Source organism: Saccharibacillus brassicae, from assembly GCF_006542275.1.
GTDB classification, from domain to species: Bacteria; Bacillota; Bacilli; order Paenibacillales; family Paenibacillaceae; genus Saccharibacillus; species Saccharibacillus brassicae.
Genome location: NZ_CP041217.1, coordinates 3700858 through 3758528, shown reverse-complemented (window position 1 = coordinate 3758528; position 57671 = coordinate 3700858). Strand labels below are relative to the sequence as shown.

Sequence of the window (57671 nt, the reverse complement as noted above, 5' to 3'; positions counted from 1 at the left end):
GGCGCCGCATGAATAGCCTTCCTTCTTCCTTCCTTCTTACTTACTTACTTACTTGCTGTCTGCTGTCTGCTGCCTGCTGTCTGCTGCCTGCTGCATGCTGTGTGCTGTCTGCTGCGCCCTCTTGCTCACTTGCTCACTTGCTCACTTGCTCACTTGCTCACTTGCTCACTTGCATTTTTGCTTGTCTGCAAGACCTAATGCACGCTTCCTTAATCATGTTTTTGAAAATAACGTCCTCACGACAGTTATTTGGGTTGTGCGTACGTTTGCCGAAAAAATAACGTCCTGAGGACAGTTAATTTCGACTCTCTCTGTCCAAACAAGCAAAAATCCGCTGAATAACTGCTCTCTCGCAGTTATTCGGCGGATTTGGTAGATCAGGGCGCAAATAACTGCTTTCTCGCAATTATTTGCGCGGAGGGCGCTTTTGAACGCGGTCCGGGGCGGAAAAAGCTGTGCGGAGGGCGGCCCGCCCTCGCCCGCCTACTCCGCTTCGTTCAACGCGCGCAGCAGCGTATGCCGGTTCAGGCGCACGGTGTGCGCCTGGCGCATGCTGCGCATGAACAGCTCGTCGTCGATGCCAAGCTCGACTCGGCTGGCGGGGCCGCCGACGGCGACCAGCAGGCCGCGGATCTCGCCCTCGGACGGCACGTCTTCGAGCCAGCCGCGCAGCGTCTCGCCGTGGCGGTCGATCGCTTCCGGCCGGCCTGCCGGATAGCGGCCGTGCTCGACGGCGCCGTGGTACAGGCGCGCGATTTCGGCGCAGGCGGCGCCGACTTTGGCGCCATGCAGCAGCTGGCGGTTGCCCCGGCGCAAATATTCCATCTCCCAGTAATGGGACAGATGATGTTCTCCGCCGGAAGCGGGGTACGATTGGCCGAGCAGCAGCATCGCCAGGCCCGATTCGATCAGCGCGCTGATCAGCGCGAGGATGCCTTCTTCGGTGCGTCTGCCGATCGCCGTCGAATGTTGGACCGTGACGTCGAGCGCATGCTTCGTCATCTCGTACACACGCTCGTCGAACGATTCTCCGGACAGCAGATGAGACACTTTCCAATCGTACAGCGACGTATATTTGCCGAGCATGTCGCCGAATCCGGCGGCGATCATCTGCTGCGGCGCTTCGCGCAAAATATCCAGATCGGCGTAGATCGCGATCGGCGCGCAGGCCTGCACCGTCTGCTTGACGCCGCGAATGATGATCGGCGCGCCCGCCGACGTGAATCCGTCCACCGAAGGGGCGGTCGGCACCGATACGAACGGCAGCTGCGTCCGATGCGCCGCAAAGCGCGTCACGTCGTGCAGCGTGCCCGAGCCGACGGCGATCAGCACGTCCGCCGCGCCGGGCGGCACCTGCAGCAGCAGCTGCACGATCGAGCGCTCGTCCGCGAGGACGTCGCCCTGATCGTCCGGCAGAATCACGCATACGTCCGGCTCGATCCCTTCTTCGCGGAGCGATTGTTCCAACCGCGAACCCGCTACCCGCTGCGTCGTGCCGTCCACGACCAGCACCGGCCGCTTGAGCCCTCTGCGCTTCAATTCGCCCGCCACCAAATCCAGAGCGCCGGCTTCGAGCACGATCGTATCCAGCACGCCCGACGTTCCTCCTATGACCGGAGCCAGCTCTTGCAGAATCGGCCGCCAATCCGTCGTTACCGTAGACATTGTCATTCCTCCTTCGATGTTTCGGGCGCTGCCCGATAAAAGGTACGTACAACTTGGGCAAAGCAGCAGCAGCTTCTGCTTCCGGACCGATTCTCACGGTACCGTCTTGCAGTCTTCGCCATGTAAGCGTCTCCCAAGTATTCTTTCCCATCTTAGCATATGGACGAGCGAAGCGGCAAAACCGCGCACGATATTCGCTTTTTTCGCTTCGACTTCGTTCACAAGCCCGACATCGCCGCGCAGCGGACAGGCCGGGCTTGCTCGCCTCCTTCGAACGAAGAACAGTCCGAACGCCAAACGCCGGCATGCCGCCTTTTTTCCAATAAGCCATCTATTTTGTTGTAGACCGTCTATTTTATACGCACAAGTCCTTTGGACCGCGATTCGCACCGTCTCTTTGCGCTTTCCCGCTCAGTAGCCGATTTTGATCGACTGTCCTTCGACCGCGATGCCCGGAGACAGCTTCAGGCTCAGCCGCTGGTCTTCGGAGAATCCGATTGTCTCGCCGTCCAGCAGCGTCGCGCCGCAGTCCACGATATACCCCGTAATATGAAAAGTCAGTTCGAACACGTTGACGAGATCTTCGCCCGAACGCAGCACCTCGATCTCTTCGTGCCCGAAATTCCGCAGCCCGACCGTATAGGAAGACACGCCTTCGTCCTCTTCGTACAAGCCGACGAACACCCAGAGCTGCACGGGCAGCTCGCCTTCTTTGAGCAGCATTGCATTGCGCACATACGCTTCCGCAGGCATGACCATCGGCGACATATACATGGCCAGCGCATGCTCCTGCTTCAACAAGCTGCACAGCACCTGCGTAAACAGCACATGTCCGCTTAGCGGATCGGTCACTCCCGACACTTTGACCGTCACATGCGCCCGGTACCCTTCGATCTGCTTCGCGGCTTCGGACCACAGCGGATTGACGTCGCAGCGTTCTTCCACTTCGCTCTCGGGCAGAGGCTCGGTCACCAACTCGCACGATACGCGCAGGCCGTCGGCTTCGAACAGCATCCGGTCGTGCTCGGGCAGCGAGTTGGCTTCGAGATCCCAGTCGTTTTTCATATTGCGAATAAAGCGCGGAAAATCGCACTCGGGTTCGCGCAGCAGCACGAAAGCCCGCAGCGTGCGACCGGACTCGACCGGCCGCTGCCGGCGTTCCCTGCGGATCCGTTCTTCTCCGGGGCGTTCGAATAATTCCATTGCCAAATCTCCTTTTCGTCAGAATGTTATTGAACATATACGGAATGTATAAATATGTAGGTTCGAAACTATCATTACCCCAACAAGCGCAACATTTAGCCTTGAACCGCGTAACTCCTGCCGGAGACTCACGGATATGACGCCAAACCGGGTACAGGGGATCAGACGCATGCCGCTCGAACACGGGTTCGGCCCACCGGTTAATAACCAAAAGTCCAAGTCCCGGAGAAAAAAACGCAAAAAAAAGAAACGTTCCGACGGCTGCCTAAGCGGCAGTCGGGACGTTTCCCGGGTGCGGATAGCGCGCACTCGAATGAGGGGCAGGGGGCGGTCGATCCGTTAGGTGCGACAGGTACGGTAGAGGCGATGGGTACGATCTATACAAGCGATAGGCTCGACAGGATCACTCCGCCCAATACGCTCGCTGCACTCGACCCAGGCGGTCGATCAAGAACGTACCGGCACGATGCGGTACGGCGCGGCTTCCCCGTTCGTTTCTCCCGACTGCTGCGGCTCGATCGTCCAGCCGATCGACAGGACCGGCTCCAGGCGATCGCGTTCGGCCGGCGTCAGTTCCGAAGCGACGCCTTCGATCCCTTCGCTGCGTTCGACTTCCGCTTCGCGGCCGAAAACGATCCGAATCCACGTGTTGATGCCGCCGAGCGTGTTATATTTGATCCGGTACCCTTCGGTCACGGCTCGCTCGAACGTCTCCGGCTGCTCCGCCTGAAGCGTCAGCAGCGGCTCGAAGCTCGGAATCGCTTCGTCCCGCGAAGCGGGCAGGTCTCCCTGCGCGGTACGATGCAGAATTTCTTCGTCCGTGAGCCCGAGCGAGCGCACGCTTTCCAGCACGATCGCGTCCCATTGGGACAGCTTGACGCGTTCGGTCTTGTCCGCCGCGGCCGCTGCAGCTGTCGCGGCGTTCGTCGCGGTCGTGCCGGTCGTCTTTTTCGCCTCGGTCGCCTCGGTCGTCTCGGTCGTCTCGTTTTTCTCGTGGATCTCGTTCTTTTCGGTCATATGCGTGTTCCTCCCTGTGCGCGGTCGGCTTCCGATCCGCCGTTTGTTCCACTGTACCGCAATCCCGCGGCGCTTGTACAGCGCCCCTGCGGCGTGCGCGGGCCGTCCGGTTCGGGGCGCCGCCGAGGGGGAAGCGCCGCCTGCCCTTCCGCCCGGAACGCATGCGGCCGAGCATTGGTGCTATAATAAAACACGATGGTGTCCGGATACGCCAAATCGATAGAAAGAAGCTGAAGCTCCCCATGATTGCCCGGATTTTACTCGACGTCGTTCTGCCCGTGTTCGTGCTCATTATCGCCGGTTCGGTCATGCAGCGGCTGTTCCGGCTCGACCTGTATACGCTGTCCAAAATCAATTTCTATTACATAACGCCGGCCGTCGTGTTCATGAGCCTCTACCAGTCGAATATTTCGATCGAACTGCTCGGCGGCGTGGCGCTGTTCTACAGCCTGTACGTCGGCATCCTGTATGTGCTGTCGTTCGCCCTCACCCGCTCGATGAAATATTCCGGCGGGATGCGGGCCGCTTTTACGAACAGCGTGCTGCTCGACAACTCCGGCAATTACGGCCTTCCAATCAACCAGCTCGTGTTCGCCGGCTCGCCGCTCGCCGCTTCGATTCAGGCGCTGATCATGTCGTTCCAGAGCCTGCTGACGTTCACTTACGGCGTCCTCTCGATTCAGGGAGCCAAACTGAGCGGCAACTACCGCAGCGTCATTATCGGCTTCCTCAAGATGCCGGTGCCGTACGCGCTCGTGCTAGGCTTCGCGTTCCACGCGTTCGCCGTGCCGCTGCCGACGTTCGTGACGCAGCCGCTCGGCTACGTCCAGAACTCGATGGTCGCCATAGCGCTGCTGACGCTGGGCGCGCAGATCGTGAAATATCCGCTGCGGCTCGGGCGGTCTTCGATCTATTTCAGCATGATCCTGCGGCTGATCATTGCCCCTGTGATCGGCTACCTGCTTATTCTCGCGCTGGGCCTGCAAGGACTGCCCGCGCAGGCGCTGCTGATCGCTTCCGGCATGCCGACCGGCGTCAATTCTTCGATTCTGGCCGAAGAATACGACAACGAACCGGACTTCGCCGCCCAGACCGTGCTCGTCTCGACGCTGCTGAACATCGTGACAGTGACAATCCTGATCACGATCGCACAGGGATTGTAGACGCGGCTTCGGCTCTTGGGAAGGGAAGCCTGCTCTGGCGTGTTATCCCGCGCGTTCCCGGTCGCTGAGACATCGCTCACAGCCCCGGCCCGGCCGGAGACGTTATAATGGAGCCGTACGCTCCGACGCAAAAATCCCGCAGCGGAATCCGGAATTTATCCGGCGCTGCGGGATTTTTACGTGCCTTCATGAACCTCTGCATGATTCTCGTCGGACGAATTGGACTTACCGGACATAGTGGACTTGCCGGACTTATCGACCTTATCGGACTTGCCGAACGTACCCGACGGAATAACAAGCGAACCGGTCCGACCCGCGTTCCGAACCTACATCCGGAACGCCGTCGTCTTGTCCAGCAGCCTGCCGGTCATGCGGTTCAGCTCTTCCGAAGACGTGGACAGTTCTTCCATGATCGCCGTCTCCTCATGGATCGAGCTGGCGATCCGCTTCGCTTCTTCCGCGAACAGCACCGCGCGGTCGCTGATCTCGCCCGCGTAGCGGTGCGCCTGATCGACGCGGCCGGTCTGCTGCGAGATCATCGTCTCGATGCCGCGGGCGGAAGACGCCATGCTTCCGACCGAACCGTCCAGCCGTTCGAGCTGCTCTTCGACGGCGCCGGTATGCTTCGATTCCCGGTTCACCCGTTCGCTCTGCTGTTCGATCAGCGTGACGGTGTCCCGCACCTGATCCTGAATGCGGCGAATGCGCTCGCCGATCTGGCCGACCGAATCCGCGCTCTGCTCGGACAGCTTGCGGATCTCGTGCGCGACGACCGCGAAGCCCGAGCCGTGTTCGCCGGCGCGCGCCGCTTCGATCGAAGCGTTGAGAGCCAGCAGATGCGTCTGTTCGGCGATGTCGCGGATCGAACGGTTGATCACTTCGATGTCCGCCGCTTCGCGCTCCAAATGCCCGACCATTTCCTGCGACCGTACGCTTGACGCGGCCAGTTCGCCCATGCCTTCGCGCAGCGAGAAGAAAATCTCCCGCGTCGCGCGCACGGAATCTTCCATGCCGCCCGACAGCCCGATCATTTCTTCCGAACGGCTCTGCATGCCGCGGAACGCACCCAGCATCTCGTCGGCGTTGCGGCGCGAACTCTCGGTCGACTGCTGCTGACGCTCGACGCCTTCATAGATCCGGTCGACGCCGCCGGAGATCTCTTCGATCTGTCCGGCCGCTTCCGTAATCGCGCCGCTCATCATGCGCACGTTCTCGGACGTCACGCCCGCACCGGACGCGATATCTTCGACCATGTCGCGCAGGCTGCCGACCATTTGGCGAAACGCGTCATTGAGCACGGTAATTTCGTCCTGCGCGGTTCTCGACGGCACGTCGACCGCGAGATTGCCGCCGGACACTTCCTGCGCCGTCTGCGCGAGGCGCACGATCGGCTTGGTCAGCAGCCTGGAGACGAGCCAGCCCAGAATGCCGCTCCACATGACGCCCATCAGCAGGATGATCGTCATGTACAGCCAATCCGCCATCGAGCCCGCCACATAATCTTTCAGGAAAAAAATACAAAAAGCGCTCGTTGCATAGGTCACCCCGGAAATCAGGATAAATCCGGCGACCAGTTTGGTACCCAAACTCAGTTTCATCTTCGTTCTCCCCCGCCTCTTCGATTCCGTGCCTCTCCGCCCGCGATAGCTGCGCGCGGCAGGCACGCTGCACCGACCCCACCGCCAAGCGCCGATTCCCCCCGGAAGCGGAACTTGGCGGGATACAGCCGCCTTTTCTTCTTCTATATCGTCTTTGCGCAAGACGCAATGAATAAAAGACGAAATTTACTAGACATGTCAGCTATCTACATGAGTCGATTATCCCATACGAGCCGGGCATATTGAACCCCTTTACCAAAAGAAAAAGGTCCTTTCCCGAGGGAAGGACCTTTTTGCATGTTTGCTTTTTTTGCCTGCTTAGCGTTTGTCGTGCCAGAAATTGACGGGCGTCATGCCCGAGTCGATCACTTCGAACGTATATCCTTTGCTTTTGAGCGTCTTGAGCACTTCCGGAAGCACTTTGAGGGTCGCCGCCTGATCGTGCATGAGGACGACGGGAACCGTTCCCTGCCGCTCCAGCGTGTTGATCTGGTCGAGCACGCTGCGAATGACGCGGGTATGGTCGGCTTTGTATTTCCAGTCTTCCGAATCGACGTTCCAGTCCCACAGACGGAAGCCGGCGGACAGCACTTTATCGCGGTAAGCTTGCTTGAAATACGGCTTGCTGCCGTACGGCGTGCGGATCAGCGACGATTTGACGCCGGCCGCTTTGTAGAGCGCGTCGTTGTCCTGCTTCATTTCCGCAAGCGCGGATTCCGGAGACGCATAGAACTTGTTCTTGACGTGCGTCATGCCATGCAGGCCGGCCGCGCTGCCGGAAGCGATCAACCGTTTGACCGATTTCGGATACGAAGCGATGTTCGGTCCGAGCATGAAGAACGTTCCGCGAGCATCGTATTGGGCCAAAATATCGAGCAGCTCGTTCGTATGGGCCGTAGGACCATCGTCGAACGTCAGGTAAATCGGCTTGGACGAGACCGGCTTGGACGTCTGCGGCTTGTCCTGCGGCTTGCCGGGTTGTTGACTCGGCTTCGCGCGGTTCTGCTCAATGAAGCTTTGCAGGTTCAGCTTCTGCTTGCCGCTCGTAATACGGACAAGCGGCACGCTCGCGTCGTAAGCGATCGCGTAATTGAACGTTCCCTTGAACAGCGACACCGGAACCATCAGTCGTCCCGCGCTGACGTAGGTTTTGAGGGAAGACGTCTTGGCGCCGCTGACCGCCTGCTGCTTGCCCGGGACGATGACGATGCTGTGCTTGCTGCCGGACACGAGAACCTGCTCGGTCGTGCCGCCGACTTTGAGCTGCAGCTTCTGAGCCGTCTCGCGCAGCGGCACGTACACCGACCCTGCGTTCATCTCGGCTTTGATTCCTGTCAGTTCGTCATTGTAACCGAGCAGAATCTCGCGGGTGCCGGCCGCTTCGGTCTTCAGTGGCGCCGCCGCCAGCAGCAGCACGGCCACCAGGAACATCAAGCCGCCGGTTCTCAACATGCGCTGCCAATCGATCTTTTTCATTTCGCTTACCTCCGTTTTTTTCCGGCGGGACGATCTTTTCGCACAAGGGATCGTCCAAGAGGCCGGATTGTACGGAATCTTCATGCGGGTGCTTCGACTGCTTATGCCCGGCTCCAACTCCTGTGTCCCAGTATAGAGAGAGGGATAAGGCTATGTCTTTACACTCCGGTTAAAATAGGTTACAGATTGTTTGAATTTTCGCCTTTTTTCGACTAATCGCGTTTTTAGTAAAATGGTCCTACCTATTTATTTAACGAGCACGGCAATTTCCTATTCACTGCTGAAAACAATTTTCCGAAATATACTTTAGACACAAGTTAGACACTTGAGAAACGCACGACCCCGTCGCCCGCCGCTCCGCCACTTGACACACAATTCCGCGTTTTCCTTGCTTTCATTCTTTTCATTCCTCAAATCCATATGTAAAAAAAGATTTAAGGAAAAATTCATGAACTTTTTGTGAAAGTGTGATATTGTAAATTTACATTCATAGAAGAGGTGACTTCACATGCCAATGCAAAACCGAGTCCAAGAACTGAGAAACCTGCTGCCACAAGAACACAAGGGCATTTCGTCCTACGTCGAGCATGCTCTCATATCGATCGATCAACTCGTTGAACAACATCGCTGCGAGAACGCCGCACTTGCCATTTACGGAGACCGCATCAACGGAAACGAAGAGCGCGTATATTTCGACACCATCTCGCAAATCAAGGCGGATCTGCTCGCTACGCTCGAAAAAACCGTACAAGATGCGCTGCACACCGGCGATAAGAACTGGAGCAAACATTACAAAGACGGAATCAAAGGCTGAGCCGTATGAAAAACGACAGGAGTCGTTTACCCGAAAAAGAGACCTGACTTCCAACAACGCGTTGGGAAGCCGGGTCTCTTTTGTATGTCCGGACCCGAAAATCGAAGCCCGGCAGCTCCGGGAACGATTCGGTTACGGCATATGTCAAAATCTTAAGAATTTTTCTGAAATACGGTCGGGCTGCGCTCAGACGATGTCCAGCGGAACTTTGCGCCCCGGAGCCGGGAAAGCCTGTTCCAACTGGGCTATGTCCTCGTCGCTCAAGCACAGCCGCGCGGCCGCCGCATTTTCGAGCACATGCCCGGGACTCGATGCTTTGGGGATGGCGAGCGCATCGCCGCTTCGGATGACCCAGGCCAGCAGCACCTGGGCCGGCGTCGCTTCGAGCCGCTTCGCCACCCGGCGCACTTCGGAACTCTCCATCAGTTCGCGGCGGAGCGATCCGCCCTGCGCCAGCGGGCAGTAAGCCATGATCGGCATGCCGACGCGCCGCTGCCACGGCAGCAGATCATGCTCGATGCCGCGCGAACCGAGGTGATACAGCACCTGGTTGATCTCGCAGCCACGGCCTTCGGGCGCCGTCCACAGCTCTTCCATGTCCGCCGTATCGAGGTTCGAGACGCCCCAACGCACAATTTTGCCGCTTTGCTTCAGCTTCTCCATCGCTTCGGCCGTCTCGGCGAGCGGCACGCGGCCGCGCCAATGCAGCAGATACAGGTCGAGCCGATCCGTCTCAAGGCGCCGCAGGCTATTCTCGCACGCTTCGACGAGCTTCGCGCTTCCGGCATGGCTCGGCAGCGCTTTGCTGACGAGAAAAGCTTCGTCGCGCCGTCCGCGGAGCGCCCGGGCCACGACGCGTTCCGCGCCGCCGCTGCCGTACATCTCCGCCGTGTCGATCACGGTCATGCCCAGATCGAGGCCGAGGCGCAGCGCGTCGGCTTCCCGCTCCGCTTCCTGTTCGACTTCGCCCATGTACCAAGTGCCCTGCCCGATTGCCGGCAGCGGCGTGCCGTCCGCAAGCTTGATCGTCCGCTGTTCAAGTGCCGCGCGGATCTCTTCCGTGTTCCGTTTATCCATTGTGATCCTCCTTCGCGTTCCCTGTGTGGCTGCTGCGGGAACCTGTCTGTACTATATAAACAACTCTCCCCAACCACTATCGGGCAAATTAAAACGGGGAGCCTTCAGGCTCCCCGTTCGGTCAATTCCGCGTCGTCACCGGCAAACGGAGCCGGCTCGCTCGCGAACAGCACGCCCGGCGGAAGCGGACGGCTGAAATAATAGCCCTGGAATTCCAGGCAGCGCTGGTCGGTCAAAATGTCCAGCTGCCCTTCCGTCTCGATGCCTTCGGCGATGACGTCCATGCCGAGACTGTAGGCCATGGCGATGATCGTCTTGACGATCGCCTGTTCGCTGCCGCTTTCTTCGAGCCGCATGACGAACGAGCGGTCGATCTTCAGGCGGCTGATCGGCAGCACGCTCAAATAGCTGAGCGAGCTGTAGCCGGTGCCGAAATCGTCGAGGCTCAGCCGAATGCCCAGACCGTTCAGGCGTTTCATGATCTCGATCGAAGCCGAAGCGTCCATCATCATGCTCTCCGTAATCTCAAGCTCCAGATATTTCGGTTCCAGCCCGGTCTCGACGAGAATGCGCTCGACCTCGAACTCCAGGTCCGGCTGGTGGAACTGCTGCGTCGACAAGTTGACCGAGATCGGCACTTTCGGACGCCCTTCGTCGTGCCAGTTCTTGGCCTGCCGGCATGCTTCGCGCAGCACCCAGCTGCCGATCTCAACGATCAGGCCCGTCTCTTCGGCGATCGGAACGAACCGGCCCGGCGGAATCATGCCGCGCACCGGATGATGCCAGCGCAGCAGCGCCTCCATGCCGATCAATTCGCGGCCCGGCATCCGATACTGCGGCTGGTAATGCACTTCCAGCTCGCCGCGTTCGATCGCTTTGCGCAGATCCGTCTCGATCTCGATCTTGAACAGCAGTTCTTCGTCCAGGTCGGCGGAATAGAAACGGTACCCGTTCTTGCCTTCGCGCTTCACTTCGTACATCGCGGAGTCGGCGTTCTTGATCAGTTCCTCGCGGTTCTCCCCGTGCTCCGGGTACATGGCGATCCCGATACTTGCACTGACGTAAAAATCGTTGTCCTTGAGCGTGTACGGCACCTGGATCACCGAGACGATCCGCTGCGCCAGCTGCGCGATCTCGTCGATCGACGCAAACGAATGGCAGATCAGCGCGAACTCGTCGCCGCCCATCCGCGACAGCGTCGCTTTTGCCGGATCGATAACTTCGCAGATGCGCTGCCCGACCTTCTGGAGAAAAGCGTCGCCGTACGCATGGCCGAGCGAATCGTTGATCATCTTGAAGCGGTCGATATCGAGCACCATAACGGCCAGACGGCCTTTGCCCTGCTGCAATTCGATCCGCTCCTGCACGATCGTATTGAACTGCCGGCGGTTCGGCAGATTGGTCAGCTCGTCATGGTAGGCCAGGTGTTCGACTTTGGCCTGCGTCAGCTTCTGCTCGGTAATGTCGCGCACGATCAAGTGGGTGCCGGTCACTTCCCCGTCGACGCTCACAGGCACGCCGACGACGCCCAGATGGATCGCCTGCCCGTTCGGATGCACGATCTGCGTCTCGTAGGCGAGCGATTCCATCAGCATCGATTCCTGGTGGTGTTCCTTCGCTTTTTTGTACGCGTCGGGATGGAAAAACTGCTGAAGCACCGTGATCGGACGGCCGATATAGTCGCCTCTTTGCGAACCGGTCATGTTCAAAATGGCGGGATTCATATCGGTCACGATGCCCCGCATATCGATCGAGATGATGCCGTCGGTGTTGTTCTCGTACAGCGCGCGGTACCATTTCTCCTGACTGCGGATCATTTTGTCCTTCTGGTTCAACCGGCCGTTGATAAACGCGCCGTAAATCGTAAAGCCGATCAGCAGCATGCTGCTCAGCGCAATGATCAGGGCCAGACTCTGCATATCGACCTGGTCTCCGCCCATCGCGACCGGATTGTGTTCGTGGATATGGAAGTCCGCGGCCGCCATGCCCGTGTAGTGCATGCCGGCGATCGCCACGCCCATAATAAGCGCGCTGCTGATTTTGTGGAGCAGCACGCTGCCTTCTTCCCTAAGCTTGCGCATCAGCGCAAGCGCCGCGATCGAGGCGGTCAGCGCGATCACGACGGACAGCGCGACCAGCCACGGATTGTAGGTGATCTTCATCGCCATCGCGGACATGCCCACGTAATGCATGTCGACCACGCCGGAAGCGAGCAGCAGCCCGCCGAGCAGCAGCGAACGCCACGTGAGCGTCTTGCGTGTGACGGTCCACAGCGCGATGAACGAGACGAGGATCGGCACGATCATCGACAAGATGACGATCGGAATATTGTAAGTCATCTTCATCGGCAGCTGCAGGGCGAGCATGCCGACAAAGTGCATCGACCAGATGCCGAGCCCCATCGACACGGCGCCGCCGGCCAGCCAAAATACGCGCAGCCTGCCGTGCGCCAGATGGATTCTGCCCGCCAGATTGAGCGCCGAATAAGACGCGAGAACCGAAATGATGCAGGAGACAAGGACCAGACCCGGGTTATAAGTACCCTGTACGATTTCCATGCGCTCCTCCTTTCCAATCTTTGATTTTGCAAGTTTTGATTTTGGACGAATGTTCACCTATGGGGTATATCGGCAGAACGAGACTTTTTGTGCAGCAAACGCCGCAAAACGCCGCCGCGCCGGGCGACGCGCCTTCATTCGCCGCGTTCGTCTTCCAGATAGAACCGCAGTTCCGTATAGATCTCGACGATTTCCCGCATCGGCATGCGCACGAGGCCGCTGGACGAAGGCGCGACGAAGTCGATGACGCCGTCCACTTCGGATTCCTTCTGGAAGCCCCAGGATGCCTTTTTGCGGCCCGTAAATTCCGTATAGACGCCTTTGCCCACGTAGCAGGCGACGCCCGGCAGATAGCGAGACAGCTTCGTCCGCAAAATCTCGCGCCCTGCCCGGTATTCCTCGCGCGCGATGTCTTCGACGCCCCGGGTAGGCCGGGCGACGATATTCGTGAAGCCGTAGCCGAGCTTCAGCAGGTCTCCGTCTTCCCAGGGCGCATAGCGGCGGGAAGTCAGCCCCGAAGCTTCGAGAATCCGCCAAAAATTGTTGCGCGGATTCGCGTAATGGTGTCCGGTCTCGCCGGAGCGCAGACTCGGATTGAAGCCGATGAACAGAACGGACAAGCCGTCGTCCAGATGATCGTTGATGTCCGGCATGAGAAGCGCACGCTCCTTGTCTTTGTTGGAAAAAATAATGGGCCGACCTTGTTATTCGGACCTTTGATGGTCGAAAGTGGGGCTATCGGAAGTCCCGCCGGTTGGGCAGCGGAAGTCAAACGTACCAAGGAAGCGAGCGATCGGCCCGCTTCCTTGGTACGCAGGCCGAAGCCTGCCGGTTCACTTTACAATCCGCATTTTTAGCGGTACCGTTAAGGGATGAATCCTTTTCTTCATTCGCTTACTTTTTCGCTACCCATTTATCATACAAGGAGTGGATCGCATGTACCAGCCGCACCCCATTTCCCATGAGTCCGACGCCGGGTCCGAAGCTTCTTCGGGCCGCGTGCTTGTCGTGACCGCCGTCGACGCCGAACGCGAAGCGGTGCTTGCCGGACTTGGCGGCGACGACCGTTTCGACGTCGTCGCCGCCGGCGTCGGCGTCGCCGCGGCGGCGGCCGGCACGGCTATCGCGCTGTCGCGCGGCCGCTATGCGCGCGTCGTGAGCGCGGGCATCGCCGGCGGATTCGCCGGCCGGGCGGCGATCGGATCGATCGTCGTCGCAAGCGCGATGACTGCCGCGGACCTTGGATCGGACAGCCCGGACGGCTTCCTGTCCGTAGACGCGCTCGGGTTCGGCTCGGCCGTCATCGCGGCCGATGCCGAGCGCTCGGCCGCCCTGCTCGGCGCGCTCGGCGAGGCCGGATTGGCCGCGTGCCTCGGCCCGGTGCTGACGGTGTCCACGACGACCGGCACGCTGGAAGGCGCGCAATCTTTGGCTGCGCGCGTGCCCGGCGCGGCGGCCGAAGGCATGGAAGGCTTCGGCGTCGCGGAAGCCGCCCGGCAGTTCGGCCTGCCCGCGCTGGAAGTGCGCGCAATCTCGAACGCGGTCGGCCCGCGCGATCGCGGCGCTTGGAAGATCGGCGAAGCGCTGGGCGCGCTTCGCACCGCAAGCTCACTATTCCCGGAGGTGTTTTTCGCTTGAAGATCGCATTTTCCCCTTGTCCCAACGATACGTTCGTGTTCCATGCCTTGACGCACGGCCTGGTCGAAGGCGCGCCGGAACTCGAAGTCACTTATGCCGATATCGATATTACGAATAATTGGGCCGCCGCCGGCGAAGGTCCGGAAGTCATGAAGATTTCCTACGCCGCGCTTCCGTGGGTGCTGCAGGATTACGCCCTGATTCCGTGCGGCGGAGCGCTCGGCCGCGGCTGCGGCCCGCTCGTGCTGACGAAGGAAGCCGGGGAGCCGGCAGCTCTTGCGGGCAAACGCATCGCCGTGCCGAGCGAACGCTCGACCGCGTATTTGCTGTTCCGTCTCTGGGCGGCGCAGGCGATTCCCGGCGGGATCGGCGAAGTGGTCGTTATGCCGTTCGACAAGATCATGCCGGCCGTACAGAGCGGCGAGATCGACGCGGGGCTGGTCATCCACGAAGCGCGCTTCACGTACGGGAACTACGGCCTGCACAAGCTGGCCGACATGGGCGACTGGTGGGAAAGCGACACCGGCCTGCCGATTCCGCTCGGCGCGATCATCGCCAAACGCGGCAGCATCGATGCCGGCGCCGTCGCCGCATGGGTCCGGTCTTCGGTGCAGTACGCCTGGGCGCATCCCGAAGCTTCCCGCGACTACGTGCTTGAACACGCGCAGGAGATGGATTCGGATGTCGCCGACTCGCATATCGACCTGTACGTTAACGAGTTCACGGCAGACCTCGGCGAAGACGGCTACGCCGCGATCCGCTCCCTGCTGACCCGGGCCGCCCGCGAAGGACTGGTCCCGGCTTTCGACGAACGGCTGCTGTATCCCGCCTGACCGGAACGGTTTTCGGAACACTTTTCCAAAAAGCCTTCGGCTCAACGGCTCGCAGCATCACTTCGGCTGTCGCCGCAAGAACAGTATCGCTGTCCGCACACGAAAACCCCCGATTCTCCTGCGGAGAACCGGGGGTTTTGGCGCGGCTTGAGGCCGACTCAGCGGTACAGTTCCGGACGGCGGTCGTCGAAGACCGGAATATGTCCTCTCGTCTCCGCCACGGCTGCCGTATCGATCTCGCCGCTCAAAAGTTCGTCTTTTTCCCCGGCTTCGGCCGTAATTTCTCCCCAGGGATCTATAATCATCGAATGGCCGGCAAAATCGTGGTCCGGGTCGCTTCCGCTGCGGTTGCAGGCGACGACCCAACACTGGTTCTCGATTGCCCGGGCCATCAGCAGCGCGCGCCAGTGGTCCAGCCGCTCGATCGGCCATTCCGCCACGACGAACAGCACCTGCGCCCCGTCACTCATATGCGCGCGAATCCATTCGGGAAACCGGATATCGTAACACACGACGCCCGCGCTCGGAATGCCGTCCAGCTCGAACAATCCTTTTTCCGCACCGGTCTGCAGATGCAGATGCTCGTCCATCAACTGGAACAGATGCGCTTTGTCGTACTCCACGCACAGACTTCCTTCGCGGTCGTAGATCAGCAGCGTATTGAACACGCCCTGCGCCGTGCGCTTGGCCGTGGAGCCGCCCACCAGATGGACGCCGTGCTTGCGGGCCGTTTCCGCGAGGAACGTTTTGGCGCGCCGCGCTTCGTCTTCCGCGATTTCGTCCAGCCGTGTCAGATCGTATCCGATCGTCCACAGTTCGGGCAGCACGATCAGATCCGGCTTCTCTTCCATCGCACGCTCGATCCGTCGTTCGACCTCTGCATAATTGCGCTCCGGATCGCCGTACGCGATGTCGTACTGAATGCACGTTATTTTCCATTTCACCATGATGTGGCCTCCTGTTCCCAGCCGCATGCCGTTTCCGCGGCTTGACGTTCCCTTTAAGCCTATAGGTCGAACCGTTCGATTGCAAACGCTCCCACCGTTGACACTCCCGTACGGGCATGCGATAATGCAAAAATATGCACCTTTTCATAGCATCAACCGAACATCTTATCAAGAGCAGGCGGAGGGACCAGCCCGATGAAGCCCGGCAACCGACCCCATCAGGGGCACGGTGCTAATTCTTGCACGTTTGTTATCACGCCCGCCCCTGCGGAGCGTAGGCAAACGGAGAGATAAGAAGAGACTTCCGCTTATTCGAGCCTCTTCCTATCTTACGGGAAGAGGCTTTTTCGCGTCTCTTCGATTCGCCCGACTGCCCATCGTCTCGCCGCTTGTCATAAGTCCGGTCCCTGCCGGTTCTTATACCGGCGATCCTGCGCGCCGCATATCGCGGAGGAGACGCCGGCCGGACGCGGTCACGCATCCGGAAAACGCCCCGTCGTCCAAGTCCCGCGCCGGCAGCTGTCCGGATCGGCATGCTGCATGATCGATCCCGGCTGCAAAGTACGCATGATTCCATCCTCAAATGCAATCATCCGGACCGCCGGCGCTTCAGGAACGGAAGTCCGTCGAACGACCAAGCTTTCCCGGCTTGATCGTGCGGCGGGCTTTTTTCCGTGTCCGTTTTCTTGCGCTTTGCCTTGCGTTTTTTTGCTCTGTTTCGTGCCGCCTTTTAAATTCTGGAATTCTTTTCCTTGTTTTGCCCATAAAAGGGTTCTTCGATTTTCACGGGGTTTATGTATAAAATAAGACCTTTTCTCCGCAGTCCGACTCCCTCCTGCGCCGTCGTTCGCCCGCCTGTTCCTTGATCCTATTCGATACGGAGGCGATTTCCATGAAATTCGGTACGCAAGCGAAACTACGCGTCGGTTCCTCCCTCGTCGTCCTGCTGTTGGCCGCCGGTTCTCTCGGTTCGGCCGTGTCCGCCGCTTCTCCGACCGCCGCCGCTTCGCAGGAAGCGCGGACCGCGCTGCGCGTCAGCGTGACCGATGCCGTGACCGGCCGCCCGCTGCAGGACGTGGCCCTTACGCTGTATTGGGCCGATACGGCTTCGAACCGCGCCAACGGGCGAACGCCCGGGCAGGCGGTCGCGGGAACGGTATCCGCTTCGACCTCGGCGGACGCCGGGCTGTCCGAACAGTGGATCGAACCGGGCGACTACGCGATCGTCGGCGAGAAGGCCGGCTATCTGCCGTTCGACAGCCGAACGGCCAAACCGGCTTCTTCGGCGAACGCGCGGCAGGCAGACGGCGCGGCGGTGCGCGCGGCAGGCTCCGGGCCGATCGCGTACGCTTTCGCGCTGACGCCGGCGCGGCATACGTATCCCGCCTACATGAACGGCTATACGGACGGAACGTTCCGGCCCGAACAAAACCTGATCCGCGCCGAACTGGCCGTCATCTTGCAGCGGACGATGAGCGCGGAAGCTTCTTCTTCCGGCGCCGATTTCCGCGATATCGCGCCGGATAAATGGCTGACCGCCGGCGTGTCGCTGGCCGCGGCCAAAGGCTGGATGCAGGGCACGGGCGGCGCGCGCTTCGAACCGGAGCGCGACGTGACCCGGGCGGAAATGGCCCAGATTCTGGCCAACGTCTACGCCTGGCCAACGACCGGACCGGAGTCGGCGTTCGGCGATACGCGGGGACACTGGGCGTCCGCCGCTATTGCGGCCGCTGCCGCGAACGGCGCGATGGACGGTTACCCGGACGGCAATTTCCGTCCGGACCGTCCGGTCACGCGAGCCGAGACGGCCGCGCTGCTCAACCGGCTGACCGACCGCCCCGCGGACGCCGGGCTGCCGATGACGTGGAGCGACGTCCCGCCGTCGTATTGGGCTTACGGCGACGTCATGGCCGCGTCGCTCGACCACACGCCGAGCAGGGCGCGCTGAGCGTCGGGTGCTGGCGGGATAGCGATAGGGCCGCGGAGCGACGCATAGCACAGCGCGGCGCAGCGTCAAGCACGGAGCGAAGCATGGCCCGAAGCACAGCGTCAAGCACGGAGCACGGCGCAGCATAATAAAGCACGAACCGTGGCGCTGATCGAAAAACGGATCGAAGCACGGACCGAAGAATGACGAAAAACCGCTGTTCCCCCGGCAGATGCCGTGGGGAAAAGCGGTTTTTGGCGTGCGCGGAACCGCCGGACGATTCCGGTTCGAACCGGGTGCAGTTCCGATTCAATCGGGTTCCAAGCCGGTTCGGACCGGCTACGGCTCTCTTCGAACCGGCCATAGGCCCCGTTATCCGTTATCCTTTACAATAAGCTCCGCAGCCGTTCCGATCGATTCCGATCGGTTCAGATCAATTCCGATCGGTCTCGACCGGTTCAGACTTCCCCGGCCATCTCGCGCTGGAACCGGGCAATCGCTTCGTAATCGTCTTTGAGGCTGCGCGAGACGGAGATGAAGATCGGCAGCAGATGCTTGTAGACGGCGGCGTTCTCGTCGATCGGCTCGTGCCGGTGCGTGCCGCCGATCATGCCTTCGACGACGTCGAGCGAATCGACGCGGCCGAGCGCGTACAGCCCGAGTACCGCCGCGCCGAGGCAGGAGCTCTCGAAGCTTTCCGGCACGACGACTTCCTGATCGAAAATGTCCGCCATCATCTGGCGCCACAGCGGCGAGCGGGCAAATCCGCCGGTCGCATGAATCTTCTGCGGACGGCCGATCTGTTCTTCCATCGCGAGCATGACCGTGTACAGGTTGAAAATGACGCCTTCCAGCACGGAGCGGATCATATGCTCTTTGCGGTGGTTCATCGTCAAGCCGAAAAACGATCCCCGCGCATCGGGATTCCACAGCGGCGCGCGTTCTCCGGTCAGGTACGGATGGAACAGCAGCCCTTCGCTGCCCGGGCGCACCTGTTCGGCGATCCGGGTCAGCACTTCGTACGGATCGATGCCGAGCCGTTTGGCCGTCTCGACTTCCGAAGCCGCGAATTCGTCGCGCACCCAGCGAAACAACATCCCGCCGTTGTTGACCGGTCCCCCGATCACCCAGAGCCCGTCCGCCAGCGCGTAACAGAAAAAGCGGCCTTTGGGATCGGTCAGCGGACGGTCCACGACGGTGCGGATCGCCCCGCTCGTTCCGATCGTCGCCGCGACGACGCCCGGGCGGATCGCTCCGACGCCGAGATTGGACAGCACGCCGTCGCTTGCGCCCACGATAAACGGCGTATCGACCGCCAGACCCAGTTCGCTGGCCGCCGCCGGCTGCAGGCCGTGCATGACATGGGTCGTCGGCACGAGCCGGGACAGCCGTTCCGGCGTGACGCCGGCCACTTCCAGCGCTTCCTTGTCCCAATCGAGCAGTTCCAGATTGAACAAGCCGGTCGCGGACGCGATCGAATGGTCGATGACGTAATCGCCGAACAGCTTGAAGAACACGTATTCCTTGATCGACACGAAGCGGGCGGAACGGTCGAACCAATCGGTCTGGTCATGCCGAAGCCAGAGCAGCTTCGCAAGCGGCGACATCGGATGGATCGGCGTGCCGGTCCGGGCGTAGATGCCGTCTCCGTTCAGTTCGGTCTTCAGCTTCTTCGTCCAGGCGGCGCTGCGGTTGTCCGCCCACGTCAGGCAGCTTGTGACCGGAACGCCGTTTGCGTCGACGCCGATCAGGCTGTGCATGGCGGAGCTGAACGACAGCAGCAGAATTTGCTCCGGCCGCGCCTGCGCTTTGCGCACCGCGCCTCCGATCGACGAGAGGACGGCGCGGTAGATTTCGTCCGGGTCCTGCTCCGCTACCGAAGGCGACGGGGTATGCAGCGGGTACCCGACGTTCTCCTGCGCGACCACCTTGCCTGTCTCTGTAAAAACGACCGCTTTCGTGCTGGTCGTGCCGATATCGACGCCAATCATCATTTTTTCGCTCATAGTGTGGCGACCCTTCTTTCCGAATGCGGCAAAGCAGGCCGAAGAACCCGGCCCACTTCCGCCTGCTTATTTTCCGTTTCCGGCTGTGACATCAAACGAACACGCTCAAGATAAGAATAAAGATTAATGCGACGACCGACAAGATCGTCTCCATCGCTGTCCACGATTTCAGCGTTTGAATAACGGTCATGCCGAAAAATTCCTTGATCATCCAGAACCCGGCATCGTTGACGTGCGACAGCACAAGCGAACCCGCGCCTGTCGCCAGCACCACCAGTTCGATATTGACCCCGGTCGACACGGCGAGTACCGGAGCGACGATGCCGGCCGCCGTCGTCATGGCTACGGTAGCCGAACCGGTCGCGACGCGGATCAAAGCCGCCACGAGCCAGGCGAACAAGATAACGTTGATATTCGACTGGTTCGCCAACGCCGCGATCGCGCCGCCGACTCCGCTGTCGATCAGCACCTGCTTGAATGCTCCGCCGCCGCCGATAATCAAAATGATCGAAGCGGTCGGCGCGAGGCAGTCGCTCGTGAATTTGGAAATGTCCGCTTTCGTGAAGCCGCGGGCGAATCCCAGCGAGTAAAACGAGAACACGGCCGAGATCAGCAGCGCGATCACTTCATGGCCGATGAATTCCGCAAAGTGCGTGAACCCGCTCGTACCCGCGGGATCGACGATGCCCGCGATCGAGCCGACCAGCATCAGCAGAACCGGAAGCAAAATCGTGAACAGCGTAATGCCGAAGCCCGGCAGGCGATCCGAACTTTTGGCCGAGAATTGGTCGGCCAGCTCGGACGGCGGCGTTACGAGAATGCGTTTGCCGATAAACTTGCCGAATACCGGACCCGCGATGATAGCGGTCGGAATCCCGACGATCATCGCGTACAGGATCGTTTTACCCAGATTCGCATCGAATGCGTCAATCGCGATCATCGGCGCCGGATGCGGCGGAACGAGGCCGTGCACGGTCGACAGGCCGGCGAGGATCGGAATGCCGACATGCAGCAGCGACATGCCCGTCTTGCGGGCGACAAGGAAGATGATCGGGATCAGCAGAATCACGCCGACTTCGAAAAATACGGGAATGCCGACGATAAAACCGACGATGACCATCGCCCAGTGCACACGCTTCACGCCGAACTTGTCGATCAGCGTATTGGCGATTCGTTCGGCGCCGCCGGATTCGGCCATCATTTTGCCGAGCATCGTGCCGAGACCGATCACGATCGCGATCGTGCCCAGCGTGCCTCCAAGCCCTCCGGTAACCGACTTGATCAGTGTTTGCGCTTCCATCCCCGACAGCAAACCGAGCATCAATGCGGACATGAGGAGCGTCACGAACGGGTTCCATTTATACTTGGCAATCAACAGTACGAGAAAAACGATAGCGACTGCCGTCCATATGAGCAGCGTCGTATTGTGGCTGAGTCCGAATAAGCTTTCCATAAAGTCCTCCTTCAGAATTGACGGATCCGTCTGCGGATCGCGTAAGAGTCATTGCGTAACGCTTACAACATTTTCGGTAAACCGATGGGCTCCGGTATACTTGTCGACAAGTTGAACCGAACGAAGATGCAGCCTTCCTTATCAAGGAAGACTGCGATCCAGCGTTTCGCCGGAATCGTCGAAATAGGTTTTGACGACTTCCCGGATCCGGTCAGCGCTGCCCGAACGCAATCCTTCGATTACCGTCCGGTGCTTTTCCGCGACCCATTCCATCCGCTCTTCGCCCTGCTTGAACCCTTTTTCCGTTGTCAGCAAAATGACCGTCATGACGATAGGGCGAATACTGTTCCATAGATGCCGGATTCGCGTATGTTCGGCTTCCGTGACGATGCGTTCATGGAACGAAAAATCCTGGTAAGCGAACTCCACGTAATCGCCATGCTTGATCGCAAGCTTCATCCGGTCGATCGTCTGCTGAAGCTGCGCGACCAATAACGAATTGTCGTGATCGGCCAGCCGCTGCTGGGCGAAACTCTCGATCAGGTAGCGCACGTCGTACAGCTCCTTCACGTCTTCCAGGGTCAGGCCGACGACGACCGCCCCCATGCGCTCAAGGCGGATCAAGCCTTCGCCGGCCAGCATTTTGAGCGCTTCGCGCACGGGCGAACGGCTGGTCCCGAACGTTTCCGCCACGCGGTTTTCCGAGATGATCTCGCCGGGAGCGATCTCTTCGTTGATAATCTGCAGCCGAAGCCGGCTCGCGATCGACTCGCCGAGCGAAGAACCCTGGAGCCAAGCGGAAGGATATTGCATGGTCAAACCTCCGTTAACGAATTGGCCCGCCGAAAAACGAATCTTCCTTTTTTTCGGCAAAGGCGCTTCCCCTGATTTTAGCACAGTTCGGGAACGAATTCCGTTTCGGCCCACAGCTCCGAAAGATCGCTCAGTCTTCCTTCACGACGGCATGGCCGCCGAATTCGTTGCGCAGCGCCGCGACCACTTTGCCGTGGAACGTATCGTTCTCCAGCGAGCGGTAGCGCATCAGCAGCGACAACGCGATGACCGGCGTGCTTACTTCGAGATCAAGCGCTTCCTGGACCGTCCATTTGCCTTCGCCGGAACTCTGCATGACGCCGCGGATTTCGTCGAGATTCGGGTCTTTGGAAAAAGCGTTCTGCGTCAGTTCCATGAGCCAGCTGCGGATCACCGAGCCGTTCGACCAGACGCGGGCCACCGCTTCGTGATCGTAATCGAACGCGCTTTTCTCCAACACTTCGAATCCTTCGCCGATCGCCTGCATCATGCCGTATTCGATGCCGTTATGCACCATTTTGAGATAATGCCCGCTTCCGCTCGGTCCGGTGTACAGATAGCCGTTCTCGACCGCCAGGTCCCGGAACAGCGGCTCGATCGTCGCGAACGCGTCCTTGTCGCCGCCGATCATGAAGCAGCCGCCGTTCTGCGCGCCCGACATGCCGCCGCTCGTGCCCGCGTCGAAGAACAGGATGCCTTTGCGGCCCAGCGTCTCCGAGCGGCGAATCGAATCTTTGTACTGCGAGTTGCCGCCGTCGATAATGATGTCGCCTTCTTCCAGCAGCTCCGATAGTCCTTCCAGCACGCCGTCGACGATCGGTCCGGCCGGGACCATGACCCATACGACGCGCGGTTTCGCCAGCTGCCCGACCAGTTCGGCCACGGATTCCGCGGCGATCGCGCCTTTGCCGGCCAGTTCCCGCCCCGGCTCCGGATTCACGTCGTTCACGACGACCTCGTGCTGGTTCTCCAGCAAGTTCAAGACCAGATTGTATCCCATTTTGCCAAGCCCGATCATTCCGATTTTCATCTGAATCACTCCTCCTGTATACCTGTATACAACTGATGTCCGTATTTTAACCCTTTTGCCTTGAATTTGTAAAGAAAACAGGACGGTTCCCGCTGCCGGAAGGCCGTCCTGCTGATCCATGTGCGGGGTTGGCGGTCGTTCAGGACAACTTTTCGCCTTTGCCGCTCAAAATTTTCATGATGCCGTTCTCGTAGCCGACCTGGTACACGGACCGATACGTGGAGTACACCGTCCCCGCGTCCGTGATTTCTTCGGCGGTGATGAAGATCGTCACTTCCGTATTGCCGTCGACCGGCGCCGAATCGATCGAATTGATCACGACGGAGAGCGTATTCGTATAACCGTTCGCGAAATCCGCATAACCGGTCCCTTTTTGCCAACGACTGCCCAGCAGCGCGTACGCTCCGCCGTAATTCCAGCCCGACAGCTCGTCGTAAAAAGCCTGCACCGTATATTCCGCCTGATCCTGCGCCGCTGCCTGCTGGGCGGCCTGATTCTCCGCTGCCGCTTGCGCAGCCGCTTCGGCCGCCACCCTCGCTTCTTCTTCCGCGCGGCGCTGCTCTTCGGCTTCCGCTTTGTCCGCCTCGCGGCGCTCCTCCGCGGCCCGTTCTTCGGTCTCGATCCGGCCGTTCAGTTCGAGCAGCGCGGTATTCGCCGACGCGTACCCGAGCGCCGTCTCCACGATTGCGGCAGCGGAAGAGTAATTGTGTTCCCGCAGCATGCTCTCCGCCTGCGCGGAACTGACGGAGACGATCTTGTCGACGATCCGCTCGCGCATATCGCGTGCTTCGGCGGTATCCGCTTCTCCGACGCCGCCGAGCAGCGTAATCAGCGCTTCCGCGTCATCCGACGCTTCAAGCTGCTGCTCGGCGCGCAGCAGTTCCAGCCGGCCGCGCTGCGCGGCGGCGGCGTCCCGCTCGCGCTGGAGCAGTTCGCTCGGGCGTGTGCCAAGCTCCGCTTCGAGCTCGTTCAGGCTCTGCTCCGATGCCTCCAGGTCACCGCCGTCCAGCCGGGCGGCGACCTGCTCCAGCTCGCCCTGCGCGCGAAGCGCCGCATGGAGCGATTCCGCATCCGCGGCGATCGACGCGTCTTCGGGGCGCAGCTCGGCGGCTTCCGCGAGCCGATCCAGCGCGGCGGAATAATCGCCGCCCCGCGCCAGTTCGCCCGCCAGCGCTTCGAGCTGCGCGGCCTGCCGGTCGATGCCGGCCCGGTACTGGTTCCAGCCGTACCAACCGCCGGCCACGAGCACGATCAGGCTGAGCAGCGCAAGCAGCGAACCGTAGCGTGCCGCGAACGTCGGCTTCGGTTCGGGATAGCGGTAGCCGCTTCCGCTGCCGGGCGGATCGCTGCGCGTCAGCAGCACCGACGGCAGTTCGCCGGCGGTCGGCTGCATCGACTCGAGCCGGGGGGCGGAGGACGGCGGGGCGGCCGGAGCGGGGGCCGGCTCGGAGGACGGCGGGGCGGCCGGGTTGAGGACCGGCTCGGAGGACGGCGGGGAGCCGAGATTGAGAGTCGGCTCAGAGGCCGCTTGGGCGGCCGGAGCAGAGACTGGCGGGGCAGCCGGTTCCGGCGTTGACCGGGACGTTGGTTGGGATGTCGGTTCCGAAGCCGCCGGCTGTTCGGCCGATTCGGGCGTTGGTTTGGAGACCGGCTGCAAGGCCGGGTCAGGCGTTGGTTGGGCCGTTCGTTCCGGCGTCGATTCGGTCGCCGCCTGGACCTGCGTTGGAGCCGGCGGTGCAGCCGGCTGCGGCTCCTGCTTGATCAGGCGCGTGCCGCAGGCGGCACAATACGCCGCGTCTTCCGGCTGCTTCGCTCCGCATTTCGTGCAGTACATCGTTAATCCCTCCTGCAAATAGGCATTTCGTATGAGTAAATAAGGAACAAGCAGGGACGCAAGACCTCTTTGCTTGTTCGGCTGCTCATAATGTAGCATAATTTATGAGCTTTTAGGGTGACATTTCCTTAAAGGCAAAGAAATATCAAACTTTGCGGATCGCTGCTGCGTTTACTTCAGGGTTCCACAGTCTCGCAAGCTCGCATCCGTCCCATGCCCGATCCGAATTAAGTGCCTGAGAGCACTTATTTTCGCCAAATCGTCTTCAATATCACGAATAGCTGCACAGATGCATCTATTTTGCGGAAAAGAGAAGCTTTGGATGCCTGCATGCCGAAATAACTGTTCCCTCGCAGTTATTTTTCGCAGAGTAGGCCGTCGGAAGCAAATAACGGTCCGCTCGCAGTTATTTTGTGCAGAGCAGACCGTCAGACCGAAATAACTGCTCCTACGCCGTTATTTTGCCCAGAGCGAACAGACAGACGGCCATCGCCGCCTTCCTGCCGCCCATTCGATAGAAAATAGGCACAAGCATGAAGTCTTACGCGCAAGCCGCGAACCCGAACAGGAGGAAAAATTCGATGACGCCTTTACCGAAGCATTACGGAACGTACGAGATCCCTGCGCTTATTCGGCAGTTGTTCGAGTTGGAACATGAACTGCAGCAGGAAGATTTATCGCTGGACCGCGCTTTTCCTTGCATGCTGTTCGAAGATGATTTTCGGTATTCTTTTACACCGCTCGATGTGATCCCTCTGGCCAGCACCGGCATGGACGGGATTCATTACGGATTTCTGACCGATTTCGGCCTGGCTCCGGATTTGGATCACGCATGGATCGTAATCGTATCGCCGGTGGACTCCGATTGTCCCGTCCGGCCGGTCGCCGCCAATTTGTTCGATTGGCTGCGGGCCATGTATACCGATGCGGACGCCTTGATCAACGCGTTCGAACACGGCGCAGACTATCGGGCATATGTCCGTACCCGGGAACCGCATGAACCGGACGAAGAAGCGTCCGAGGTACGACGCCGTCTGGTCGAACGGTTCGGGATTAGGCCGATCCAAGATATGGGCGCGTATCTGGACGAGATGCGAGAGCAACGAAAACAGGCGGTCGACCGGGAGACGGAAGATGGAATCGGCGTCGTGTCGACGCAGCGGACGGCAGATCGCAGCGAACAGGCCGCGGCAGGTCCGACCGTTCGGGCCGGCGATCCGGGTGATCCGGTGATCCACGCCGGCGATCCGGCTGATCCGGTGAACTGCGCCGGCGATCCGGCTGATCCGGTGAACTGCGCCGGCAATCCGGCTGATCCGGTGAACTGCGCCGGCGATCCGGCTGATCCGGTGAACTGCGCCGGCGATCCGGCTGATCCGGTGAACTGCGCCGGCAATCCGGCTGATCCGGTGAACTGCGCCGGCGATCCGAGTGATTCGGTGATCCACGCCGGCGATCCGGCTGATCCGGTGAACTGCGCCGGCAATCCGGCTGATCCGGTGAACTGCGCCGGCGATCCGGCTGCTTCCGGCGCGAACCGACTTTCGCCTACTGCTCTGCCTGCTGTCGACCGGGATTTTGACTGGGGCGAGAAAAGAGAAGAAATCCAATCGTTTTGGGCACAGGCTTCTTCGGATGAAAAACACGTGTTTTTGCGAAATGCCCAGTTGTATTCAATTTTCCAGCAGCCATCCTGCCTGGAGTGGTGTATGGATCGGCTGAAACGGGACGGCTTGCCCGAGTATGCGGCAAACCTCGGTTCTTCGTTTGAATATGTGCTTGAGCCGCAGGCGCAAGAATCGCATACGTCCGTCATCATGTGGAGCAGCGAATCGGCGTCGTACGGGGATGAACAGGACGATTAAACGCATAACTGCCTTCCGATCATCAAATTTCCGTATTAAAAAAGCTTCTCTCAACCGGATTCGGCGCCCGGAAGAAAGAAGCTTTTTGACGAACTGTTTACTTGGGATTCGCTTGCTTCTCGCCTACCCTCTCCGGTTCGGCGTCACTTTTTGAACTTCCACTGCTGCGCCCGATTGTCCGGGTCGTATTCGGTCAGAATCGGCTTGCCGCCGCTGCCCGAGGTGAGCGCCAGGCCGTTCGCCGCGTTCAGCAGGAAGGTCTGTCCGCCTTTTTTGCGAACGATCCAGCGCTGGTTGTCGTAACCGAGATAATCGTATAGCTGCAGCGTGCCGCGCCCGATATCGAGATCGAGCGCCTGGCCGGCGGGCGTGCGCAGCGATACCGAGCCTGCGGCGTCGCCGGTCGGCACGGCTGTCCAGAGCGGAGCGGTCTTCGGCTCCGACTGCTGGAGCCCGACGGCCGAACCGCGGGCGGCGCCCGCCGGCGCAAGCGCCAGAGCGGATTCGCGGTTGATCAGCGCGAAACGGTCCAGCTTGGCGGCCGAAGTGCGCGTAAGGCGCGCGTTCTGGAACGAAGCCCGGCCGCCAAAAGCGTGCAGGCCGACCTGTCCGCTCGCAAACGTGCCGTCCTGCACGTCGAGCACCGGCTGGCCGTCCAGCCAGGCGCGGATACGCGGGCCTTTGGCCTGGACTTTGAGGGCATACGTCCCCCCGGACACGATCGGGGCCGGGAAGCTGCCGAGCACCTGCCGCTCCGCGAAGCTGCCGTTGATCTTGTAGAACAGCCGGACCGCGTCCATGTTCGGGTCCAGATTGAGATAATAGCCGCTGCCGCCGGCGGCGTCCGCGCGAAACAGCAGCGAAGCCGCGCCGCCTCCGTCACCCAGCTTCACGGTCGCTTCATATATGAAGTCGCCCGCGGTCCGCTTGGACATGGCCGTCGTATCGCCGCTGTAACTGCCGCGCAGGCCGTCTTCCGCGACGATCCACGCTGCCGCCGACGGAGCATGCTTCAACGGGCCGAGATTCGTCGCGAACTCGCCTCCGTGCACGACGACGGTGACACTTGCAGCCGCTCCGCTTGGAGCCGACACCGTCACCGCCGCTTCGCCCGGAGCGACGGAGCGAAGCACGGCCGATCCATCCGGCCCCGCCGTCACCGACAAGACCGAAGGGTCGGAACTGCTCCAGTTCAGAGGCGCTTCGGCGGACGAAGACGTGCGCGCAGCGGCCGACAGGGTGCGGACTTCGTTCAGCCCCATATCCACCTGCGCCGTGTCGAGCACGAGTTCGTCGCCGGCCTGCTTGGTCCAGACCGAATCGAGCGCGTAGACGTTCAGCGAACGGATCCGCACTTCGCCGCCCTCGGCGTAGAAGCTCATGCCGCGGCGCGCCGCGTCCGGGAAGATCAAGTCGGAGAAGACGACTTGTCCGTCGCCCGCGAACACTTCGACCGACGATTCGTCCACGAAGATGCGCAGCTTGACCGTGCCGTTGTCCGGTCGGAGTTCGGCCTCCTGGCGCAGGTCAAACAGCGGCGAGAAATCGGTCGTGCCCGAAGCCGAACGGTCGACCGACAGCTTGCTTTCGTCTACGGAATACGCGATATCCGTATGCTGCCCGCCTCCTTCGCGGACGCGGAAGCCGAACGAATCCGCCGCCGCCCCGCCCGCAGGCAGCTCAAGCTCGGCTTCGATCTCGTACGCGCCGGCGGACAATCCCTGCAGCGGATTCGGCGCATCGGCCGATACGGTCGTCTCGCCGATCGCGCGCAGTTCGCGGCGCAGACCGTCCAATTCGCCGATCGGCCGCTGAACGAGGCGCACCCCTTCCGCCGTGTGGGTCAGCGACAGCTCTCGCGGCAGGCTCAGCACGCCTTTCCAGCCGATCGTCGGGAAAGCGAACGGATAATCCCAATTCGTCATCCACGCCATCGTGACGACCCGGCCGTCCGGCGCCTCGGCGAACGAAGACGACGCGTAGAACTCTTTGCCCCAATCGGTCTTGAGCACCTGCCCGGCGGCGTTATCGTTAACGAATTTGCCGTCATCCGTCAGCTGCCCGACGAAATATTCGGCGTCCGAGCCTTCGGTCGCCGGATTGGCGCCCGTGCTGATCATGAGCACCCAGCGGATCTCGCCGGTGCCGTCCACCGGCAGCGGGAACAGGTCGGGACATTCCCAGACTCCGCCGCGCACGTAATCGCCGTAGCCGAAATTGTCCGTCAGCGTCCAGTCGGTCAGATTCTTCGAAGTGAAGAACCGGATATGGTCGCCGCCCGATACGACCATGACCCAGCGGTCGCGGGCTTCGTCGCGGACGACTTTGGGATCGCGAAAATCCCAGTTCCCCGGATCGTCGCCGTTCTTGCCCGGGTTCTCGATCACGATCGGGCGGTCCTGCGGGTAATGCCATGTCCGGCCGCGGTCGGAACTGTAGGCGAGGCCGATCCGCTGGTTGCCGCCCGGCGCTTCGGGATTGTAGGACGTGTAATACGCGATCAGGCCGCCGCCGTCCGGCGAGCCGTCGAACAAGCCGGAGACGTTATCCGGATCGGCGATCGCGGAACCGGACCAGATATGGCCGAGATCGTTCCATTCCAGCGCCAGCGGCAGGCTTTTCCAATGCAGCATGTCGGAGCTGACCGCATGCGCCCAACGTCCGCCGTCCTGATGGAACAGATGGTATTCGCCTTGATAGAAAATCATGCCGTTGGGATCGCTGGCCGAACCGCGCGGCGGCGAATAATGGTAAGCGGGACGATAGGACTCTCCGTAATACTCCGGCATCGGCGTCATGTACGTATCCTGGAAAACGGCCGTGCCGCGAATTACCGTCAGTCCGGCGGACTGTCCGCCGGGCTGAATACCGGACGGCATCCCGCCGGCTTCGAGCGCCGCTTCCGCATAGCCGTCGACGTGCAGGCTGGCCCGGCCGTCTTCGACGACGATCTCCAGCCGATGCTTGGCGCCGTCTTCGCTCGGATACGTGACGGCCGATTCGGCGAGTTCGGCTCCGCCCGGCCCGATCAGCCGGGCCCGCACGCGGCCCTGCTCCCGCTCCAGCAGCGCCGCGTAGCCGCCCGTCCCGTCGCCGCCGGCGAGAAAGACCAGTCCGGCGGACGTATCCGCCGAACCGGGCGACAGATCGCCCGTAAATACGAGACGGTCGGCAGCGGATGTCGCATACATCTTCGCCGCGGCGGAGCCGCCTGACGCTGTTCCCCGGATGCCGCGGTCATCGGCGGTCCAGATTCCTTCACTGATGATAGCGCTCTCAAAATTAGAGTTCCAAATCGGTTCCTGCGCGGCCGTCGGCGCCGATTCGGCCGCTTCCGCCCGAAACCCGCCTGTCGGCAGCACGCCCAGCAGCAGCACCGCGCACAGCAGCGAAAAAGCCGTTTTTTTCGTATTCATGACATATCCCTCTCTGGATGGGTTCTTGTAAGATCGGTCAGGCCGTTTGCGTGTCCTGCCAAATTCGCCCGCCGACGAATCTTATGTCCGTCGGCGGGCGTTGGAAGGATGAATATCCGGATAAGCGATGAATAAGGACTTTAGCGGCGTGACGACTTCAACGGCGTGAAGATTTCAACGGCGTGAAAAACTCAGCGGCGTAACAAATTTAAATGCCGGACAGACTTGAATCTCCGAGCCCGGACCGGGACTGTTCCAGCGCCCGGATGCCCAGCGCCAGCGCGCCGCGCAGGCCGGACTGCGTGCCGAGTCCCGGCGCGACGATATACTCGCCCAGCCCTTCGGCAAGTTCCGACGCCGCGACGTAGCCGTTCAGGCTCGCCGCCGCGCGCTGCCGGATCAGCGGCAGCAGATGCTCCTGCTGCATGACGCCCCCGCCGAGAATGATCCGGCGCGGCGACAGCAGCAGAACGGCCGCCGCGATCGACTCGGCGATATAATGCGCTTCGATCTCCCACGCGGGATGATCCGCGGCCAGTTCATGTCCGGGAACGCCCCAGCGCGCCTGAAGCGCGGGACCGGCCGCCATTCCTTCCAGGCAGTCGCCGTGGTACGGGCAGCAGCCGGCGAACGTATCGTCCGGGTGCCGGCGCAGCCGCAGGTGCCCGCCTTCGGGATGCAGAAGGCCGTGCAGCAGCCGCCCTTCGGCATACACGCCTACACCGACGCCCGTGCCGATCGTGTAATACACGCAGCTGTCCAGGCCGCGCGCGGCGCCCCAGATCGCTTCGCCGTAGGCGGCAGCGTTCACGTCGGTATCCCAGCCGTACGGCACGTCGAAGGAGCGGCGCAGCGTGCCGAGAAAGTCGAAGTTCGCCCAGCCCACTTTGGGCGTCGTCGTGACGAACCCGTACTTGGCGCTGCCCGCGCGCAGATCGATCGGTCCGAACGAGCCGACCCCGATCGCCTGCACGCCGCGGCCGGCGAAATAATCGATCGCCTGCGCAAGCGTCTCTTCCGGCGGACCGGTCGGGAAGCTGATCCGGTCGTGAATCTCGCCGTCCACACTTCCGATGCCGCAGACGAACTTCGTGCCGCCGGCTTCGATCGCCCCAACCGGTACGGAATCCAGTGCGGAATCCAATACGGAATCGCCGAGATGCGGCGTCTGTTCGTTATCTCTCCCGATCATGATTCACGCCTCCCCGTTCGAGCCCGCAATCCGGCTGATCCGCACGAAGCGGAATACCGTGGACTCGTCGCCCGCGAAGACCGACAGCCGGTCCGACTGCCCACTTGGGAAGATCAGGTCCGTCATGACGAGGCGACCGCCGCCTTCGAACACTTCGACCGAAGACCGGTCGACGAAAATCCGCAGCTCCGTCTCCGAATCGACCCCAGACTGCATGCCTGGCTTCGTCTCCGAATCGGCCCCAGGCTGCACGCCTGCCTGCGTCTCCGACACAGCCGCTGCGCTGTCCGCAGCCTGCCTTTCTGCAACGCCCGATTCGCTCTGCATGGCCGTAACGCCCCGTTCGCGCATGGCCGCAGCCCCCGCTTCGCTGCCCGGCTGCGCCGTACGCGCCGCATGTCTTCCCGCGAAGTCCGCGTGGAAGCCGCACTCGCCCGACTGCGTACGGTCGATGTACAGTTCGCCGGCTTCCGCGTCGAAGCCGACGGGCGTTCCGCAGCTGTCGCCTTCGCGCAGCACGAATCCGAACGAGCGTCCGCTTTCGGCCCGGACTTCCAGTTCGAAGCTGCCCAGCCGCAGCGGCTCAAGCGCAAGGCGCAGCCCGGCCAGCGTCACGTCCGCAAGTTCCAGCACCGGCACGCGCGCTTCTTCCAGTTCCCGCGCCGGACGCTGCATCAGCGTATCTGCGCCGTCCACCGTCTCAAGCGTCAGCTCCCGCGCGATGGTCATCGCGCCGCGCCAGCCGTCGGTCGGCGTCTGGTTCGCATAGCGCCAGTTGCTCATCCAGCCGAGGTACAGCCGTCTGCCGTCTTCGTCCGGAATGTCCGACCAGCTGACGCCGGCATAGTTGTCGCGGCCGTGATCGAGCCAGCGCACCTGCTGTGAAGCTTCGTCCGGAGTGAACGTCTCGCCGTCGAACCCGCCGACGAAATACTGCGTCCGCGAACCTTCCGATCCGCTTCCCCCGTCGCCGATACTGACCAGCATCACCCAGCGGCTCTTGGTAGGGTCGCCGTCGACGTGCAGTTCGAACAGATCCGGGCATTCCCATACGCCGTCATGCGAACCGATGCCCTGACCGAAATCACTGGTCCACGTCCACTGCTTGAGATCGGGCGAGCGGTACAGCGAGACGATCTGACCGCAGGCGACGACCATGATCCATTGTCCGCTCGGTTCGTGCCGGAACACTTTGGGATCGCGGAAATCGGGCAGGTCCGCGCGTTCAAGCACCGGATTGCCTGCGTATTTGATCCAGGTGCGGCCTTTGTCGGTGCTGTAAGCGAGACTCTGGGTCTGCACGACCGGCGCGTCCGGGCGTTCCAGATGATGGGTGAAGATCGCGACCAGACCCGGTTCGTCCGGGAAAAATCCGGTCGTATTCTGCCAGTCCACCACGGCGCTGCCCGAGAAAATCGTACCGTGCTCGTCGGGTTCCAGCGCGATCGGCAGTTCTTCCCAACGGATCAGGTCGCGCGTGACCGCATGTCCCCAGTGCATCGGGCCCCATGTATCGCCAAACGGATGATGCTGGAAAAACAAATGGTATTCGCCGTCGAAAAATACCATGCCGTTGGGATCGTTCATCCACTTCTCTTTGGGGGAAAAATGGTACTCGCCCCGATGGTCGGGCTTCGTTATTTGCATCGTCATTGTCTGTCCGCCTCCTGCGCCTTCTATATATATGTCGATTTTTGCGTTCATTTTACGTCAATGTCCGGGCTGCCTGCGGGGTTCCGAATAGATTCAGGACTTCACGACGCTGCGATCGTAGCCGTCCTGCCGAATCTTGAGCCATTCCTGCAGGCCGAGCCGATCGAGTTCCGCCAGGTAGGCGTCCCATTCGCTGTCGGCTTTGCCGTTCTGGTACCATTCCGTGCGTTTGCGCAGCATGTACGGGAAGAGGTCGGCTTCGATCGTGGAGAGCCGGTCCAGTTCTTCGATACTGAAAAAGACGTTCGGGTACGTGTTCTCCGCCTTCATATGCGGAACGAGCACTTTCTCCATCAGGTCCATCCGCCATTTGGCGTCGTCCGGCATCGTCGTGTACTTGCCGAAGTATTCGTCGAGAATCGCGAGCGGTCCGCCGATGCTCGTCTTCTGGCGCAGTTCGACCGGCGCGGAGCCTTCGAGCGGCAGATGCTTCAGCATTTTTTTGGCTTCGTCGAATTCGAAAATGTTCTGCTGGGTCTCGTCGCCGTAAGTGCCCCAGTTGTTCTGCACGGATTGGATCGGATCGTAGAGCTGATCGACCCATTTCGCCGTCGTGTCCAACTGCTTGTTCGTGCTGGTCACGACCATCGAGCCGCGGAAAAAGCCCATGCCGTTATTGCGCGTGACGTTGACTTCGCCGCTCGGTCCGGCAACCGGAGGCATCAGGTCGTATTTGTCGTTCATGCCGGTAATGTTCGCTTTGTCCCATGTGAAATACAGGCCGTAACGGTCGTCTTTGCCTTTGGCGACGTACGTGTTCCAGTCCTGCTGGAACGATTCGATATCGACCAGCTTGTTTTTGTACAGATCGTACACGTAATTGACCGCGTCTTTGTAGCCGGGCTCCGTGCCGGTGAACACCACTTTGCCTTCGTCGGTCACGACCAGATGCTCGGGATTTTCGCCCAGGCCGAACGCGGCGAACAGGAACGTCAGGTTCTCGCCGCCCGGCTTGTCGATAAACGACAGCGGGATCTCGTCGGCTTTGCCGTTGCCGTTCGGGTCCTGCGTCTTGAACGCGGTCAGCACGTCTTTGAGTTCGCCCGTCGTCTTCGGCATCTCAAGTCCCAGTTTCTTCAGCCATTCCACGTTGATCCACGGCATATCGTCGACCGACTGGATACGCTCTTTGCCCGAACCCAATTCCTCGATCCACGGGAACGCGTAGATATGGCCGTCCGGCGCGGTAATCATCGAGCGATATTCCGGGTGTTCGTCGAGCACTTTTTTGAAATTCGGCATCTGCTGGTCGATCACGTCTTCCAGCGGCACGATCGCTCCGTCCTTGGCCAGCTTGAGCAGGTCGTAATCGCTGTACTCCGCGGCGAAAATGGCATCCGGCAGATCGCCGCTGGCCATCGCCAGATTGCGCTTCTCCGCGAACACGTCGCTTGTGTAGCTGGTCCAGTCGATATGCACGCCGGTCTTCTCTTCCAGCCGCTTGACGAGAAGTTTCTCGTTCGGATCGGCCGGAGCGAGCGGGGAACTCGACGTCAGCACGCGCAAAATCGGTTTGCCGTCGGCGGTCTGCTGCGGCTCGGACGAACCGCCTCCGCAGGCGGTCACGAGCAGCACGGTAGACAGGGCGGACGCGGAGAGCGCTTTTTTCCAATGCGGCAGACGAAGCTTTTTCATAGGGGATTCCTCCTTGGGATGATGAACCTCGGTGAGCGAATGATCGGACACGGACAAGGGCACGGCGGATTGTCGGACGGTTTTATTTGAGGGAACCGACCATGACGCCTTTTTCAAAATATTTCTGGAAAAACGGATACATGACGATCAGCGGCAGGCTGGAGACGACGATAGACGAATATTTGATCATCTCCGACAGTCGTTTCAGTTCCGCCATCGCCTGCTGGTCGCCGATCATGCCGGGCGCCGCCTGGTTCTGGATCAGAATCGAACGCAGCACGAGCTGAAGCGGGAACAACCTGGAGTTTTCCAGATAGATCATGGCGTCGAAGTACGAATTCCACTGCCCCACGAACGCGTACAGCGCGAGCACGAACATGATCGGCTTGGAGAGCGGAATGACGATGCGCATGAAGATCTTCAATTCGGAAGCGCCGTCGACGTTCGCGGCTTCTTTGAGTTCTTTGGGAATGCTTTTGAAAAACGTCCGGGCCAGAATGATGTTCCACACGTTGACCGCCCCGGGAATGATGAGCGCCCACGGCGTGTCGAGCATGCCGAGCTGACGGATCAGCAGGTAGGTCGGAATGAGCCCCCCGCCGAAGAACATCGTGATCAGGAACAGCGTCATGACGAGCTTGCGTCCGGCAAGCGTATCGTCGGCCAGCGCATAGCCCGCGCAGACCGAGACGAGCACGGTGAAGATCGCGAACGCGCCGGCATACAGCAGCGAGTTGAAGAAGCCGCGGATCATGGCGTTGTTGCTCAAAATTTTGCGATACCCTTCCAGGCTCCAATCGGACGGGTTCAGCGACAGCCCCCGATTGAGCAGCACGGTCGGGTCCATGAACGAAGCGACGATGATATAGACGAACGGGACGACGACGACCAGTACGGCCAGCGTGAGGAACAATCCGTTCAAGACGAGCAGAAACCGGTCGAACGGCGTATTTTTGACAGTCATCGCGGTTCTCTCCTTTCCGGCAAGATTAGTAAAGGCCCTGATTGTCGTTGAGCTTTTTGACGACGAAGTTAACGGTGAGCAGCAGGATGACGTTAATGACGGAGTTGAACAATCCGACGGCCGCCGAGTACGAATAATCGCCGGATTGCAGGCCGACTTTGTAGACGTAGGTCGCGATGATCTCGGAAGACGGCAGGTTCATCGACGTTTGCAGCAGATACGCTTTCTCGAAGCCGATCGACATGATGCCGCCCGCCGCGAGAATGAACACGATCGCCATGATCGGCTTGATCGTCGGCAGGTCGATATGCCAGATGCGCCGCATCAGGCTCGCCCCGTCGAGGCTGGCCGCGTTGTGCAGCTCCGGATCGACGCCGGCCAGTGCCGCGACGTAGATGATCGACGCCCAGCCAGCGGTCGCCCAGATGTCCGACAGGATGTACACCCAGCGGAAGTAGGCGGGATCGGTCATGAACATCAGCGGCTGGCCGAACACCCAGGTCGCGATCGCGTTGATCGGTCCCGTCGGGGACAAGAAGATGAACAGCATCCCGGCGATGACGACGACCGATACGAAGTTCGGCGCGTAGAGGAACAGCTGGATATTTTTTTTGGCTCCGGCTTTGCGGACCTGATTGAGCATCAGCGCAAGCAGGATCGGAATCGGGAAGCCGAACAGCAGCCCGTAAAAACTCAATTTAAGCGTGTTCATAAAAATGACTTCGAAATTGGGCGAGTACAAAAACTTTTCGAAATACTTCAATCCCGCCCACTCGCTGTTCATGATGCCCCGAATCGGGCTGAACTCCTTGAAGGCGATAATGGCGCCGTACATCGGAACGTATTTGAAAACCAGAGTCAATAAAAGCGCCGGCGCAAGCAAAAGGTACAGAAAGCCGTTCTTCTTGAACGAGCCCAGTCCGCTGCGTTCCGCCTTTTTGCGTTGAAGCAGCCGGCCGCCTTTTCCGGTCTCTGCCGAGTTTTCCATTCCCCTTCCTCCATTTCTTGCTTATGAATTTGGTCCCGATCGTTCGTAAGGGCTTACATTTCACATTTGACCGGTTCCGCGTTTACAATTTACCAGAGGGGGAGTTCATATGTCAACTTATTTTGTCAAAATAATTTTTACATTTGTTTGCTGTATATTAGGCATTAAGTATTTCACTACTTTACATTTGTAAACTTCAGATTGCTATTTGGTCATTGTTACGATACATTTGACTATGTAAGCCTTATCTTCGCGCCGCTTGCGGCCGAACTTTTCCACTCAACCGAACCGACAAAGGTGGACCGCATCCATGGCCAAAGAGAAAGTGACGATTCAACAGATCGCGGACGCGCTGGGCATCTCGCGCAACACGGCTTCCAAAGCGCTGAACGACAGCGGCGGCATTCCCGAAGAGACCCGTGCCCGCGTCATCAAAAAAGCGATCGAGCTGAAATACAAACAGTTCGCGTATATGGAAAGCGACGGTTTTCTGCCCAAAAAAACAGGCAATATCGCGCTGCTGACGACCAATCTGCCGAACACGTCCCATTTCGGCTCGCAGGTCATCAGCGGACTGGAGAAGAAGATCAGCATGGAAGGCTACAATCTGTCGATCCATATCGTGCGGGACGACGATCGGGGCGAACGGGCGCTGCCCGTCAATTTCGACGCTTCGGGCGTGGACGGCATCGTCTGCATCGAATTGTTCGATCCCGTCTACAGCCGCCTGCTGACGGAACTTGGCATTCCGGTCATCTTTATCGACTGCGCGGCGGACGCGGCCTATCCGGACTTCCGGGCCGACGTCCTGCTGATGGAGAACGAACACAGCACCTACGGCATGACGCGCAGCCTGATCGAAGACGGCTTGACCGAAATCGGATTCGTCGGCGATTTCAATCATTGCAAAAGCTTCCGCGAGCGCTGGATCGGCTACGGACGCGCTCTGGCGGATGCGGGGCTTGACGTTCCGCGCGAACAGTCGATCCTCGACGAAGACCGCTTTTTCCTGTTCGAGAGCGACTGGATGGAGCAGCGGCTGCGGCAGATCGGAAAGCTTCCGCAGGCGTTCGTCTGCGCGAACGATTTTATCGCCGTCCGCCTGATGCGCGCGCTCAAAAACGGCGGCCTGAACGTCCCCGCCGACGTGCGCGTCTGCGGCTTCGACGACTCGCCCGAATCGCGGATCGTGGAGCCGCATCTGACGACGGTGCATATCTTCAGCAGCGACATGGGCGTCAAAGCCGGCGAAATGCTGCTGTCGCGCATCCGCAATCCGCAGCAGCCGCATCAGGTCACCCACCTGCACACCCAACCGATTCTCCGGGAATCGACGGCGGGCGAATCTTCCGTGAATTCCGCCAAACCTTCAATGAAACGGAGCGATCTTCCATGATCAAAAACGACAAAATCAAAGCCGCCGAAGTCGACGTGACCGGCGTAAACGGCGAAGCGCTCGGCGTCATGGCGACAAGCGAAGCGCTCAAGCTGGCTAGAGAACTCGGCGTGGACCTTCTCTGCACCTCGCTCTATTCCAGCCCGCCTCCCTGCTCCCTGATCTCTTCCGGCAAAGCAAAAGAAGCCAAACAGCAGGAGAAAAAAGCGGCCCGGCCGTCCAAGGTCAAAGAAATCCGGCTGACCGCCAACATCGAAGAACACGACTACGACACGAAAAAGAACCAGGCCCAGCGCATCCTCGCCGGCGGCGACTCCGTCCAGTTCGTCGTCAAAGTGTCCGGCAAAGACGGCGCGAAAGCCAAAGAACGGCTGGAAGAACTGCTCCGCGACCTGCAAGGAACCGGCGTCCGCAAAACCGGCATCCAGGTCAGCGGCAAGCAGGCGGCGGTGCAGGTGGACCCGGTGTAGGCGGAACCGGTGCAGGCGGAACCGGTGCAGGCGGAACCAGTGCAGGCGGAACCGGTGCAGGCGGAACCGGTGCAGGTGGAACCGGCCGAAAATAGCTGCGTATGTCCAACTATTTCCGTCCTGCTCCGCGGTTTCGCCGAATAAGTGCGACAGAGCAGTTATTTGGCGGGTTGGGGCGTGATCAGGCGGGAAAAGTCGGAATTAACTGTCCTCAGGACGTTATTTTCGATTTTGGACCTATATAGAAGAAAATAAGAGTCGTGAGGACGTTATTTTTGAAAATAGACAGGAAGGAAGTGACGATATGGATACCGGCCGTCTTCCCGGATTGAACGATGCGCTGTATGCGCTGCTCGACGGAACCGATCTTGGCGGGAAAACGCATATCGCGCTGACGCTGCATACGGTCGACGAAGAAGGCTACCCGCATCAGGCGATGGTCAGCGCCGGCGAAGTATGGGCGGAAGACCAGAATCGGCTGCGCATCGCGCTGTGGATCGGCACGGGCACGACAGCCAATCTGCTGCGCAGCGGCCGGGCGCTGCTCGCGGTCGTGCACGGCGGCGTGTCCTACACGGCGCGGTTGCGCGCCGAAGCGCTGCCGGAGCTGGCAGGCGCGCGGCATCCGCGCGCGCGCTTTGCCGCGGACGTGACAGACGTGCGCGCGGACGTCGCCAAATACGCGACCCTGACCGGCGGCATCACGATCGACCTGCACGATCCGCAGGCGGTCGTCGAGCGCTGGCAGGAAACATTGGAGGAATTGAAGCGATGAACGAAAACGACAAGGAAATGACTCCGGCGCAGATACAGGCGCAGACACAACCACAACCACAACCACAAGCGCAGATGGAGTTCTCCTCGGCTGCAGCCGGAATGATCGGATCAGTGGAATCAACTGGATCAGTTGGATCAGTTGGATCAGTTGGATCAAACGGATCAAACGCTTCTGACGACGGCACCAGCGAAGGCGCGCTGTTCGATTTCAAGCATTTCCCGCGTCTGGAGACGCCGCGGCTGATTCTGCGCGAAGCGAAGCCGGAAGACCGCGACGGACTGTTCGCGCTGTACGCCGACGAGGAAGTGATGCGCTACATGCCGCTCGATCCGTTCCGTTCGGTCGAAGAAGCGGACGACGAGCTGGGCTGGCACGCCCGCATTTTCCGCGAAGGCACCGGCATTCGCTGGATGATCGAAGACCGCGACTCCGGCGAGTTTGCCGGAACGTGCGGCTTCCTCGGCATCGAGCGGGAGCATAACCGGATGGAGATCGGCTACGACCTGGCGCCCGCTTTCTGGGGCCGGGGCCTGATGCCGGAAGCGGTGCGCGCCGTTCTCGGCTTCGGCTTCGGGCCACTCGGCGCGAACAAGATCGAAGCGCGGGTCGACCCCGGCAACGCCGCTTCGATCCGCCTTATGGACAAGCTCGGCTTTGTTCAAGAAGGGCTGCTGCGCCAGCACGAATACGAAAAAGGCCGCTACGTGGACCTTGCGGCTTACTCGATACTGAAGAGTGAATACGGGCCGAATCCGGTTTTGACTTTGCCAAAAAACGGCTGACTTCTGCCGATTTGCAAAAAGAGACCGCCTTTGCATGGGCAAAGGCGGTCTCTTTTGATAAACCGATTCTATAAACTATACTCTAGCACCTTAACCCAGATAAAAGTAAAGTTACGTCCCCTGAAACGTACTTAAAGCATATGCGTTTCAGGCGAACGTAAACCTCTGATTAGATTTGGTCAACGTACTCGTTATTCAGAAGATTAACCGTGCCTAGAGTGTCCGAACTCTTAAGCGCGTTCCGCAGCTTTGGCTGTACGCTTGCGAATCTCGGATTCCGCGTCTTCGGTAATTCGCTCCGCGATCCAGGCGTTGATACTTTTGCCTGCAATCCGGGCCGCGGTTGCTACGGAACGATGCTGCTCGGGAGCCAGGCGCAGCATTAATTTTCCCGAAAACGGCTTATTCGGCTCTGCCTCTTCTTCCGCGCAAAATTCCAAATAGTCGTCTACCGAGTCGTGAAAAGCCTGTTCCATTTCGTCTACCGAACGCGCCTGAAAAGTCACGACATCCCGAATATTCACGACTTCTCCGTGTAAAATCCGGGCTTCGTTGTCGAATTCGGCATGACCCAGATAGCCTTTGTACTCCATCATGGCGCAAAACCTGCCTCTCCCAAAAATTTTCTTACCGATTTTAAGGCGCCTTTATCCGTTTCTTTTTCCGGATGCGGTCGATGAAAAACGGCTCTTACCTCGTTCAACTTTATTCGTACACAGTCCTGCTTTTCAATAACCGTATAGCAAAAAGCACAAGCCTCGAAGGCCTGTGCTTTTTCACGTGTGTATCGGTACTGCGTCTGTTACGTTCACTGGCTGCACCCGCTCACTGCCCGTACCCGTCCGTGCCTCCGCGGTACTTCGCATAGGCCGCATAAGCGATATAGGCCGCGGTCAGGATGGCGTATACATAGCGCACGTAGCGGAACCAATCTCCGGCTTCCGCCATTCCTCCGAGCGCCGAAGCCGCCACCAGAACGACGACCATCAACCCCGCATTTTCCACAAAATGATACTCGGCCCCGTCGCGCTTCAAGCGATACGCGACGAATCCGGCCGAGAGCAGCATCAATCCAAGCATGATATAGATAAGCAAACTTCCATTCCTCCCCCGCCATCCGTCACGTTCATTATAGAGCATTTCCAGCGTAAAAGATTTCATGATAGACTCCAGCCCCTTCTCATCCCGGAAAGCTGGCGTGATGAACGATTCCGGTGCAGAAGGAGTGTTTGCCGTTCAGCTTCCGCCCCCGCGCAGACCGTGCAGCTTCTCGGGATTGCGCATCAGGTACAACGCCCGAATCCGGCCGGCCGACGCTTCGATGACGAGCGCCGTATCGACCTGTCCGTCGATCCGGAACAACAGGCCGGGCTGGTCGTTCAGCGACAGCCAGCCGAACGCCGCAGCCGGCGCGGACGCCGGGCCGTCCGGCGATGCCGGCTGTTCCGAAGCCGCCGAAACTCTCGCCGCCTCCGCTTCGCCGGGCCGGCCGGCCGAATCCGGCGCGCCCGCGAACTTTCGCGCCAGTCCGCCCAGGAACGCCGCGACCGCCTGCGCCCCGGCAATCGGCCGGACCGCGGCCGACACTTTGCCGCCTCCGTCGGAGCGCAGCACGGCATCGCGGTGCAGCAGTTCGAGCATACCGGCCAGATCGCCGGTGCGCGCCGCGTGCAGAAATTGCAGCACGAGCGGAGCGGCTTCGTCCGCGGACATCAGCTCCCCGGGCGGCTGAGCTGCCTCAATCTTCGGCCGCAGGCGGCTCATCGTCTGGCGGCAGGCCGCTTCCGAACGGCCTGTCGCTTCGGCGATCGCTTTGTAATCGAACGCGAACGCTTCCCGCAAAATATAGACGGCCCGCTCCGCGGGGTCCAGCGTCTCCAGCAGCAGCAGGATCGCGAAAGAGATGCCCTCGCCCCGCAGGTAAGCCGCCGACGGATCGTCGGCTTCGGTCGAGACCGGCTCGGGCAGCCACGGACCGATATAAAGTTCGCGCTGCAGCCGCAGCCTTTTCAACAGATCCAGACAGCGGTTGACCGTCATTTTGCATAAATAGGCTTTCATATACGCTTTGTCGCCGGGCGGATGCTCTTCCAGACGCAGGAAAACGTCCTGCACGGCGTCTTCGGCATCCGAAGATGTGCCAAGCATCCGATACGCCAGCGAGAACAGCAGCGGCCGATATTCGCCGTAAAGATTAGCTCGATCAACGGGCACGACCATGCACAGTCCTCCTTTTCCCAACGTTCTCAATCCGTCAATCCGGCAGCAGATCGACCAGCTTCCACGTATACCGCCGCGCCAGCAGGCCGAGCGAGCCGGTCAATACGAGGTCCCGGCCGTGCAGCCGCGTCCACGCAAAGCCCCGGTTCGGTCCGAGCGAAGCGCAGAGCACGAGCGGCGCGGACCGGTATACCGGCCCGGGCCGCCCTTCCAGCTCGGCGCGGATCGCTTTGGCCAGCCATTTGGCCTGGGACGTGCCTTCCCGGCAGCTCATGCCTTCGATCCGGCCGGTCGCGGGATCGACGATCCGGGCGCAGTCCCCCACGGCATGACAGCCGTCCCAACCGCCGATGCGCAGCGACGCATCGACAACGATCCGGCCGGCTTCGTCGACCGGAAGCCCCCAGCTCGCCGCGGCGGGACTCGCCTGCAGCCCAAGCGCCCATACGCACAGATCGGCGGGAAGCCGTTCGCCGCCTTCAAGTTCCACCTGCCCGTCCATGAAACGGACAGCCCGGCGGCCGTGCAGCAGCGCGACGCCCGCCGCGCGCAGCTCCCGCTCCAGGCGTGCGCCCGCTTCGGCCGACGCCTGCGGCAGCAGCCGCTCGCCGGCGTTGACCAGCGTCACGACGGGCGTATCCGCCGCCAGCCCGCTGTCGCGCCGGCGGCGCAGCAGCTCGTCCGCCCACTCGGCCGCAAGTTCGATGCCGGACAGTCCTCCGCCGACGACGACCGAGCGCGGCGATCGGTGCTCCGGCTCCGGCGCGGCAGCTTTCCGTGCTTGGCCCGCTGCGTCGGCTCCGCCGGCGCCGGCACCGACGGCAGCGCCTCGCCAAGCGCCCAGCGCGGCCCGAATGCGGTCCGTGTCCGCCGGGTCCGACAGATCGAAGCCGCCCCGCTCCTCGATAGCGGTTCGGGGCACGCTGCCGGTCGCGACGACCAGCCGGTCGTAGAGAAGCGTCTCGCGGCTGCCGTCCGGCCGCTTCAACTCCAGCTTCCGCTCCGCGGAGTGAATACTCCGCACGTCCGCCTGCAGGAATTCGAACCCGTGCCGTGCCAGGTTCGCGAACGGCACCTGCATCTTTTCCGGATGCACGGCGCCGCGAAACAGCAGCACTTTGCGCAAATGCGACGCATGGCGGTCGATCAGAATCAGCCGTGCTCCGGCGGCCCTGCCTTCGACAGGCGCAGGCGTCGGCGTCCGTTCCCGCTGCCCGGAATGTCCGCCGCAGGCGTCCGCCGCGGAGTCTCTCTCCGCTTTGTTCGCCGCTTTGAGGCGCAGTTCCTTCTTGAGCGCGAAAAGCGTCTGCAAACCCGCGTAGCCGCCGCCGATCACGACGATGACCGGCGCTTCCCGGACCGGACTGTTTCTTGTCGCAGCGGCATGCGCCCGGGCTTCGCCTGCCGGAGTTCCGCCGGCTGGCCTTTTTTTGGCCTCATCGTCGTTGCCCTTCGCTTCCCGCAGAAGATCGCCTCGCGGCTCATCGCCTGCCGTTTCCCCTTTTTGCACATCGTTCTCCGCACTTCCCGCCTGCCGCTTGTTCCCATTCCTGTTCATGTTCTTGTTCATGTTCCTGTTCATGTTCTTGTTCGCGTCCATGTTCATCGCCCCTTTGCCGTTTGCCCATGAAACGATTGGCGTCCGCTTTTTGTGACAACCCGGCGCAGAAACCGCAAAAAAAGCCGTTCACCCGTGAACAGACGGGCAAACGGCCTTGCGACTTCCGATTGATTTCCGGATGCGGTTCAATCGATTTCCTTGCGGGTTCTTGCTGCCTCGGATCGACTTGCAATCGGCTTACAAGCGTCTTGCGAGCGTCTTGCAAGCGTGTTCCGCTCAATCCCCCGCTTCTTCCTGCACGCCCTGCCCGTTGTACAGGCCGCTGTAGAAGCCGCCCTGCGCCAGCAGTTCGTCGTGCGAGCCGTGTTCGAGCAGGCCCCCGTCCTTGAGGACGAGAATCTGGTCGGCCTGGCGGATCGTGTTCAGGCGGTGGGCGATAACGAAGCTGGTACGTCCCTTCATCAGGCGCTGAAGGCCCTGCTGGATCTTGATCTCGGTCACGGTGTCGATACTGCTCGTCGCTTCGTCGAGAACGAGAATCGCCGGATCGGCGAGCATCGCCCGGGCGATCGCGAGCAGCTGCTTCTGCCCCTGGCTGATGCCGCTGCCGCCGTTGGTCAGCTTCTTGTCGTACCCGCCCTGCAGCCGGACGATAAACGAATGCGCGTTAGCGAGCTTGGCCGCTTCTTCGATCTCTTCGTCTGTCGCGTCGAGACGGCCGTAGCGGATATTTTCGCGGATCGTGCCTTCGAACAGGAACGTGTCCTGCAGCACAAACGCCATATGCGAGCGCAGGTTCTCGCGCTGGATACTGCCGATCTCGCGGCCGTCGATCGTGATCCGGCCGCTGCTGGCGTCATAGAAGCGCGACAGCAGCTGGATCAGCGTCGTCTTGCCCGCGCCGGTCGGGCCGACGAGGGCGATCGTCTCGCCGGGCTTCGCTTCGAACGAGATGTCCGACAGCGTCGTCTGCCCTTCGTCGTATCCGAACGACACGTCTTCGAACTTGACCGCGCCTTCGATCTTGTCGAGCTTCGACGCCTGGCCTTCGTCCTTGTTCTCCACTTCTTCGTCCATGATCTCGAACACGCGCTCCGCGCCGGCGATCGCCGACAGCAGCGTGTTCCACTGGTTCGCCAGATCGTTCAGCGGCCGGGTGAACTGGCGCGCGTATTCGACGAACACGATGATGACGCCGATCGTCACCTGGCCGTTGATGGCCAGAATGCCGCCGATGCCCGCCACGAGCGCGAAGCTCAGGTTGTTCAGGCTGTTCATCAGCTTCGGAATCATGCCGGAAATGGTCTGCGCCCAGAAGCCGGACAAGCGGATACGTTCATTGCGTTCCGCGAATTCGCGTTTGACCCGGTCTTCCTGGGAAAAGGCTTTGATAATACGCTGGCCGGACAGCGTCTCTTCGATATACCCGTTCAGATCGCCGAGATTGCTCTGGCGCTCTTTGAACAGCGGTCCGGTGCGCCGCGTGATCCAGCGCATGCCGAGCGCCATCAGCGGCACGACGATAAAGGTCAGCAGCGTAAGCAGCGGGCTGAGCGACAGCATGACGCCAAGCGTCCCGAACAGGATCAGAATGCTGGAGAAGATCTGGATCGCCGAGCTGTTGAGCGTGCCGCTGACGTTTTCCATATCGTTCGTGACCCGGCTCATCAGTTCGCCCTGCTGGCGCTTGCCGAAGAACGGAATCGGAAGCTTGTGCAGATGGGAAAAAAGATCGACCCGCATCCGGTACACGGTCTCCTGCGCGATCTCGATCATCCAGATGCTCTGGAGGAACATCGTCAGCGGGCTGAGCAGGTAGACGACGCCGAGCACGAGCAGGAATCCGGCCCAGCCGAGTCCCCACAGCGCTCCGTCCCCGCCCAGATAATCGTCGACCGCGACCCCGATCATGTACGGACCGAGCAGCGACAGCGCCGAGCTGATCAGTACCATGAACAGGACGAGCCCGAGTTTGAGTTTCCGGCGGGCCAGGTATTTCCAGATCCGCACGAGCGTACCCGAGACGTTTTTGGCCCGCTTTTTCTTTTTGTATTCGCCGCTTGCCTTCGACGGGTCGCCGATTACGGGCGGCCGCGGCTGGCGGAAGGCTTCGGTCAGCGCGTTAGGCATGCAGCGCTTCCCCCTTTTCAAATTGGGATTCGTAGATATGGCGGTACAGTTCCGACGTCCGCATCAATTCGTCATGCGTGCCGCCGGCGATCAGCCGTCCTTCGTCCAGCAGCAGGATCAAGTCCGCCGCCTGGGTCGAGCTGATCTTCTGGGTAATGAGGAACGTGGTGCACGAGATGTCTTCCAGCGCTTCGAGCAGCCGACTCTCGGTCGCAAGATCGAGCGCGCTCGTGCTGTCGTCGAGAATCAGGATCGACGGACGGCGCACGAGGGCGCGGGCGATCGACAGCCGCTGCTTCTGGCCGCCGGACAGGTTCACGCCGCGCTGGCCGAGCCGGGTCTCGTACCCGTTTGGCAGCTTCTCGACCGTCTCGTGAATCTGGGCGATCTTCGCCGCTTCTTCGATCTCTTCGAACGAAGCGTCTTCGCGGCCCCAGGCGATATTCTCGCGGATCGAGCCGGTGAACAGCAGCACTTCCTGCGGCACGTAGCCGATGCTGCGGCGCAGATGCCCCGTATCCCAGTCGTCGATGCCGCGGCCGTCGATCGTGAGCGTGCCCTGATCGCGGTCGTACAGATGGGGAATAAGCTGCACGAGCGACGATTTGCCGGAACCGGTCGCGCCCATGATCGCGACGCGCTTGCCGGCGCCGATCTTGAACGAGATATTCTCCAGCACTTTGATATCGCTCGTCGGATACCTGAACGAGACGTTGCGGAATTCGACCGCGCCTTCCATCGCCGGCACTTCGGCGCGCGCACTGGCCGTCTTCGCCGCGCCGGAAACGGCCGCGTCGGTACCGGAAGCCTGAACCGGCCGTTCTTCGGCCGCGATCTCGCCGTTCTGCGTATCGAGCACTTCCTTCACGCGCTGCGCCGAAGCGCCGGCACGCGAGAACGTTACCGCGATCCACGAGAAGGCGGACAATGCGCCGATCGTGCGCAGCGCATAGTTGGCGACCGCGACGACTTCGCCGACGGTCGCGCTGCCGGACGCGATATCCGCGCGGCCGAACCAGAGCACGGCGACGATCGCGGCGTTCATGACGAGCATGATGAACGGCATCGTCGTCTCGGTCAGGCGCAGCGCGGACACCGTGTTCTTCATCAGCTTGCCGCTGGAAGCGGCGAAGCGTCCGTTCTCGTGCTTCATGCGCACGAACACGCGGATCAGGCGGATGCCGGTCAGGTTCTCCTGGATGACGCTGTTGACCTTGTCGAGCTTGCGCTGCACGTTCTTGAACATGGCGCCGGCCCGGCGCATGATCCACAGAACGAACACGAGCAGCAGCGGCACGGTCAACGCGAGCAGCAGCCCGAGCTTGAAGTTGACGACCATCGCCATGACGACGCTGCCGACGACGACGAGCGGCACGCGGGTCATGAAGCGCAGGCTCATGAAGATGGTGTCCTGCAGCTGCGTCACGTCGCCGGTCATGCGCGTGATGAGCGACGAGGTGGCGAAGCGGCTGAAGACGGAATACGAAAACGATTGCACTTTATCGTACAGCGTCTCCCGCAAATCGCTGGCGAAGCCCTGGCTTGCGAACGAAGCGAAGAAGGAACTGGCGATGCCGGCCACAAAAGCGAAGATCGCACCGACGATCAGAACGCCTCCCCACATCCAGACGACGCCGAGGTCCGAATTGGCGATCCCGTCGTCGATAATTTTCGAGATCAGGTAAGGCTGCGCCAACTCGACGGCAAGCTCGATGACCATCATCAGCAGCGCCAGCAGCGATGCGGTACGGTACTTCTTTAGAAAGGCAAAGACTAACGACATGATCATTCCTCCGAACCGGGCAGCAGTATTGGCAAAAAAACAAACGTGAACATTTTGACGAACAGGCGGGCAAGCGACAAGTTCCATTATAGCGAATCGCGGCTGACATCGGGCTGACAATCGTTAACCTTTTTACAAACCGCTGCGTCTTTCCTTACATATTGCATCGATTAGCCATTATTTACCCTTCCCTTCGGCACACTAACTTCATTTGACGCCAGAAAGTTAAAATTTCGCATATTTATGCGTGATTAACCCTTTTTCGAACGGGTAACTTTTAAAAAGACTGCAGAAATCTCTCAGAAGGAGTGAATCCCATGTCCAATTCTCCAAGAATGAGCGAAAAAGTATCCGTCGTGACCGGAGCCGGTTCCGGCATCGGCCGGGCCGCCGCGCTGCGGCTGGCCGAAGAAGGCGCCCGCGTGGCGCTGATCGACCGCGATTCGCAGTTCGTCGAAAGCGTCCGCGCCGAGATCGAAGCCGCCGGCGGCCAGGCGATCGCGCTGACCGTCGACATCTCCGCCCCTGCCCAGTACCGCGAAGCGCTCAAAGAAGTCGTGTCCACATACGGGCGGATCGATACCCTCTTCGCCAACGCCGGCATCCTCGGCGTCGTCGGACCGATCGAATCGATCGAAGACGACGAGTGGGACGAGACGATCACGAACAACGTCAAAGGCACGTTCACGAGTGTCAAATACGCGATTCCTTATCTCAAGGAAGCCGGCAAAGGCAGCATCGTGCTTACGAGTTCGCTCAGCGGCACGCGCGTCTTTTCCCAAAAAGGCTTCTCCGCCTACAGCACGTCCAAAGCGTCGATCGCCGCCTTCGGCCAAATGGCCGCGTTCGAGCTGGCGCCGTCGAATATTCGCGTGAACGTCGTCGCTCCCGGCACGATCGACACGAACATTTTCAGCAGCGAAGACAAAGAGCCGGAAGCCGACGACATGAACACGAAGCCTGTCGAATACCCGGAAGGCACCGTCCCTCTGCCCGAAGGCAACGGCAAGCCCGAGCAGGTCGCAAACCTCGTGCTGTTCCTCTCGTCGGAAGAATCCGACCATATCAGCGGCGCCGTCGTGCATATCGACGGAGCGGAATCGCTGTTTGTGGGTTAAAAAAAGAACAAGGCCTCCGAATCGAAATCCTGATATCGGAGGCCTCTTTTTTATTGGGTCGTCCTCACCAATCTTTTCTGTTTTTTGCGATTTGATAAGCCATTTCGTTTTTCCTCGGACCTACGGCGTAGATCTCCACGATCGTAACATCTGCCCGTTCTTCGGCAATTCGATAAACGATCCGAATGCCTTCGTCCAACAAACGAATTTTGTACGCGCCTTTCAAGTCGCCGTGCAGCACCCACCCCGGAACGGTATCGTGCGGATTCGAGTTCGTCTTAAACCGCTTCAAAATCGCTTTCAGAATAAGTTTGAGATCCCCTTTCGGATAATCCGCCAGATCTTCCGTCAGCACTCCCTGTTTGAAACGAATGTCCACCCGATAATTTCGAATCATTTGTTCGATAAACGGTTGAATATAGGATTCCGAAGACATCAGTCAATGTTCACCTCGTCCGCATGATCGAAAATATCTTTCAAATCCTCTTCGTCAAGCTGCATATTTTGTACGGCTTCCGCAAACGACAATGAAGGCTGATGTTCTCTTTCCTTCGCTTTGAGCATCAGATTTTCTTCGCTGAGACGCAAAAGTTCATCCTGCAGTTCCTTGAGCCTCTCTTCTTTGGCGCGATAGTGCCGCAAGCTGGTGACGACTCCGGCCGCTTCTTTTTTCTTGCTGTTTTGAATAATATAGACGTTCTCTTCGCCGTCTTCGGTCGAAAACTCCTCCAACACCAAAGCCAGTTTGTTTTTGCGGGTCGCTTCGCTTATGTTCATGACGTTATTCATAAAAAAATCGATATTGCCCAAAGTGGACGCGGTTTGATTGATCTTGTGCCCTTCTTGGCGCCGTGCCTGTTCGCTTGTGAGTTCCATTTTTGTTCTCCTTTCTTAGCACCTTCTCTATCACTCATTATATCACACGCAAAATGACATTTTGTAAGACATCTTAACGCATTCGATTAAAAAAGAGTCCTTCAAATAAAAAAAGAAGCATCTCAAACGGATGCTCCTTGCGCAATGACGTCTAATGATCTCTTGCCCTTTTTTATACGATCGTCGCCGAATTCCCGAACACCCGTCGTCCGATCTGCCGTTTTCCGCCGTCGAATTCAAGCTTGAACGTCTCTTCCGCCTTGATGTCCTGCGAAGAGAAGCCGAGCATGACGTCGAGCTTCACGTTCTCCAGCACAAGCTTCAGGTCGCGGTCGTGGTAGCCGATCGAATCGAACGCGATCGCGAATTCCAGCGATACGCGGCCGCCGGCCGGGATGCTCACGCGTTTGTACGCTTTCAGTTCGCGCTCCGGCTGCAGGACGCTGGCGTATTTCTTGCGCACGTACACCTGCACGACCTGATCGCCTTCGCGCTCTCCGCTGTTCACCACGTCCGCCGTCACCTTGATGCCGTCGGCCGCCTGCTCGAACCGGACGTTCTCCGCTTCGAAACTCGTGTAGCTCAAGCCGTAGCCGAACGGATACAGCGGCGCCAGGTCCATCTCCAAATATTTGCCGCGCCAGAACTGCTTGTGTCCGGTCGCGAGCTGCGAATAATGCACCGGCAGTTGGCCGAGCGCTTTGGGCAGCGTGACAGACAGCTTGCCGCCCGGATTGTATGTGCCGACGAGCGTCTCGGCGATCGCTTCCGCACCGCGCATGCCCGGCTTCCAGGCTTCGAGGATCGCGTGCATCGACTGGCTCTCTTCGAGCAGTTCGAGCGGACGCGCGTTGCACAGCACCAGCACGACCGGACGGCCGGTTGCCTGGAGCGCACGCAGCAATTTTTTCTGCTCATGCGACAGGCAGATCTCTACGCGGTCCGTCGATTCGCCGCTGTCGTTCTCGCGTCCCATACCGCTCGTGTCGCCGCAGACGGCGATGATGACGTCCGCGTCCTTCGCCGCTTCCACCGCTTCTTCGATCTGGTCGAAATCGGCTTCGCCGTTGTAATCGGTCGTGTCCTTGATACCCGTCTTATAGACCACTTCGGCGTCCGGCAGCGCGCTTTGCAGAGCTTCGTACACGGTCGGCATGTCCTGATGGTACAGATCTTCGTAACGGGTCCCTTTTTTCTTGAAAAAGAGCGTCCGGGCCAGCACTTCTTCTTCGGTCAGCCCTTCGGAATGGTAGTACATGTCTTCGATATGCGCCGGATACGAATAATCGCTGTAGCCGAACTCTTTGACGTGGGCGAGCGGTCCGATCACGGCGACTTTGCGCACGGACGGCTTGAGCGGCAGCAGGCCGTCTTCGTTCTTGAGCAGCGTCATCGTGCGCAGCGCCATTTCTTTGGACAGCTCGACCATGTCGGGCGTGCAGACGGATGCGTCCACGGCGTCTTCGTCCACGTAAGGACGGTCGAACAGGCCGAGCCGGAACTTGAGATCCAGCACTTTGCGCACCGCGTCGTCGACGAGTTCCGCTTCTACCTGCCCGCTCTCCACCAAGCCCGGCAAATATTTCTCGAACATGAAGTCCAGCTCGCATTCGATGCCCGCTTCCAGCGCAAGCTTCACTGCCTGTTCCTGCGTCTCGCAGTATTCCTGGAACGATTGGATCAGTTGGATACCGTTGCCGTCCGAGACGGTCAACCCTTCGAAGCCCAGTCGGCCCTGGAGCATGTCGCGCAAAATAGGGGCGGACGCGTGCACCGGAATCTGGTCGATCTCGTGATACGCGGCCATGACCGACAGCGCGCCCGCATCGCGGATCGCCGCTTCGAACGGCACCGCGTATTCGTCCAGCAGCTCGCGGTCCGTCACATGCACCGGTCCGCAGTTGCGGCCGCCGTCGCTGATGCCCTGCGCCACGAAATGCTTGAGCGTCGCGATAATGCCCTGCGTCAGGTCTTCGGACTGCAGGCCGCGCACGTAGGCGGTGCCGTATTGGCTGACCAGGTATGCGTCTTCGCCGAACGATTCTTCGTAGCGGCCGTAGCGGTGGTCGCGAATGACGTCGACGACCGGGCCAAGCGCCCAGCGTTCGCCGGTCGCGAGCATCTCGCGGCGCATCGCGTCGCCCATGCGGCGGATCGGTTCTTCGTCGAACATGGCGCCGGCGCCGATGTTCTGCGGGAACAGCGTATGGTTGCGGCTGAGCACGCCCGAGGTCGCTTCGGTCATGAACAGCACCGGAATGCCGAGCCGCGTCTCTTCCACGAAATGCTTCTGGATCGTGTTCATCGCGCGCGCCATCTCCGCCGGGAGCAGATCGGTCGCCCCGCCGATCCGGCTGATGTATCCGCAGCCGTGCGGCACATTCTTGTTCGTCAGCTCTGCGGAAAACACGAAATTTTGCACGTCCGAGATCATGCTCCCGGTCCGCGCGGAAGTGAGCTGCGCGACTTTCTCGTGCAGCGTCATCTGATCCAGCAGATGGTCCAATCGTTCGCCGATCGGTCTGGATGCGTCTTTGTACGTCATGTTCTGTACGTCCCCCTTTGGTTGGCGCGCTCTAAGCCGCTCGCTATGTAAACGCTTTAATTGCTGTTTTTATTATATAAAACCTTTTCGGAAAAAGCTACGCCGCGTCCATGAAAAGAAAAACGATTTTTATGCGCGAAGAGAGTTGCCGCATGTAGCTGTAGCGACGCTTAACAACGTTTAGCAGCGCTTAACGCTCGAACACGCCATGCTAACGAATCCTGGTCACGCTATTTGCCGTTTTATTCGCTTTTCGACATTTTAACGAATCGTCAGAACGCTATGGGGTGCGAATAGACCCGGAATCGACCTTATCGGGACGAATAAGGATATGAGGATTCGTTAGATTCGCAAAAAAGCGAAATAACGGCAAATAGCGATAAGAGGATTCGTTAGACGTTAGACGTTAGGCGTTAGACGTTAGGTGTTAGGTGCAGGCTGCGCGACGTTGCGAAGTGCAGGTGCAGTAGTGCGTCGGGTATGCCATGCGAAAGGAGCGATAAATCCGGCTTTTTGCGCATAGGGAATACGTAGGGAACACGCAGGGTTCGCGCAGGGTTCGTACAGAAAATACGCACGGATCACGTAGGGTTTGCGCAGGGATCACGCACGGTTCGCGCACGGAACACTAAAAGCCCGTCTCCTCCAGGAGACGGGCTCAACGTGTCGAGAAAGTCTGATTCTGAACAAAGTGAGGAAGCGGAGGGAGAAATTCAGTGTAGGAGCGCCAGCGTTCGCCTTTGAAACCAGGAAAATCCCATTAAAATTTGATCCTTTTTCCTGATTTCAACACGCGACCGGAACGAATTTCTCCCGCAGTCGACAAGCTTCTCATACGTATAGGACTTTCTCGACAGCCTGAGCCCGTCTCCTCCAGGAGACGGGCTTTTTGAAATACTTTTCCGCCGCGGGGTCGGGCTTCGATCCTGGCGCGATCGAAGCCCTTTACGCGGCCCTCGCTTTTGCATGAGTGAAGCATGCGCGAGGAAGGCCGCTCCGCAGAATCACCTGCTTCGCCTTAGAGCGGAGGCATCGTCGGCGGCCGCGTGTCGTCGTTTTCTTCGACTTCGACCGGCGCGGTGAACGCATCGGCTTCAAGCAGAGGCGCGACCATGGCGGCCATCTCGCTGCGCGTGACCTTTTTGTTCGGGTTCAGCGTGCCCGTCTCGGTCGGCACGATCAGGCCGGCCGCATAGGCGGCGCCCACGTCGTCGAGCGCCCAGACCGGAATATTGCCGACGCCGCCCAGACCTTCGGGCAGCGGCTGCGATTCCAGATGCGCGGCGCGGGCGACCATGGCCGCCGCTTCGGCGCGCGTGACCGGCTGTTTCGGTCCGAAAACGTCGCCGTCCAGATAGCCTTCGTAGAGGCCGGCCGCCGTCAGGCCGCCGACGTAACGGATCGCCCAATCGGGGATCGGGTCCGTGAAATAAACGTCGAAAATGCTGCCGTTCGCGTTCATCGCCCGGCCCAGAATAACGCTAAAGTCGGCCCGGCCGATTTCCGCTTGCGGGCGGAACTTGCGGTCTTTGGCCGGCTTGACGATCTCGGCTTCGTACAGGGCCAGAATCGCTTCGCGGTTCGGGTCCTTGAGAATATCGTAGAACGGGTCCGGCACCGCAGGCACGGCCGGGGTCGTCGGTTTGACGGTCGACGGCGTTCCGGCTGGCGGAGTCGTTGGCTTGACCGTCGACGGCGTTCCGGCCGGCGGAGTCGTCGGTTTGACGGTCGACGGCGTTCCGGTTGGCGGAGTCGTCGGCTTGACCGTCGACGGCGTTCCGGCCGGCGGAGTCGTCGGCGTTGTCGGCGACGGCGTGCCCGAAGGCGGCGTGGACGGCGTTGTCGGCGACGGCGTTCCGGTCGACGGCGTCGTCGGCCGGGTCACCGGCCGGGTCGACGGTACGAGCGCCGGCTGGGCCGGCGTCACGGCCGGATCGACGGCGGCAGGCTCGACGTCAGACGCCGCGGTCGGCGTCGAAGCGGACGGAGCCGCGGCAGCGGACGTTTCGCCCGAAGCCGGCACGGCGGCTTCGCCGGTCGGCGCCGCTTGAGGCGAAACGGTCTCGCCGGGCGAAGGGGCGGCGGAAGCCCCGGATGAGTTCGAAGGGGCGGCCGTTTGCGCTTTCGCGGCCGGCAGGTTCAGCGACGGCGAGAGAATCAGCGCCGCAGCGGCGAGAATCAGGATACGTTTGCGTACTTTGCTGGTGGTCGGCTTGTGCATGATCGATATCTCCTCCTTTTTCCTCTACCTACCATACAAAAAAACGCCCCGCGATGCAAAACGCTTCCAAGCACGCTCTCTCCCACTGCCACGCTGCAGCAGCTCGCGCCTTCAAAAAAATCGGGGCTGAGCAGCGCGATTACCCGGCTTGATCTCCCAGCTCGGCCGATCCAAAACCGCCCCGCCGGCGATATGCAAAGGGGCTGCTGCGATAAGTCGCTCCAATAATAAACAGCGGGCTTTTGCATTGAACGCCGCTTCGATATGGATGCCTGTCCGCTTGAGCGCGCCGAGAGAGCTGCCGCACGGCAGCGTCGTCGGCGGCGCTCTCTTTTCCCATACCTCAACATACGAGCAAACCTCTCTGCATCGCAGCATTCGGACACATTGCTTTAAGCGATATCGTCACGCATAATGGTTGAATGATCATTTACCGACACAAGGAGGATTTTTCAGATGACTTTAAAAAGCCGCTTTGACTTCCACACGCAGATCGACCGTCTGCAGAGCGCTTCCGAGAAGTGGGATTCCCGCGAAAAAATATTCGGAGCGCCCGACGCGCTGCCGCTCTGGGTCGCCGACATGGACTTCGCCGCGCCGCAGGAAGTGCTCGATGCCATGCACAAACGGGTGGATCACGGCGTATTCGGCTATACGTTCCGCACGCCGGGCTATTTCGATTCGGTCGTCAACTGGATGCGCGAGCGGCACGATTGGAACATCGACCCGGAATGGATCACGTTCACGCCGGGCGTCGTGCCCGCGCTTGCTTTTGCCGTTGAGACGTTTACGCAGCCGGGCGACAAAATCGCGATCCAGACGCCGGTCTATCCGCCGTTCTACAACGTCGTGCGCGAGAACGGCCGCGAACTGGTGACCAACCCGCTGATTGCCAAAGAAAACGGCGATTACGAGATGGACTTCGACGATCTGGAGCGCAAGCTGGCGGACGGCGTCAAGATGCTGATCCTGTGCAGTCCGCACAACCCGGTCGGACGAATCTGGTCGCGCCCCGACCTCACCCGGCTGGCGGAGATCTGCCTGAAGCACGGCGTGCTCGTCATCGCCGACGAGATCCACGCCGACCTCATCTTCGAACCGAAGTCGCATATCCCGTTCGCTTCGGTCTCGGAAGCCGCGCGCGATAACTGCATCGTCTGTACCGCGCCGAGCAAAACGTTCAACCTGGCGGGATTGTGCGTGTCGAACATCGTGATCCCGAACGAAAATCTGCGCCTCGCTTTTGAACGCACCGTCGCCAAAATGCACGGCCTCGGCTCGATCAGCACGCTGGGCGCGACAGCGACCGAAGCGGCCTACACGCACGGCGGCGAATGGCTCGACGAACTGCTGGTCTACGTCCGCGCCAACATGGAATACGTGCAGGCGCAGATTGGGGAGCATCTGCCGGAACTGTCGGTCAAGCTGCCGGAAGCGACCTATCTGCTGTGGATCGACTTCCGCGGCCTCGGACTGAACGCCGAGGAGCTGAACCGGTTCCTGCTGCACGAAGCGGGCCTCGCCCTTAACGACGGCACGATGTTCGGCGTCGAAGCCGCGGGCTTTATGCGCATGAACGTCGCCTGCTCGCGCGTGATCGTGGAACAGGCGATGGAGCAGTTGAAAACGGCGATAGCCGAACTGCGCTCGTCCCGCGCGCAGGGCTGATCCGCGGATGTTGACGTAAGGTTCGGATGGGAGTTCGGACCCAGGTTCGGGCACGGATTCAGGCGCAGGTGTGGACCCGGGCTTGCGTGCGAGTACCGTTTCGGGTGCGGACAGTTGTGAGTAGGGTTTGAATGTGGAAAAAAGCTTCCGAGTTGGTTTCGGGAGCTTTTTTTGCGTTTTGCGTTTTGCGTTTTGTGTTTTGTGGAAGATGGAAGTTGGGTTTGAGGAAAATGTTGCTTTTTGATCAACATTTCGACCCTCGATCGCTCTTTTTACATGAAATGTTGCCTTTTGATCAACATTTTGAGCAAAATCGGCCGTTGTAGAGGCGAATAGGCGGAAAATGTTGCTTTTTAGGCAACATTTCGGCCTTTAAGCGCTTTTTTCGGTCAAAATGCTGCCTTTTAATCAACATTTCCCCCGTAGCCTCCATTTCAAACTCGCCCATCCTCCACGGCATTTGCATCCAACTCTTCGACCTTCGACCTTCGACCTTCGACCTCTCATCTTCAACCTTCAACCTTCAACCTTCAACCTTCAACCTTCAACCTTCAACCTTCAACCTTCAACCTTCAACCTTCAACCTTCAACCTTCAACCTTCAACCTTCAACCTTCAACCTTCAACCTTCAACCTTCAACCTTCAACCTTCGACCTTCGACCTTCGACCTTCGACCTTCGACCTTCGACCTCTCATCTTTAATCTTCAATCTTCAATCTTCAATCTTCAATCTTCAATCTTCAATCTCCCAAGCCTCCAACTACCCAATCAAACTTCAAAAAGCGCCCTCCCCCGCTATCCCGGAAAAGGCGCCTCCATCTGGCTTTTCTTCATTACTCTAAACTCTAAATTTGCTTCTACCTTTTACCTTCAACCTTCTACCTTTACTTTTACCCTCTAATTCCACTTCCACACTCTATCCGCAATCTCCGGAATCCCCGACAATCCTCACACCCCGGAGACCGTACCGGCTCCCTGCTTGCGCCGCACGCTGCGCATGACGAACCGGCTCTCCGGCAGCGCCGGCATGCGGGACAGGCTCAGGCCGAGATCCTGCGCCGGCACTTCGTACTCCAGCCGGTTCGCCAGATACTCCAGACTTACCGCCATGGCGTCGATCGTCAGCCATTCGCCGGCGCAGCGGTGGCCGCCGCGGTGGTCGCCTCCGCCCTGCGGGATCAGGTCGAACGGGCTGCCGCCCCAATGCTCGAACCGCTCCGGCTTGAATGCGTCGGGTTCGTCCCACAGCTTGGGATCGTGCGTCGTGCCGTAGATGTCGAGCAGCACCATAGTGCCTT

At 60.1% G+C, this 57671-nt stretch carries 43 protein-coding genes and 1 riboswitch (1 of these 44 running past the window's edge); of the genes, 12 read left to right on the top strand and 31 right to left on the bottom strand.

Annotated features, from left to right (window positions below; translation table 11 throughout):
- Positions 1-483: 483 nt before the first annotated feature.
- The 3 genes from FFV09_RS15585 to FFV09_RS15575 all read right to left on the bottom strand — a co-directional run bounded on the left by FFV09_RS15585 (position 484) and on the right by FFV09_RS15575 (position 3885).
- On the bottom strand, positions 484-1665 hold the full coding sequence (locus FFV09_RS15585) for a sn-glycerol-1-phosphate dehydrogenase (RefSeq protein WP_141448684.1): 1182 nt from the start codon (positions 1663-1665) through the stop codon (positions 484-486).
- 411 nt (positions 1666-2076) lie between these two features.
- Entirely contained in the window at positions 2077-2868 is a 792-nt protein-coding gene (locus tag FFV09_RS15580; protein ID WP_141448683.1) for a DUF4261 domain-containing protein, read from the bottom strand.
- A 447-nt stretch (positions 2869-3315) separates the two neighbouring features.
- On the bottom strand, positions 3316-3885 hold the full coding sequence (locus FFV09_RS15575; protein WP_246098356.1) for a hypothetical protein: 570 nt from the start codon (positions 3883-3885) through the stop codon (positions 3316-3318).
- Positions 3886-4127: 242 nt separating this feature from the next.
- Between FFV09_RS15575 and FFV09_RS15570 the strand changes: the two genes are divergently transcribed.
- Positions 4128-5048 carry an AEC family transporter gene (locus FFV09_RS15570; protein ID WP_141448682.1) on the top strand — a complete coding sequence of 307 codons (921 nt, stop codon included), beginning with the start codon at positions 4128-4130 and terminating at the stop codon, positions 5046-5048.
- Between the two features lie 326 nt (positions 5049-5374).
- Here the strand turns inward: FFV09_RS15570 and FFV09_RS15565 are convergent, their stop codons facing one another.
- Both FFV09_RS15565 and FFV09_RS23825 read right to left on the bottom strand, forming a co-directional pair.
- Positions 5375-6646: a methyl-accepting chemotaxis protein gene (locus FFV09_RS15565; RefSeq protein ID WP_141448681.1), complete on the bottom strand. Its 1272-nt coding sequence runs from the start codon at positions 6644-6646 to the stop codon at positions 5375-5377.
- Between the two features lie 318 nt (positions 6647-6964).
- A complete protein-coding gene (locus FFV09_RS23825; protein WP_246098355.1) occupies positions 6965-8122 on the bottom strand; it encodes a polysaccharide deacetylase family protein in 1158 nt (385 codons plus the stop codon).
- Positions 8123-8630: 508 nt separating this feature from the next.
- On the opposite strand from FFV09_RS23825, the gene FFV09_RS15555 reads away from it, so the two are divergent.
- Positions 8631-8936 (top strand): hypothetical protein, encoded by a 306-nt coding sequence (locus FFV09_RS15555; RefSeq protein WP_141448679.1) that lies wholly within the window; start codon positions 8631-8633, stop codon positions 8934-8936.
- A 186-nt stretch (positions 8937-9122) separates the two neighbouring features.
- Here FFV09_RS15555 and FFV09_RS15550 read toward each other — a convergent pair whose 3' ends face one another.
- From FFV09_RS15550 to FFV09_RS15540, 3 genes are all read right to left on the bottom strand, one after another.
- On the bottom strand, positions 9123-10013 hold the full coding sequence (locus FFV09_RS15550) for an aldo/keto reductase (protein ID WP_141448678.1): 891 nt from the start codon (positions 10011-10013) through the stop codon (positions 9123-9125).
- A 104-nt stretch (positions 10014-10117) separates the two neighbouring features.
- Positions 10118-12571 (bottom strand): EAL domain-containing protein, encoded by a 2454-nt coding sequence (locus FFV09_RS15545; RefSeq protein WP_141448677.1) that lies wholly within the window; start codon positions 12569-12571, stop codon positions 10118-10120.
- Positions 12572-12705: 134 nt separating this feature from the next.
- Positions 12706-13224, bottom strand: a complete 519-nt coding sequence (locus FFV09_RS15540) for a mismatch-specific DNA-glycosylase (RefSeq protein WP_141448676.1) — start codon at positions 13222-13224, stop codon at positions 12706-12708.
- Between the two features lie 283 nt (positions 13225-13507).
- On the opposite strand from FFV09_RS15540, the gene FFV09_RS15535 reads away from it, so the two are divergent.
- The gene (locus tag FFV09_RS15535; protein WP_141448675.1) at positions 13508-14209 is read left to right on the top strand and encodes a futalosine hydrolase; all 702 of its coding nucleotides are present in this window, start codon (positions 13508-13510) and stop codon (positions 14207-14209) included.
- Entirely contained in the window at positions 14206-15042 is an 837-nt protein-coding gene (locus tag FFV09_RS15530) for a 1,4-dihydroxy-6-naphtoate synthase (protein ID WP_141448674.1), read from the top strand. The genes FFV09_RS15535 and FFV09_RS15530 overlap by 4 nt, the downstream gene beginning before the upstream one ends.
- A 158-nt stretch (positions 15043-15200) precedes the next feature.
- On the opposite strand, the gene FFV09_RS15525 is transcribed toward FFV09_RS15530, so the two are convergent.
- Complete coding sequence (locus tag FFV09_RS15525; RefSeq protein ID WP_141450490.1) at positions 15201-15986, bottom strand: carbon-nitrogen family hydrolase; 786 nt, start codon at positions 15984-15986, stop codon at positions 15201-15203.
- A 165-nt stretch (positions 15987-16151) separates the two neighbouring features.
- A riboswitch (SAM riboswitch) is annotated at positions 16152-16286 on the top strand.
- A gap of 595 nt (positions 16287-16881) precedes the next feature.
- Here FFV09_RS15525 and FFV09_RS15520 point away from each other — a divergent pair.
- On the top strand, positions 16882-17937 hold the full coding sequence (locus FFV09_RS15520) for an S-layer homology domain-containing protein (protein ID WP_141448673.1): 1056 nt from the start codon (positions 16882-16884) through the stop codon (positions 17935-17937).
- Between the two features lie 437 nt (positions 17938-18374).
- Here the strand turns inward: FFV09_RS15520 and gntK are convergent, their stop codons facing one another.
- The 5 genes from gntK to FFV09_RS15495 form a co-directional block, all read right to left on the bottom strand.
- Positions 18375-19922, bottom strand: coding sequence for a gluconokinase (gntK, locus tag FFV09_RS15515; protein ID WP_141448672.1), 1548 nt, complete (start codon positions 19920-19922; stop codon positions 18375-18377).
- 91 nt (positions 19923-20013) lie between these two features.
- Positions 20014-21375 carry a GntT/GntP/DsdX family permease gene (locus FFV09_RS15510; protein WP_141448671.1) on the bottom strand — a complete coding sequence of 454 codons (1362 nt, stop codon included), beginning with the start codon at positions 21373-21375 and terminating at the stop codon, positions 20014-20016.
- A 141-nt stretch (positions 21376-21516) separates the two neighbouring features.
- Positions 21517-22188 (bottom strand): GntR family transcriptional regulator, encoded by a 672-nt coding sequence (locus FFV09_RS15505; RefSeq protein WP_141448670.1) that lies wholly within the window; start codon positions 22186-22188, stop codon positions 21517-21519.
- Positions 22189-22318: 130 nt separating this feature from the next.
- A complete protein-coding gene (gene gnd / locus FFV09_RS15500) occupies positions 22319-23218 on the bottom strand; it encodes a phosphogluconate dehydrogenase (NAD(+)-dependent, decarboxylating) (protein WP_141448669.1) in 900 nt (299 codons plus the stop codon).
- 139 nt (positions 23219-23357) lie between these two features.
- Positions 23358-25052, bottom strand: coding sequence for a zinc-ribbon domain-containing protein (locus FFV09_RS15495; protein WP_170315049.1), 1695 nt, complete (start codon positions 25050-25052; stop codon positions 23358-23360).
- Positions 25053-25633: 581 nt separating this feature from the next.
- Between FFV09_RS15495 and FFV09_RS15490 the strand changes: the two genes are divergently transcribed.
- Positions 25634-26917 carry a hypothetical protein gene (locus FFV09_RS15490; RefSeq protein ID WP_141448667.1) on the top strand — a complete coding sequence of 428 codons (1284 nt, stop codon included), beginning with the start codon at positions 25634-25636 and terminating at the stop codon, positions 26915-26917.
- A 143-nt stretch (positions 26918-27060) separates the two neighbouring features.
- On the opposite strand, the gene FFV09_RS15485 is transcribed toward FFV09_RS15490, so the two are convergent.
- The 6 genes from FFV09_RS15485 to FFV09_RS15460 all read right to left on the bottom strand — a co-directional run bounded on the left by FFV09_RS15485 (position 27061) and on the right by FFV09_RS15460 (position 36825).
- Positions 27061-30333, bottom strand: a complete 3273-nt coding sequence (locus FFV09_RS15485) for a GH32 C-terminal domain-containing protein (protein ID WP_141448666.1) — start codon at positions 30331-30333, stop codon at positions 27061-27063.
- Positions 30334-30541: 208 nt separating this feature from the next.
- Positions 30542-31525 (bottom strand): ROK family protein, encoded by a 984-nt coding sequence (locus tag FFV09_RS15480; RefSeq protein WP_141448665.1) that lies wholly within the window; start codon positions 31523-31525, stop codon positions 30542-30544.
- 3 nt (positions 31526-31528) lie between these two features.
- Positions 31529-33178, bottom strand: coding sequence for a glycoside hydrolase family 32 protein (locus FFV09_RS15475; RefSeq protein ID WP_170315048.1), 1650 nt, complete (start codon positions 33176-33178; stop codon positions 31529-31531).
- Positions 33179-33271: 93 nt separating this feature from the next.
- Positions 33272-34873, bottom strand: a complete 1602-nt coding sequence (locus FFV09_RS15470) for an ABC transporter substrate-binding protein (protein WP_141448664.1) — start codon at positions 34871-34873, stop codon at positions 33272-33274.
- 82 nt (positions 34874-34955) lie between these two features.
- Complete coding sequence (locus FFV09_RS15465) at positions 34956-35837, bottom strand: carbohydrate ABC transporter permease (RefSeq protein WP_141448663.1); 882 nt, start codon at positions 35835-35837, stop codon at positions 34956-34958.
- 25 nt (positions 35838-35862) lie between these two features.
- Complete coding sequence (locus FFV09_RS15460; protein WP_141448662.1) at positions 35863-36825, bottom strand: ABC transporter permease; 963 nt, start codon at positions 36823-36825, stop codon at positions 35863-35865.
- Between the two features lie 310 nt (positions 36826-37135).
- Here FFV09_RS15460 and FFV09_RS15455 point away from each other — a divergent pair, with 310 nt between their 5' ends.
- The 4 genes from FFV09_RS15455 to FFV09_RS15430 all read left to right on the top strand — a co-directional run bounded on the left by FFV09_RS15455 (position 37136) and on the right by FFV09_RS15430 (position 40251).
- The gene (locus FFV09_RS15455) at positions 37136-38221 is read left to right on the top strand and encodes a LacI family DNA-binding transcriptional regulator (protein WP_141448661.1); all 1086 of its coding nucleotides are present in this window, start codon (positions 37136-37138) and stop codon (positions 38219-38221) included.
- Complete coding sequence (infC, locus tag FFV09_RS15450; protein ID WP_141448660.1) at positions 38218-38691, top strand: translation initiation factor IF-3; 474 nt, start codon at positions 38218-38220, stop codon at positions 38689-38691. Before FFV09_RS15455 ends, infC begins: the two co-directional genes overlap by 4 nt.
- 304 nt (positions 38692-38995) lie before the next feature.
- Positions 38996-39466: a pyridoxamine 5'-phosphate oxidase family protein gene (locus FFV09_RS15440; RefSeq protein ID WP_141448659.1), complete on the top strand. Its 471-nt coding sequence runs from the start codon at positions 38996-38998 to the stop codon at positions 39464-39466.
- Positions 39463-40251: a GNAT family N-acetyltransferase gene (locus FFV09_RS15430; protein WP_246098354.1), complete on the top strand. Its 789-nt coding sequence runs from the start codon at positions 39463-39465 to the stop codon at positions 40249-40251. The genes FFV09_RS15440 and FFV09_RS15430 overlap by 4 nt, the downstream gene beginning before the upstream one ends.
- Before the next feature lie 230 nt (positions 40252-40481).
- Here FFV09_RS15430 and FFV09_RS15425 read toward each other — a convergent pair whose 3' ends face one another.
- The 6 genes from FFV09_RS15425 to FFV09_RS15395 all read right to left on the bottom strand — a co-directional run bounded on the left by FFV09_RS15425 (position 40482) and on the right by FFV09_RS15395 (position 47945).
- Positions 40482-40847 (bottom strand): type II toxin-antitoxin system HicB family antitoxin, encoded by a 366-nt coding sequence (locus FFV09_RS15425; RefSeq protein WP_141448656.1) that lies wholly within the window; start codon positions 40845-40847, stop codon positions 40482-40484.
- Positions 40848-41076: 229 nt separating this feature from the next.
- Entirely contained in the window at positions 41077-41346 is a 270-nt protein-coding gene (locus FFV09_RS15415) for a hypothetical protein (protein ID WP_141448655.1), read from the bottom strand.
- A 141-nt stretch (positions 41347-41487) separates the two neighbouring features.
- On the bottom strand, positions 41488-42471 hold the full coding sequence (locus FFV09_RS24390) for a sigma-70 family RNA polymerase sigma factor (RefSeq protein WP_141448654.1): 984 nt from the start codon (positions 42469-42471) through the stop codon (positions 41488-41490).
- A gap of 34 nt (positions 42472-42505) precedes the next feature.
- Positions 42506-44071: an NAD(P)/FAD-dependent oxidoreductase gene (locus tag FFV09_RS15405; protein WP_170315047.1), complete on the bottom strand. Its 1566-nt coding sequence runs from the start codon at positions 44069-44071 to the stop codon at positions 42506-42508.
- A 237-nt stretch (positions 44072-44308) separates the two neighbouring features.
- The gene (locus FFV09_RS15400) at positions 44309-46162 is read right to left on the bottom strand and encodes an ABC transporter ATP-binding protein (RefSeq protein ID WP_141448652.1); all 1854 of its coding nucleotides are present in this window, start codon (positions 46160-46162) and stop codon (positions 44309-44311) included.
- Positions 46155-47945, bottom strand: a complete 1791-nt coding sequence (locus FFV09_RS15395) for an ABC transporter ATP-binding protein (RefSeq protein WP_141448651.1) — start codon at positions 47943-47945, stop codon at positions 46155-46157. Before FFV09_RS15395 ends, FFV09_RS15400 begins: the two co-directional genes overlap by 8 nt.
- Before the next feature lie 317 nt (positions 47946-48262).
- Here FFV09_RS15395 and FFV09_RS15390 point away from each other — a divergent pair, with 317 nt between their 5' ends.
- Entirely contained in the window at positions 48263-49063 is an 801-nt protein-coding gene (locus FFV09_RS15390) for an SDR family oxidoreductase (protein WP_141448650.1), read from the top strand.
- Between the two features lie 64 nt (positions 49064-49127).
- Here the strand turns inward: FFV09_RS15390 and FFV09_RS15385 are convergent, their stop codons facing one another.
- From FFV09_RS15385 to FFV09_RS15370, 4 genes are all read right to left on the bottom strand, one after another.
- Positions 49128-49499 carry a type II toxin-antitoxin system RelE family toxin gene (locus FFV09_RS15385; protein WP_141448649.1) on the bottom strand — a complete coding sequence of 124 codons (372 nt, stop codon included), beginning with the start codon at positions 49497-49499 and terminating at the stop codon, positions 49128-49130.
- Positions 49499-49939 (bottom strand): hypothetical protein, encoded by a 441-nt coding sequence (locus FFV09_RS15380; RefSeq protein WP_141448648.1) that lies wholly within the window; start codon positions 49937-49939, stop codon positions 49499-49501. Before FFV09_RS15380 ends, FFV09_RS15385 begins: the two co-directional genes overlap by 1 nt.
- Before the next feature lie 172 nt (positions 49940-50111).
- Positions 50112-52484 (bottom strand): glycoside hydrolase family 3 N-terminal domain-containing protein, encoded by a 2373-nt coding sequence (locus FFV09_RS15375; protein ID WP_141448647.1) that lies wholly within the window; start codon positions 52482-52484, stop codon positions 50112-50114.
- Between the two features lie 1018 nt (positions 52485-53502).
- A complete protein-coding gene (locus FFV09_RS15370; RefSeq protein ID WP_141448646.1) occupies positions 53503-54705 on the bottom strand; it encodes an S-layer homology domain-containing protein in 1203 nt (400 codons plus the stop codon).
- Between the two features lie 456 nt (positions 54706-55161).
- Between FFV09_RS15370 and FFV09_RS15365 the strand changes: the two genes are divergently transcribed.
- Positions 55162-56373 (top strand): MalY/PatB family protein, encoded by a 1212-nt coding sequence (locus tag FFV09_RS15365; RefSeq protein ID WP_141448645.1) that lies wholly within the window; start codon positions 55162-55164, stop codon positions 56371-56373.
- A 948-nt stretch (positions 56374-57321) separates the two neighbouring features.
- Here FFV09_RS15365 and cypC read toward each other — a convergent pair.
- Positions 57322-57671 carry the 3' portion of a CYP152 family fatty-acid peroxygenase CypC gene (gene cypC / locus FFV09_RS15355; RefSeq protein WP_141448644.1) on the bottom strand. 934 nt of this gene lie beyond the right edge of the window, so the window shows 350 of its 1284 coding nt (coding positions 935-1284); its start codon lies beyond the right edge, outside the window — the gene reads right to left on this strand; its stop codon occupies positions 57322-57324.

What these genes read in the sequence shown, in the direction of transcription:
- FFV09_RS15455 (WP_141448661.1), top strand. Translation starts at nt 37,136, where the DNA reads ATGGCCAAAGAGAAAGTGACGATTCAACAGATCGCGGACGCGCTGGGC.
- FFV09_RS15545 (WP_141448677.1), bottom strand. Translation starts at nt 12,571, where the DNA reads ATGGAAATCGTACAGGGTACTTATAACCCGGGTCTGGTCCTTGTCTCC.
- FFV09_RS15540 (WP_141448676.1), bottom strand. Translation starts at nt 13,224, where the DNA reads ATGCCGGACATCAACGATCATCTGGACGACGGCTTGTCCGTTCTGTTC.
- FFV09_RS15510 (WP_141448671.1), bottom strand. Translation starts at nt 21,375, where the DNA reads ATGGAAAGCTTATTCGGACTCAGCCACAATACGACGCTGCTCATATGG.
- FFV09_RS15520 (WP_141448673.1), top strand. Translation starts at nt 16,882, where the DNA reads ATGAAATTCGGTACGCAAGCGAAACTACGCGTCGGTTCCTCCCTCGTC.
- FFV09_RS15380 (WP_141448648.1), bottom strand. Translation starts at nt 49,939, where the DNA reads ATGGAACTCACAAGCGAACAGGCACGGCGCCAAGAAGGGCACAAGATC.
- FFV09_RS15395 (WP_141448651.1), bottom strand. Translation starts at nt 47,945, where the DNA reads ATGTCGTTAGTCTTTGCCTTTCTAAAGAAGTACCGTACCGCATCGCTG.
- FFV09_RS15365 (WP_141448645.1), top strand. Translation starts at nt 55,162, where the DNA reads ATGACTTTAAAAAGCCGCTTTGACTTCCACACGCAGATCGACCGTCTG.
- FFV09_RS15465 (WP_141448663.1), bottom strand. Translation starts at nt 35,837, where the DNA reads ATGACTGTCAAAAATACGCCGTTCGACCGGTTTCTGCTCGTCTTGAAC.
- FFV09_RS15570 (WP_141448682.1), top strand. Translation starts at nt 4,128, where the DNA reads ATGATTGCCCGGATTTTACTCGACGTCGTTCTGCCCGTGTTCGTGCTC.
- FFV09_RS15505 (WP_141448670.1), bottom strand. Translation starts at nt 22,188, where the DNA reads ATGCAATATCCTTCCGCTTGGCTCCAGGGTTCTTCGCTCGGCGAGTCG.
- FFV09_RS15405 (WP_170315047.1), bottom strand. Translation starts at nt 44,071, where the DNA reads ATGGACGCGAACAAGAACATGAACAGGAACATGAACAAGAACATGAAC.
- FFV09_RS15430 (WP_246098354.1), top strand. Translation starts at nt 39,463, where the DNA reads ATGAACGAAAACGACAAGGAAATGACTCCGGCGCAGATACAGGCGCAG.
- FFV09_RS15460 (WP_141448662.1), bottom strand. Translation starts at nt 36,825, where the DNA reads ATGGAAAACTCGGCAGAGACCGGAAAAGGCGGCCGGCTGCTTCAACGC.
- FFV09_RS24390 (WP_141448654.1), bottom strand. Translation starts at nt 42,471, where the DNA reads ATGGTCGTGCCCGTTGATCGAGCTAATCTTTACGGCGAATATCGGCCG.
- FFV09_RS15370 (WP_141448646.1), bottom strand. Translation starts at nt 54,705, where the DNA reads ATGCACAAGCCGACCACCAGCAAAGTACGCAAACGTATCCTGATTCTC.
- FFV09_RS15425 (WP_141448656.1), bottom strand. Translation starts at nt 40,847, where the DNA reads ATGATGGAGTACAAAGGCTATCTGGGTCATGCCGAATTCGACAACGAA.
- gntK (WP_141448672.1), bottom strand. Translation starts at nt 19,922, where the DNA reads ATGAGCGAAAAAATGATGATTGGCGTCGATATCGGCACGACCAGCACG.
- FFV09_RS15375 (WP_141448647.1), bottom strand. Translation starts at nt 52,484, where the DNA reads ATGACGTACAAAGACGCATCCAGACCGATCGGCGAACGATTGGACCAT.
- FFV09_RS15470 (WP_141448664.1), bottom strand. Translation starts at nt 34,873, where the DNA reads ATGAAAAAGCTTCGTCTGCCGCATTGGAAAAAAGCGCTCTCCGCGTCC.
- FFV09_RS15495 (WP_170315049.1), bottom strand. Translation starts at nt 25,052, where the DNA reads ATGTACTGCACGAAATGCGGAGCGAAGCAGCCGGAAGACGCGGCGTAT.
- FFV09_RS15485 (WP_141448666.1), bottom strand. Translation starts at nt 30,333, where the DNA reads ATGAATACGAAAAAAACGGCTTTTTCGCTGCTGTGCGCGGTGCTGCTG.
- FFV09_RS15400 (WP_141448652.1), bottom strand. Translation starts at nt 46,162, where the DNA reads ATGCCTAACGCGCTGACCGAAGCCTTCCGCCAGCCGCGGCCGCCCGTA.
- FFV09_RS15385 (WP_141448649.1), bottom strand. Translation starts at nt 49,499, where the DNA reads ATGTCTTCGGAATCCTATATTCAACCGTTTATCGAACAAATGATTCGA.
- FFV09_RS15565 (WP_141448681.1), bottom strand. Translation starts at nt 6,646, where the DNA reads ATGAAACTGAGTTTGGGTACCAAACTGGTCGCCGGATTTATCCTGATT.
- FFV09_RS15440 (WP_141448659.1), top strand. Translation starts at nt 38,996, where the DNA reads ATGGATACCGGCCGTCTTCCCGGATTGAACGATGCGCTGTATGCGCTG.
- FFV09_RS15580 (WP_141448683.1), bottom strand. Translation starts at nt 2,868, where the DNA reads ATGGAATTATTCGAACGCCCCGGAGAAGAACGGATCCGCAGGGAACGC.
- FFV09_RS15555 (WP_141448679.1), top strand. Translation starts at nt 8,631, where the DNA reads ATGCCAATGCAAAACCGAGTCCAAGAACTGAGAAACCTGCTGCCACAA.
- infC (WP_141448660.1), top strand. Translation starts at nt 38,218, where the DNA reads ATGATCAAAAACGACAAAATCAAAGCCGCCGAAGTCGACGTGACCGGC.
- gnd (WP_141448669.1), bottom strand. Translation starts at nt 23,218, where the DNA reads ATGAAAATCGGAATGATCGGGCTTGGCAAAATGGGATACAATCTGGTC.
- FFV09_RS15535 (WP_141448675.1), top strand. Translation starts at nt 13,508, where the DNA reads ATGTACCAGCCGCACCCCATTTCCCATGAGTCCGACGCCGGGTCCGAA.
- FFV09_RS15585 (WP_141448684.1), bottom strand. Translation starts at nt 1,665, where the DNA reads ATGTCTACGGTAACGACGGATTGGCGGCCGATTCTGCAAGAGCTGGCT.
- FFV09_RS15480 (WP_141448665.1), bottom strand. Translation starts at nt 31,525, where the DNA reads ATGATCGGGAGAGATAACGAACAGACGCCGCATCTCGGCGATTCCGTA.
- FFV09_RS15490 (WP_141448667.1), top strand. Translation starts at nt 25,634, where the DNA reads ATGACGCCTTTACCGAAGCATTACGGAACGTACGAGATCCCTGCGCTT.
- FFV09_RS23825 (WP_246098355.1), bottom strand. Translation starts at nt 8,122, where the DNA reads ATGAAAAAGATCGATTGGCAGCGCATGTTGAGAACCGGCGGCTTGATG.
- FFV09_RS15550 (WP_141448678.1), bottom strand. Translation starts at nt 10,013, where the DNA reads ATGGATAAACGGAACACGGAAGAGATCCGCGCGGCACTTGAACAGCGG.
- FFV09_RS15475 (WP_170315048.1), bottom strand. Translation starts at nt 33,178, where the DNA reads ATGACGATGCAAATAACGAAGCCCGACCATCGGGGCGAGTACCATTTT.
- FFV09_RS15575 (WP_246098356.1), bottom strand. Translation starts at nt 3,885, where the DNA reads ATGACCGAAAAGAACGAGATCCACGAGAAAAACGAGACGACCGAGACG.
- FFV09_RS15390 (WP_141448650.1), top strand. Translation starts at nt 48,263, where the DNA reads ATGTCCAATTCTCCAAGAATGAGCGAAAAAGTATCCGTCGTGACCGGA.